Genomic DNA, 52674 nt, shown 5'->3' on the forward strand with positions numbered 1-52674 from the left:
TCAAAGCCAGCCCGCAAAAGGCTGCAAAATCGACCCAGTCTTAACCCCCTCGGGGCGTCGTTTTACCCACCTGTTGCTGGCTCCATTACGCCGAACATCGGTGGCTCCATTACGGCGGTCGGTGACACGGCCAACGGCCGCGGAATACCCAATTCACCCTGCCATATGCGCATCGCGTGTTTTCGGATGGCGGTTGGTTTGGGGATGGAACGCAACGGCTCAAGGATGGTTTCGGTGTGCCCAGCAAGTGCAGGCAGGTGGTAACTGCCGTCGTGACGAACCTGGGCCAGCAGTTGTGTGACTCGGTGGCGCTCGGACAAACTCATGTCCCGCAAGTACTTTGGTGGGACTTCGACCGCAGCCCAGTGTCGGCGATTCAGTGCCAGTCCTTTGAATATCCGAAATCCTGCGTCCCATTGCTGCGTCAGGCCTTCAGCGCCATGTCCCAGAAAACGAAACGGTGCCACGGCAGCAAAGTCGCCCGCGACGTCGACCTCTGCGCTCTGTGCGGCGTTGGCGTTGGCGTGCCTGAAGTCGGCGCCGCAATGCTCGCAATGGCTGGGGTGGGACCGATTCCAAGTGATGGCGCCGCCGCACTCTTGACACTCGTCAAGCAGCAGACTGCCGTGCTCCGTGCATACCGTCACCAGGGCGAAATCCCATTCTTCCAAGAGGACGCCTCGCGCCGCCAGACAACGAGGGCAAACTTGGGCACGACCTGCCAGCCAGGCGTCGTCATCCACTCGTGTGTTGTGCAAGCCGATGGCCCCGTCGATGATGGCGAAACCAAGGTGGTGCACGAGGTGGCGGTCGTCGCCCACGGCCACCCGGGACATCGTTTTGAGGTCGTTTTCTGACAGCCGCAAGGCGTGAACCATTTGGGCTGCACTTGCTTTTCGTACCCCAGTGCATGCCCGTAAGAGGTCGGCAATGCCGTCGTACCCGTTCGCGTGAGACAGTCGCAACAAGTAGCCTGGCAGTGACTCACCCGTCTCCTGCGGGAAGTTTTTGTAGCACCCAGGCAAAAATCCTGCAGTCATGACCAGTCCTTGTGTTGATTGTTAGATTGACGCAAGGCCGATGCCACGCGGTTCTGAAGTTCCTCCGGCGCCAATTCAAATGGATTCGTCGCGCCACTGCTGTTGATGGCCGGAAAAGCCTGGGCCAACAAGGCCAGGGGTGGAAGGTCACGGTTTTTGCCGGCCTTGTTCCATAAAGTGGCTGTTCGCTGGAGTAACTTTTCAAGCAGACGCAAGTGGCCGTTGCAGGCCAACATGATTCGGGCCGCCAAGTCGTTGTCGTTGGCGACCAGCCAGCCAGTCAACTCCTCGTGCGCAACCATTTGCTTGAGCACGCCCCTGAACTCCTTGAAGGCCGCTGGAGGCGTGAATCCGAGTTGTGGGGCACGGACGATGGTGCTGAAGCGGGAGCTAAGCTCGGCATCTTTATCAAAAACTGGCAACAGCTCCTCGGTGCCCGACACGACGATGATGACCCGCCAGTCGTCGCGGCCTGGAGCTGGTTTCGACCATCCCAGGCTGGAATCCTCGGGCGCCATGTTCCAGATGTTCTTTAGCAGGCGTGCGGCTTGGCCGCGCAGCTGCGGGGTGCCTTTCAAAATGGCGTTGTGGAACTCTTCCAAAATTAACAGCCGAACACGGCGGGCATGCATGGCCTGCAAGAAATCCGCTTCCAGTTTGCCCAGCCCTGGCCGTTTTTCTTTCAGCACGACTTTGCCCAAGCGCGCGAGCAGATGCGTCAACATAGAATTCGCATCCGCTTTGGCATCGGCCGCATAGCGCAACACAGGGCTTATTGGCTGTATCCCGGCTGTGGCAGCCCACGGCTCGCGCTGCACCCAATCAAGGAAGTTGGAAGCCAACACATCCAGACCATGGGTTTTGCCAACGCCTGAACTGCCCATGAGAATCAGACCTTGGGAGTTCCGGCCGCGCAGCAGCTCTTCGTACGACATCAAAACGCTGTCGAGCAGGTCGCGCTGGAACGTGAGTAAATATTCAGGCTTCGTCGTCAAGCTCTGACCCCTTCAAGAGTTCGTCCAACGAAAGCGATGGGGCGGCAGGCGGGCGGGCCGCTGGCGGCATGGCAGCGGCCTGGGTCACGGCCTGGATTTCTTTACGTGCTGTGGTTCCAGCAATCCGCAGCTCGGTGGCTTCTTGCAGGTCCGCCAGAACCGACCCAAAATGCATCGGAGCAGCGACGGGCTTACCGGTTTGCGCCGCCGCACTCGCGTTGCTATTGGCCTTGATTGCCATCTGAAGCAGTTCAAGACCGGACCGTTCTGACAGTGAATACGTGGTCAGAAATGCCTCAATCGGCTCGGCATATTGCGGCACGATGACCAGCACCGACCGAACATCGTCTGGGTCTAACTTGACCACCACTGTTCCGCTGTAGCTTCGGTATGCGGCGTGAAGGTCTTCACTGTTGAATCGCAGGGTCTCCACCTCCACCCCTTCCCGCGTTAATTTCACCTCATAAGTGAGGGCAAAGGTCAGTCGTTGCTGAATCTGGCCAGTCAAAAGGAGCGGCGGAGCCATTTCCAGACCATTTCGATATACATGAATGCGAGGAATCTTCAGGTGCGGGTGTTTTTCGTGGTTGTATTCAATAATGTGCTGCGCCAACTGGTGTTCGTATTCCTGTACTGTCAAGCGTGCAGCGCTCTTGGCCCTTTCACGGACTTTGCTGTATTTAGGGTTGAGCCCCACGGCGACTTTGGGAATGTAGCCCGGCATGTGATGGATGTACCGAGACTCCACGGTGTTAATGCATCGTTCCACGGTGCCTTTTAAGTCCCCGCGCCGCGGTGGAATACGCAAAATCACGACGCCTGACATCAACAGCATGATGGTCGTAGCGTTCGAGATGAACTCTGCACCGTTGTCCATGGCCACCAAATGGGGAAGGCCAAACACATCCCACAGTTGCGCAACGTCTGAAAGACTCGATGGCAGCCATGTGCTTTTTGGCATGACGTAGCGCTTATACAACCGGACAATATCGCGCGACGTCGGACTGGTTGTCGTGACAAAACTGCCAATTACTCCGGACGTGTGGTCGACACCTAACCCATCAAAGTACAGCTCCGGCTGATTCCAATTGCTGTTGGGATACAGAAATACGCCGTACTTTGTGAAATCAAATTCCGTCCGTTGGCCGGGATACCATGTGTGCAGCTTCCCAATCGCACGAACGTCTTGAACCGCAAACAGGTGACCAAGCAGGCGGTTCTTCTGTTCAAACTTGTCGTGGGCCTTAAGGAGCTGACGAACGAACTCCATGGAGACAGAAGATTCGGTCATGGCCGCATCTCCAGGTTGTCCAACCCCTTGTTGACTTGCCGGTGCAGCCCCGCCGCTGAAACAGCAGGTTCTTTATTTAGTACCTCGGCGGCAATTTCTCGTGCAAGGTCATACAACTCACGACTCTTGGACCATGGGCTGTACTCAACGCCTTTTTTCTGCAAGGCCGCCATGTCGTGACCCGCATAGCGCCATCGCAAGATGTCGTGATACAGCGTCCAAGCCGACCAGTCAGGGGCGTATCCAGTCCCCATTTCGGCATGCCAAACCGACAATTCGGCGCTGGCCTGGGCGAGGGTCTCCCTGAAAACTTTTGATTTGGGTGAGCGCCCCTCCAACGGTAACAACGCCTTCAGTAAATAGACCTTGCTGTGCCAGTCGAACATTCGCGGGATGGAGAGGTGCGAAATGTCAGTCCACTGTCGACGACGCACCCCCAAAGGCTCCGGCTCTTCCAGGTCGTCCAACATCCGAGCTTGTTCGCTGGCCACCAAGGTCGCGAGCTCGTTTCTGCTCACAGTCGAAGCGGGCCCTGCATAACCTTCAAGTTGCAGTTCAACGGTAGAGGCCATCCGCTCGCACTTGGACACCAAGAATCGCGACCCCCCGATTTCCAGCCGCGTGCCGACCCGAAGGGAAAATGGCGTCAGTCTCGACACAGTTCTAACTCCGTCAACTGGAGTGGCCGGTACAGCAAAGGCAGCCGTTGCTGGTAAAGCAATTGGTAGAGCAGGGCGACCGGCACGCCCGCGGCAGCGGCACGCTGGCGCCAGGTTTTCAAGTCTGCTTCAGGAAATGCGGAGAGGCGCCCCATGGCCTTCTCTGCATTGGCAGGAGCGAACTCGAGCTGTGCGTATGGGCGCAGCAGGGTCACGGTCTGCAGAAATCCCGACTTTTCAAGGTCGAGGCGGTACACCACGGTGTACGAAACCCCTCGATGGGCAAAGTGGGCCTCTAGCAAACGCAGCTTGGCTTCTTCGGCGGGACGGAGCTGCTCGCGTGAATATTTGGCTTCGAAGATGGCCAGCTCGCCGGTGTCGAGGGTCACCTCGTAGTCCGGAATGCAAGACACCCCCGGTAAATCACCGTTTGCAGCAAAGTCAAACTTCTGCGGCTCGAAGTCAAACTGAACCACGTCATGCCGCCACTCAAGGTACGTGGCACAGGCCAAGGCACTGAGAGAGTCGAAGGCGAGCACGCCGCTACCCGGTGGCGCCGTGCCCACCTTGCGCCTTGCAGGGTGGGCCTTTGGCGAGGTCATCAACCCCATGAAGCGAGGATGTTCGCCTGCGTTAGAGATGGTTCGTGTAGGGCTCTTGAGCTTTCTTGGCATCGTTCATCTCTTGTTTTTGAGATGAGGAAGGATACCAGAAAAAAGAAAAAGTCGTTATAAATCAAATACTTACGTTCTGTTTGTGAAGTTCAACTCAACATCCAGTACAGGCCCGAGGACGGGTCAGGCACCAGCTTCCCAGGCAGCCGCAGATGGGGCCATCCCTTGGTATACCGACATAATGGGGTGCATTTTTGTTACATCCCTGGTCACTGCTGCTCCATGCTCGACGACATTAAAAAAACACTCTGGGCCACCGCCGACAAGCTGCGTGCCAACATGGACGCCGCTGAATACAAGCACTTGGTGCTCGGCCTCATCTTCCTGAAGTACGTCAGTGACACCTTCGTTGCGCGCCGTCTGGAGGTGGAAGCCCGCCTGAGAAACCCCGAAGACGAGTTCTATTACGGCGAGGCTGACGCAGAAGACATTGCCGCCGAGCTGGAAGACCGGGACTATTACAAAAGCGCCAACGTCTTCTGGGTGCCCGAAGGGGCACGCTGGGAAAGCATCCGCTCCATGGCCAAGAACGTAGAGATTGGCAAGTTCATCGACAACGCGCTGACCATCATCGAGGCCGAGAACCCCAAGCTCAAGGGCATCTTGGACAAGCGCTACGCTCGCGCCCAGTTGCCAGATGGCAAGCTGGGTGAGCTGGTGGACTTGGTTTCCACCATCGGCTTCGGAGACAACCCCGCTGTGGCCCGCGACGTGCTGGGTCAGGTGTACGAGTACTTCCTGGGCCAGTTCGCCAGCGCAGAGGGCAAGAAGGGCGGCCAGTTCTACACCCCGGCCAGCATCGTCAAAACACTGGTCGCCGTGCTGGCCCCGCACCAGGGCAAGGTGTACGACCCGTGCTGCGGCTCCGGTGGCATGTTCGTGCAGTCCGAAAAATTCATCGAAGCGCACGGCGGCAAGCTGGGCGACGTGAGCATCTACGGTCAAGAGAGCAACCCCACCACCTGGCGCTTGGCCGCCATGAACCTGGCCATTCGCGGCATCGACTTCAACCTGGGCCGCGAACCGGCCGATACCTTTACCCGCAACCAGCACGCCGACCTGCGGGCCGACTTCATTTTGGCCAACCCGCCGTTCAATATTTCCGACTGGTGGCACGGCAGCCTGGAAGGCGACCCGCGCTGGGTGTACGGCGACCCACCGCAAGGCAACGCCAACTACGCCTGGTTGCAGCACATGCTGCACCACCTCAAGCCCACCGGGCGCGCGGGTATCGTGCTGGCTAACGGTTCGATGAGTTCCAGCCAGAACAACGAAGGCGTGATTCGCGCTGCAATGGTTGATGCCGACGTGGTGGAAGTCATGGTCGCCTTACCGGGGCAACTGTTCTTCAACACCCAGATACCCGCCTGCCTGTGGTTCCTGGCCAAGACCAAGAAGCGCAAGGGCGAGGTGCTGTTCATCGACGCCCGCAAGCAGGCCAAGATGATTTCACGCGTGCAGGCCGAGCTGGACGATGCCGCCATCACCCGCATTGCCGAAACCGTGGCCGCCTGGCGTGGTGAAGTGGAAGAGGGTGCCACCGTCACCGACTACCAAGACCAACCCGGCTTTTGCCGCAGCGTGCCGCTTGCCGAGATTGCGCAGCATGGCCATGTGCTGACCCCGGGCCGCTACGTGGGCGCGGAAGAGGTGGAGGACGATGACGAAGCCTTTGACGACAAGATGCGCAAGCTGACTGAGAAGCTGGGCGAGCAAATGGCCAAGGGCGCGGAGCTGGATACGCTGATTCGGCAGAAGCTGGGGGGGCTGGGGTATGAGTTCTGAGTGGCCGCTAGTAAAACTTGGCGACCTCACGGTCAATCTCGATACTAGGCGAAAGCCTGTAAAGGAAGCAGATAGAAAGCCAGGCCCTTATCCGTACTATGGCGCGTCTGGAATAGTTGATTACGTTGATAGCTACCTCTTTGATGGCGAGCATTTGCTAATCGCAGAGGATGGAGAAAATCTACGGACTCGGCAGACGCCAATTGCTTTTAGAGCATGTGGCAAATTTTGGGTAAACAATCACGCCCACATCGTTGTAGGCAATGAACGGGCAAGCACCCGCTACCTGGAATACGCTGTTCTTGGTTCAGATATAACCTCCTATCTGACAGGGGCCGTGATGCCCAAGTTAACTCAGGGCAATTTGAACCGCATAGAAGTGCCTTGCCCACCTCGGGAAGTGCAAGATGCAATCGTAAGCGTATTGGGCAGCCTAGACGACCGCATCACCCTCCTGCGCGAAACCAACACCACCCTCGAAGCCATCGCCCAGGCGCTGTTCAAGTCCTGGTTTGTCGATTTCGACCCCGTGCGCGCCAAGATGGAAGGCCGCGCCCCCGAAGGCATGGACGAGGCCACGGCGGCGCTGTTTCCGGATTCGTTTGAAGAGACGGAGTTGGGGGTCGTGCCGAAGGGGTGGCGACTAGACACACTTGGGAACATGTGTACTGTCACGATTGGTGGACTTTGGGGAAATGATGAATGTGACGATTCGGACTTAACTCCAGCAATCAGCTTGCGTGGTGTCGACCTTGAAAACCTCCGCGTTGATGGCTTTGCCAAAAATGCCCCAGTGCGCTGGGTGAAGCCATCCGCGATGGAGAAAAGACGACTTGGCGAGAATGAAGTGCTTATTGCATCCTCGGGCGCGGGGCCTTGCGGTCGGCCACTTTGGGCAGGTGCCGGATTTGAGCTGCTCTATGGGATGCCTGTTATTTTTTCAAACTTTGTAAAGCGGCTCGAATGTGGTTCCCCAGCCCGAGCCATTTACATTGACCGACTGCTTGCAGAGATGCGAGAGACCAGGGAAATCTGGAACTACATCAACGGGACATCAATTCCGAACCTTGACGACAAGCTGTTGCTAGCCACAAAAAAGGTTGTAGTTCCAGATATTGCCGTCCTCTCAGCATTTGAGAGTGTTGCACGAACTATCTACGAACGGCTTTACTCCCAGCATGCCCAAACACTCTCCACCTTACGCGACACCTTGCTTCCTCGGCTGATTTCAGGTCAGCTTCAGTTGGACAAAGTCTCGCTGTAAGTTGAACAAGTAGAGTTTGAGCAATAAAAAAAACTGATAAAAAATCTAGAGAAACTATGGCCGACACATCAAGTGACCAAAGCGGGAGCGGTAACTCGCGCTGGTGGGAATCATATCTGGTAAGGTATTTTTCTGGTTTTCTTGTTGGTGCAATATGCGTTTCTGCTTTCGTGGCACATCTAGCCTTTTTGACTGCTGGCGCTGGTCAAATCGAGACTGTAGCGGCAATGCTTCTCGGCAAGGATGCACCCACCATAGCCATTCTTGTCACCATTGGGCTGTTAGGGCTTGTGTATTCCTATCTAGTTAGCGCTCCAATTACAGTAATTCATTTTGGTAGGGGTGTGAGAATTTTTTGGGATGCGCAATCTCGATACTTTTGGTTTGCTTGGGTTGTTATATTATGCTTCAGCGCCATTGGTGTCATCGAAACCCTCGTCAAGGCACCCGCCTTTGTTTCGGCAATTTTAGTTCCCGCGCTTCTTTATTTCCTGCACTTTTATTTTGGAAAGAAGTCGCCAGGAAATCAAGCTGTAGGCCGCGGTATCACCACGCATTCCCTTCTTGAGATGGCGGTATTCATTTTTGTCTGGGTATTTATCGCAGTGCTTGTGCTGAGCTTTATAGTTGACCTGACGCCAGAAATGAGTAAATGGCAACTGAATTTGTTGACATTTTCACTTCCGGCAATTTGGGTAGGGATATCCCAGTACATTACGCTGTTCAAGGTCCTGTTGGCGGAAGGAGAAGTCCATCAGTTCTATCAAAGGTTGACCAAGGCGCGAAGCAACGGAAGTTCAAAAGAGATTCGTGAGAGCTACACACATCTGCGGGAGCACTCAAACTCTACTTTCATAGTAATTCTGGAGTTGTGTTTTTTCTGCTTGATTTCTCTCGTTGTCAGCATGAACGTCAAGTCCAAGCAAACATTGGCCTCATTTCTTGATGCCAATGGAGATGGGGTTCGACTGGGTACTTGGCTGTTTTGCATCTTTATGATTTGGTCAATCCCCAATCTTTTTCTTTGGTCACGAGCCAACAGCCTTGAACGAGATTTTGCGAACGCATCGCACAAATACTTGGGAAGACGCAAATGACCGAAGACCAACTCGAACAAGAAACCCTGGCCTGGCTGGCCGAGTTGGGCTATGCGGTGCACAGCGGATACGACATCGTCCACGACGGCCTCAACCCGCAGCGGGCCCACTACCGCCAGGTGGTGCTGCCGTTTCGCCTGCGCGAAGCCATCCAGCGGCTGAACCCGAACATTCCTACGGCTGCCCGAGAAGACGCCCTGCAGCGGGTGCTGGATTTGGGCATTCCTGCCCTGTTGTCTGCGAACCGCGCCTTTCACAAACTGTTGGTGGGCGGCGTGCCGGTGCAGTACCAGAAGGACGGCGAAACGGTGGGCGACTTCGTGCGCCTGGTGGATTGGGCCGATGTGTCCCGTAACGATTTCTGGGCCGTCAACCAGGTCACCATCAAAGGCCCGCACCACACCCGCCGGCCCGACATCCTCCTGTTCGTCAACGGCCTGCCGCTAGTCCTCATTGAGTTGAAGAACCCGGCTGATGAGAACGCCGACATCTGGAAGGCCTACGACCAGATTCAAACCTACAAGGAACAAATCCCGGACGTGTTCCAGTACAACGAGGTACTGGTCATCTCGGACGGTACTGACGCCCGGCTGGGCAGTCTGTCGGCCAATGCCGAGCGCTTCCTGCAATGGCGCACCATCGACGGCGTGAACCTAGACCCGCTGGGTGAGTTCAACGAACTGCAAACCCTGGTACGCGGCGTGCTGGCCCCGGCCACCCTGCTGGACTACCTGCGCTACTTCGTGCTGTTCGAGGACGACGGCCGGCTGGTCAAGAAAGTGGCTGGCTACCACCAGTACCACGCAGTACGTGCGGCCATTGGCCATGTGGTGGCCGCCTCCCGCTCAGACAGCGCGGCGAACCTGCGCGGCAAGGGCGGGGTGGTGTGGCACACCCAAGGCAGCGGCAAGAGTATCACCATGACTTGCTTTGCCGCCCGCGTGATGCAGGAACCGGCAATGGCCAACCCCACCATCGTGGTCATCACCGACCGCAATGACCTGGATGGCCAACTCTTTGGCGTCTTCAGCCTGGCGCAAGACCTGCTACGCGAGCAACCAGTGCAGGCCACCACCCGGCAGGAGTTGCGGCAACTGCTGGGCAACCGGCCATCGGGCGGCATCGTGTTCGCCACCATCCAGAAGTTCATGCCGGGCGAAGACGAAGACATGTTCCCAGTGCTGAGCGACCGGCACAACATCGTGGTGGTGGCCGACGAAGCCCACCGCACCCAGTACGGCTTTGAGGCCAAGCTCAAGACCCGTAAGGTGGGTGGCAAGGGCGTTGTCGGTTCGGGCGCGAGCCACGGCGCGGTCACCACTGCTGATGGCGACTCCACCACACAGGCCGCCACCGTCGAGTTCGCGCCCCCTGAATACAAAACCACCTACCAAGTGGGCTACGCCCAGCACCTGCGCGATGCTTTGCCCAACGCCACTTTTGTGGCCTTCACCGGCACCCCAGTCAGCAGCACCGACCGCGACACCCGGGCCGTGTTCGGCGACTACATCCATGTGTATGACATGCAGCAGGCCAAGGAGGATGGCGCCACCGTGGCCATCTACTATGAAAGCCGGCTGGCCAAGCTCAAGCTCAAAGACGCCGAACTGCCCCTGATAGACGACGAGGTTGACGAACTGGCCGAGGACGAGGAAGAAAGCGTCCAGAGCAAACTCAAAAGCCGGTGGGCCGCCCTGGAACAGGTGGTGGGGGCCGAGCCACGCATTCAGAGCATCGCCGCCGACATGGTGGCGCACTTCGAGGAGCGAAACAAAGCCCAGGACGGCAAAGCCATGGCCGTGACTATGAGCCGCGAGATTTGCGTCCACCTGTACAACGAAATCATCAAGCTGCGGCCGGACTGGCACAGCGATGACCCGGAGCAGGGCGCCATCAAAATCATCATGACCGGCAGTGCCAGCGACAAGGCCCTGCTGCGCCCCCATATTTACAGCAGCCAAGTCAAGAAGCGCCTGGAAAAGCGATTCAAAGACCCGGCCGACCCGCTCAAGCTCGTCATCGTGCGCGATATGTGGCTCACCGGCTTCGACGCCCCATGTGTACACACCATGTACATCGACAAGCCCATGAGGGGCCACAACCTGATGCAGGCCATTGCCCGCGTCAACCGGGTGTTCAAGGACAAGCAGGGCGGGCTGGTGGTGGACTACATCGGCATCGGCAACGAGCTGAAGGCCGCGATGAAGGAGTACACCGCCAGCAAGGGCAGGGGTAAGCCCACGGTGGACGCCCATGAGGCCCTGTCACTCCTGCTGGAAAAGCTCGACGTGCTGCGCACCATGCTGCACGGCTTTGATTACAGCGACTTCAAGACCGGAGGCCACAAAACCCTGGCCGGTGCCGCCAACCATGTGCTGGGCCTGCCATCCGAGTCCAAAGACAAGAATGGCAAACCCGTGCGCGACGGCAAAAAGCGCTTTGCCGACGCCGCCCTGGCGATGAGCAAGGCGTTCAGCCTGTGCTGCACGCTGGATGAAGCCAAAGCCCTGCGGGAAGAAGTGGCCTTCATGCAGGCGGTCAAGGTCATCCTGACCAAGCGCGACATCACCGCCCAGAAAAAAACCGACGAGCAGCGCGAAGCCGCCATCCGCCAAATCATCGGCCAGGCGGTGGTCAGCGAATCGGTGGTGGACATCTTCGACGCCGTGGGCCTGGACAAGCCCAACATCGGCCTGCTGGACGACGAGTTCCTGGCCCAGGTGAAGAACCTGTGGTTACCAAAATTTTGATGTTGGTTACCAAGATTCAGTTGGGCCGACAGCTATCAATTTTGCAGCGTTACCGGTCGCCTTTGTGATTAAACATAATATACATCGTATCTAGCAAAAGATGCGACGGAAAGAAACTGGTTTCTTCGACGCACCTTCCATGGCTTAAGTTGCGCAGCTCATATTTGCAGCTTGGCCAACGCCTCTCGCTTGCTCATCTTCAGCACCTGCTGGATGCGTTCGAGCTGCGCCGCACGCGGCATCACCTTTCCGCTTTCCCAGCGGGAGATAGAAAGGGCCGAAGCCTCCAGCAGCGCCGCCATGGCCTGCTGCGAGATGCCTAGCTCTTCGCGCCGGGCCGCCAGCGCCTCTGCCTTGAATTGAAACTGGCGCTTGCGTCGCGCCGGGACTTCCGGGTCCTGCTGTGCCTGCATTTCAGCGGCCTCGGCCTTGCGGGCTGCGGCTTTATGCAGCGCCTTCATCTGCGTCACCAAGGCCTTCACGTCCCGCTTGAGCGCCGCGATCTCGGAGCGCTGCGTCGTGACGGTCTTGCGTAAATTCCCCAGTTCGCCCTTGATCTCCTTGCGCGCCATGCGCAGGACCTCGGCCCTGAATGCATCGGAGAAAGCTGTCATCGTTTCAACCTGAGCTATGGATGGTACGGAGCGTAGCAGGCTCTCACAAAAAAGCCGTCCAAGGCCAGCGCCATCGGGACGGCTGTGCGAGAAGGATTGGCGGCTTACTTGCCAGCCTTCTCGGCCTTGCGCTTGGCGGCCTTGGGATCCACCACGGCCTTGAACTTCGCGCCGGGCACGAACTTGGGCACCGTGGAGGCAGGGATCTTCAGCGCCGCGCCTGTGGCGGGGTTCTTGCCGGTGCGCGCAGCACGCTTGGCAGATTTGAAGGTGCCGAAGCCGACCAGTTGCACCGCGTTGCCCTTCTTCACGGCGGTCTGGATGGTTTCGATCAGCGTGTCGAGCACGGCGTTGGCGGCCGTCTTGGACAGGGCGTTCTTGGTGGCCAGGATTTCAACGAGTTCGGCGCGGTTCATGTGGGTGGTGTCCATGAGAGAGGTGATGGTGTCCCGTTTATATCCGATGCGCCCCCGGAGACGCCGCAAAGTCACTGGGCGCACGCTTCGATGGCGCGGCGGCCGGTTTGCCTGCGCCATACTTCTCGCCCGTGGCGCCATCCCGGCGCCGTTTTCTCAGGAGCATGCGTGCAATCGGCGAGCGAGCTGTGGTTTGACGAGGCGTATTACCAGCGCTACTACTTCGACAAGAAAACCAGCGTGGTGGACCCTGCCCATGCCGAGCGGCTGGGGGCCTTCGTCTGCAGCTACCTGCACTACCTGCGGGTGCCCGTGGCGCGGGTCCTGGACATGGGCTGCGGCATCGGCCTGTGGCGGGACATGGTGGCGCGGCATCTGCCGGGTGCCCGCTATCACGGCGTGGAGTACAGCGCCTACCTGTGCGAGCGCTTTGACTGGGAGCGCGGCTCGGTGGTGGACTACCAGGCCGGCGAGCCCTTCGACTTCGTGATCTGCCAGGGCGTGCTGCCCTACCTGGGCACGCAGGACCTGCGGCGCGCGCTCGACAACCTGGGCCGGCTGTGCCGCGGCGCGCTGTACCTGGAGGCGGTGGCGCGCGAGGACTACGAGCGCGACATCATCGACGAGGACCTGACCGACCCGCGCCTGTACCGCCACCGCGCGGCGCTGTACCGCCGGGGCCTGGAGCCGCATTTCATCGACATGGGCGGCGGCCTGTGGCTGAGCCGGCAGGCGCAGGTGCCGCTGTTCGCGCTGGAGTCGCCGGGCCAGTAGCGGCAGGCCCATGACGGCGCCCTCTTCCCGCCGCAGCACCTGCGCACGCTGCCTGCGCCCCGGCGCGGCCTGCCTGTGCGCCGCCGTGCGGCCCGTGGCGCACCGGGTACAGGTGCTGATCCTCATGCATCCGCTGGAACTGCACCAGGCCAAGGGCACGGCGCGCCTGCTGCACCTGTGCCTGCAGCACAGCCGCGTGATCGTGGGGGAGACGTTCGGCCCCGATGCGCTGGCGGCGCCGTGGAGCGATGCGGACCGCCTGGCGCCCCGCCGCGCCGTGCTGCTGTACCCGCCCTCGCCTCCCGACCCTCAGCACCCCATGCAGGCGCCGCCGCCGCTGCCGGCGCATTGGCTGGGCGAGCCTGATCGGCTGCGGCTGGTGCTGCTGGACGGCACCTGGCGCAAAAGCCGCAGGATGCTGTGGAGCAATCCCCTGCTGCAGGCCCTGCCGCGCATGGCGCTGCATGCGCCGCCCCTCTCGCGCTACGCCATCCGCAAGGCGCATGCGCCGCACCAGCGGTCCACGCTGGAGGCCGCACAGCAGGCGCTGCTGCAATTGGAGGACATCGCCGCGCTGGGCGCCGCCATGGAGGCCTTCATCGCCCAACAGCGGGTGCACTGGCCCGCCACGCGCTCGGCTATGCTCGACCCGCCCGATCCATGAATCCGAGGAGACCCCTGTGGCCCAGCGCTATCCCTTCCCCGACCTGAACGCCCTGCCCGAAGACATCCGCGCGCGCATCCTGGAGGTGCAGGACAAGGCAGGCTTCATCCCCAACGTGTTCCTGGCCTTCGCGCGCCGGCCGGCCGAGTGGCGCGCCTTCTTCGCCTACCACGACGCGCTCATGCTCAAGGAGGACGGCAGCCTGACCAAGGGCGAGCGCGAAATGATCGTCACCGCCACGAGCGCCGCCAACCAGTGCCTGTACTGCGTGGTGGCTCATGGCGCCATCCTGCGCATCTACGAAAAGAACCCTCTGGTGGCCGACCAGGTGGCCGTGAACCACCGCAAGGCCGCCATCAGCCCGCGCCAGCGCGCCATGCTGGACTTTGCCATGAAGGTCAGCCAGCGCGCGCACGAGATCGAGGATGCCGACTTCGAGGCACTCTACCCCCATGGCTTCGACGACGAGGACATCTGGGACATCGCCGCCATCACGGCCTTCTTCGGCCTGTCCAACCGCATGGCCAACTTTGCCGGCATGCAGCCCAATCCCGAGTTCTACCTGATGGGCCGGATGCCGCGCGAGAAGAAGGCCTGAGCCGATCGGATACTATCGAATAAATAGCTGCTAGCGCTTTCCAGCAAAGCGTTACAGCGGTTTTTACTTGGAAGCCAGCGCCGCGCCGCGGCAGCCGTCGAAGGCGTCGAGCGGGCGCCGGTACGACGGCGAGCGCACGTCCAGCAGGCCCAGCATGGTGTGGTACAGGTTGTCGTGCGTGAGCCGGGCGTCCGCACCGGCGCGCAGGCAGGCGGCGGACAGCTGCTCGCGGCGCAGCAAGGCGTCGTCCAGCCACGCCACCATGGGCACGTGCTTCTGCACGTCGGGCGCCACGCCGTAGGGCATGCCGTGCAGGAACAGGCCGTACTCGCCCAGCGACTCGCCATGGTCGCTCAGGTACAGCATGCCCGTGTCGTACCTGGCGCCCTTCCCGCGCAGCCAGTCGATGGTCTTGCCCAGGAAGATGTCCGTTGCGGCAATGGAATTGTCGTAGGCGTTCACCAGCTCGCCATGGGCGCAGTCGGCCAGCACCTCGGTGCGGCATTCGGGCATGAAGCGCTTGGCCGCGCCGGCCGAGCGCTTGTAGTACGCAGGCCCGTGGCTGCCCATCTGGTGCAGCACCAGCAGCACGCCGCGCTCGCGCTGCGCCGCGGGCATGGCGGCCAGCCGGGCATCCAGGCCGTGCAGCATGGCCTCGTCGCGGCATTCGCCGCCGTCGCACAGGCCCGCGCGCGCCCGTTCGTCCAGCCCCTCCGAGGCCGTGGCGTGCGGGACCCGGTCGCACACACCCTTGCAGCCGGACTGGTTGTCGAGCCACAGCACGGCCAGGCCCGCGGCCTGCGCCACGTCGAGCAGGTTTTCATACTCGGTGTCGCGGGATTCAAACCCGCTCTTGCCCAGCGACGAGAACATGCACGGCAGCGAGGCCAGCGTGCTCGTGCCGCACGAACGCACCTCGCGCCAGCTCATCACGCCCCGCCGGGCCAGCTCGGGCGTGGTGTCGCGGCCATAGCCGTTGATGCCGAAATGGTCGGCCCGCGCCGTCTCGCCCACCACCAGAACGAAAAGCAAGGGCCTGGCTGCCGCGGCATAGGAATCGCCCAGCGCGGCCCCCTGCGTCATGGGCACCAGCGTACGGCCGCGCGCAAACACCGGCCGCATGGCGGACACGGTGGTCGAGTACAGGCTCGCCAGCGGGTTCATCAGATAGCGCAGCTGCGGATGGTTGCGCATGAGCGGCGCCAGGTCGCGCGAAGTGGCGGCCACCGTGCCCGCGGCCACGCCCAGCGCCAGCGCCAGCATGGCCAGATTGCGCCACGCCTGGCGCAGCGGCCGCATGGCGGGGATGCGCACGCGCAGCAGCCACCACGTGGGGAGCGCCAGCACGGCCAGCACGGCCAGCAGCATGCGCGGGCCCAACAGATCGGCCACCTCGCGCGCATCGGTCTGCAGCACGTTGGCGGCCATGCCGGGGTCCATGACCACGCTGTAGGTGAGCATGTAGTACTGCGACAGCGCGGCCACCAGCACCACCAGCCACCACAGCAGCTTCATGCCGCGCGTCCAGGCAAGGAACGCGAAGACGGCCACCATGCCGCAGGCGATCAGCACCGCCAGCGCCACCGCCGAGCGCATGTACAGGCTGGGCGCCCCGCCGATGCGCGCGAGCTGCAGCCACAGCGGCCAGTTGGCCGCAAGCACCAGGTAGACCGACAGGCGCAGCACCACCTGCTGGGCGGACAAGGGCGTGGAAAGCCGCTCGTCCGCCTGCCGCAGGATGCGGCGCAAGGGCCCCAGGGGGCCCCGGGGGGCGGCAGGAGGCAGTGAACCGAGTGTCTCGCTCATCATGCTTCGCTCAGCTTCGTGTCCACGGCCAGGATGCGGTGCCGCGCGTGCGCCAGCATGTCCACGGCCAGGCCCACGGCCCAGCAGACCCAGGCCGTCCACAGCGTATGGCTCATGTAGTGCGCCCCGCGCATCTGCTGCGCCACGCCCAGCACCGTGCCGAGCAGCAGCGCCGCCGCCAGCCACGCCCCCGCCACGCCGGGCGCTGCGCGGCGCAGCACGAACCAGCCCGCCACATAGGCAAACGCCGACGATGCGTGGCCCGCGGGAAAGCAGTGCCCCGGCCCCTGGTCGCGCATGCCCCACGCCCAGTGCGAAGCGTACTGCGCCACGCCGCCGAACTCGGCCAGGTCCCAGGGGCAGCTGGTGGCGCTCAGGCGCTTGAGCGCGGAAACCGCCAGCAACCCCGCCACGACGGACAGCACCAGCTGCCAGCGCTGCGCCACCGTCATGCGGCGCAGGAAGCCCCAGGGCCTGAACACGCCAAGCGCCAGCATCGCGAGCAGCACGCCGCTGGCGTAGCGCGGCAGCTCATGCATCAGCAGCATGAAGGTGTGCTGGTTGCGCCAGGCAAAGCCCTGGGCCGAGCCGGACAGGCGCGCCAGCGGCAAATCGAGCCCCGCGGCATCCCACAGGACAAGCAAGGAAAACAGAAGCAGCGTCAGTATCCACAGACGGCGCCGGGTCCGGAAAAGCATGGAAGGAAGGCGTGCGAGCCACGGAGATTGCGAAAACGGGTGCGCAGGTTAGCCCCCCGGCCTGAACGCTTCATGAACGACTGCGCGGACCCGCAGGACCTACACTTTCGCGTCCGACAAGCAATCGAGGATATGCATGCGCGTGCTACTGGTGGAAGATGACGCGGCCCTGTCCGAGGCCGTGTGCGGCTACCTGCGCGCCAAGGCCTTCGTGGTGGACGCCGTGCCCAGCCTGGCCCAGGCCGGCGCCGCGCTGCACGCCGCCCGGTACGCCGCCGTGCTGCTGGACCTGCACCTGCCCGACGGCGACGGGCTCGCCCTGCTGCCGCAGGTGCGCTCGCTCAAGCAGCGGCCCATCGTCATCGTGCTCACCGCGCGCGACCAGGTCAGCGACCGCATCCACGGCCTGGATGCCGGCGCGGACGACTACCTCGTCAAGCCGTACGACCCCGGCGAGCTGCTCGCCCGCCTGCGCGCCGTGGAGCGGCGGCGCAACGCCGCCCACGTGCCGGTGCTGACCCTGGGCGACCTGCAGATCGACCTGTCGCGCGAGCAGGTGCGCCGCGCCGGCGTTCCCATAGCGCTGACCCAGAAGGAATGGGCGCTGCTGCGCGTCATGGCAACGCACCCCGAGCGCCTCCACACGCGCGAGAGCCTGCAGGACGCGCTGTACGGCTTCGACGACGAGACCGACAGCAACACGCTGGAGGTCTTCGTCAGCCGCCTGCGCCGCAAGCTGGGGCGCGAGCACATCGAAACGCTGCGCGGCCTGGGCTACCGCCTGGTGCGCAACCCCGCCCCAGGCACATAGGACATGGACGCACCGGCCACACCGCAGTCCCCCGCGCGCGCGCAAAGCCTGGCCGGGCGGCTCACCCGCGCCCTCATCCTCTGGGTCGGAGGCGTGTGGCTGCTGTGCGCGCTGGGCGTGACCTGGTACACCGACAGGGAGATCAATTTCAACTTCGACGACGAACTGGTCGAGGTCTCGCACCGCATGTTCGACATCGCGCTGGACCACCTGGACGCGGCGGGGCCGCGCAGCGGCGCCGATGGCCCGCTGATCCTGCCAGCGCCGGGCTCCTTCGCCGACGCCGCCCTGCTCTACCAGATCGTCGAGCCCGGCACCCATCGCGTGCTGGCCCGCTCCGCCGAGGCCAGTGCCGAGCAGTTCGACGTGCCGCTGGCCCCGGGCTTCGAAAGCACCCACGCCTGGCGTGTATACACCCTGCGCCACCCCACCCGCCCGATCTACATGCAGGTCGCCGACCCCCTGCAGGAGCGCCGCGAGGCGGTGAACCGCACCCTGTTTGGGCTCATCATCGCCATGGTGGCCATGCTGCCGCTGCTGGCGCTGCTGCTGCAGCGCATCGCCCGCCGCGAGCTGCGCGTGCTGGACACGCTCAAGCACGAAATCAGCCTGCGCAACGGGCTGCTGCTGACCCCCATCGACCTGCCCGGCCTGCCGCGCGAGCTGCGCAGCGTGGAAGACCACGTGAACCGCCTGCTGGAGCGCCTGGCGCTGGCGCTCGACGTGGAGCGCGCCCTGGCAGCCAATGCCGCGCACGAATTGCGCACGCCGCTCGCCGCGGCCCGCCTGCGGCTGCAAACCGCGCTGGAGCACGGCCTGAGCCCTGCCGACGTGCAGGCGGCCGTCACCGCGCTGCAGACGCTGAGCCAGCGCACCGAGAAACTGCTGCAGCTCTCGCGCGCCGAATCCAGCGCCCCCTTCACCCGCCATCCCGTGGACCTGGAGCAGCTGGCCACCACCGTGGCGCAGGAGTTCTGGCAGGAGGAGCACGCGGTGGACCGTCTCGATCTGGTGCAGGCCTACGAAGGGCTCGCCCCCGTGGCGCTGGGCGACTTCGACGCCCTGGCCATCGCGCTGCGCAACCTGGTGGAGAACGCGCTCGCCTACGCCGGCGACAGCCCCGTGGAACTCATCGTCGGACCGGGTTGCGCACTGGCCGTGCGCGACCATGGCCCCGGCGTGAGCGGCGACCGCCTGCAGGCCCTGAAGCGGCGCCACGTGCGCCACAGCGCCGAACGCACGGGCTACGGGCTGGGCCTGTCCATCGTGGCCACCATTGCCGAGAAGCACGATGCGCGGTTCACGCTGTGCTCGCCGCTGGCGGGCGAACGCGGCGGCTTCGAGGCCCGGCTGGAATTCACGCCGGCCGCCGCGGCCACGCCCGCCTGACTCGCCTCATCATGGGCTCAGTTCTCCGGCTGCAGGCCAGCGCTCTTCATCACGCCGAGCCAGACCTGGCGCTCCTGCTCGGCGAAGGCGGCAAACTGCTCGGCGCTCAGGTGGCTGGGCGTCACGCTGTTGTCCGCCATGCGCTTGCGCACGGCTGGCTTGTCGGACGCGGCGCGCAGCGCGTCGTTCAGGATCTTCACCACGGACGGGCCGGTGCCCTTGGGCGCCCAGACGCCATACCAGGCGGTGACATCGAAGCCGGGCATGCCCGACCCGGCGATGGTGGGGACATCGGGAAGCTCCGGCATGCGGTCCTTGGTCGATACCGCCAGCGCGCGCAGCCGCCCCCCCTTGATCTGCGCCATGACGCTTGCCGCGGTGGAGTACAGCAGATCCACGTGCCCGCCCAGCACGTTGGTGAGCGCGGGCGCCGTGCCGCTGAAGGCGATGTGGGCCATCTTGACCCTGGCCTGCATGGCCACGCGCTCGCCCGTCAGGTGGGGAAGCGACCCTGGCGCCCCGGAAGCGAACGTGATGTTCTTCGTCTTCGCGGCCTCCAGGACCTCCTTGAAGCTCCGGTAGGGAGAGTTCTCGGCGACGACGACCAGGATCGGTGCGGATCCGAGGATGCCGACCGGCGTGAAGTCCTTCATCGAGTCGAAGGGCAGTTTCTGGTACATGCCGTCGTACATCACGTGCTGGGACGTGTTGGCGAGCAGGGTGTAGCCATCGGGCTTGGCGCCGGCGACGAATCTCGCGCCGATCGTTCCGGAGGCGCCGGGCTTCTGCTCGATGACCAGCGGCTGGCCCAGGATGGACGAGAACTCCTCCGACAGGAGACGTGCGAAAGTCTCCGTGGTACCGCCCGCCTGGTACGGCGAAATCAGCGTGATCGGCCGCGACGGATATTTGTCCTGGGCAAAGGACGGGACCGCCAGTGCCGCGAGAGAGGCGGCGAGTGCGATTCGGCGAGTGAACATGGGTGTCTCCTTGGGGGGTGAAAAAATGAAGGCAGTGGCCGTTAGCCGGCCTGCGGCCGCAAGATCACCCGGCCGACGACCGCGCGCGAGGCGATCATTCCGAGGGCCGTGCGGAAGTCGGAAAGAGGCAGGACAGCGTGGACGAATGGATTGATCCTTCCCTGGATCAGCCATTCGAAAAGCTCCACATAGGCGGCGCGCATCCGCGCGTCGTTGGAGGGGAGCACCGGCTGGCGGCCCCAGCCGAAGTAGTAGCCCCAGTAGACGCCCAGGACGGAGATGTTCTTGACCAGGACGATGTTGGCCGGCACGGTCGGAATGATCCCGCCGGCGAATCCCATGGGGATGATCCGGCCCTCGGGTGCGATGCACCGCAGCGACGTGTCGAAGGTCGAGCCGCCCACCGGGTCGTAGACCACGTCGGCGCCGCGCTGCCGCGTGATTTCCAGAACGGCTTCGCGCCAGTCCTGCTCCCGGTAGTTGATAGCGTGCTCCGCCCCGCGGCTGCGAGCGGCTTCGAGCTTCCCTTCCGAGCCCGCGGTCGCGATCACCCGCCCTCCCAGCGCCTTGGCCACCTCGACGGCCGCCAGCCCGCTTCCGCCGCCGGCACCATGCACCAGCACGAATTCCGACGGGGCAAGCCGCGCGCGCCATTTCAGCGCGCCGTATGCCGTTGCGTAGATGGTGGGAAACTGGGCGCCATCCTCGAAGCTGACGGGCCAGGGAAGATCGAACACCGTCTGCTGCGGCGCGACGACCTCCTGGGCATAGCCGCCGGATTGAACGCCGGCGATGACGCGGTCGCCGGGTTGGAACCGCGAGACGTCGCCCGCGACCTCGGTGACGACGCCAGCCACCTCCGTCCCCGGAATCAAGGGCAGGGGCGCCTTGTTCTGGTGCTTCCCTGCCATCACCAGAAGGCTGGCGAAGCTCGCGCTTGCCGCTTCGACGCGCACCCGCACGCATCCCGGCCGCATCGGCGGCGGCGCCACGTCCTCCAGGCGGGCGACGTCCGGGCCGCCGTATTCCCTGCATACGACCGCCTTCATCAGTCCTCTCCCTTCGATGCGCCGCTGGCGAGCATCTGCGCGATCTCCGGCGCGGAATAACCGGCCTCGGCCAATACCTCCGCGCTGTGCTCGCCAAGCCGGGGCGTCGGGCGGGTGGGCCGCGGCTGGGTTTTTGACCAACTGCTCGTCTTCGCTATGGTCCGGATCCGCCCCTCCGACGGGTGGTCGGTCTGCTGGTAGAAGCCCGAGCCCGCAAGGTGCTCGTTCGTGATCAGCGACTCCATGGTCTCGATGCTCGCGACCGGGATGTCGGCGGCCTCCAGGCGCTCCACCCACTTGGCCGTGGTCCTGGTCTTCAGAATGCTCTCGACCCTGGCGTACAAGGCCTCCAGGTTCCGGGTGCGTTGCGCCATCGCCTGGAACCGCGGGTCGTCCATGACCTCGGGGTGGCCGACCGCCTCGAAGAAGGTCCGCCACTGCCTGTCGGTCAGCACCATCATGCTCAGATGCCCGTCCAGCGTCGGGAGCGGGCGGCGGATGGATACGTAGCGCTGGTACACGGGCGGGCCGATGGGCGGCTCGAACGTGAGGCCCGCCATGTGGTCGGCCAGCACCAGGGCCGCGATGGTTTCCATCATGGGCACTTCCACGTGCTGCCCCTCGCCGGTCCTGGCCCTGTGGAACAGCGCGCCCAACGCTGCGTTCGCCGCGCAGATGCCGGTGACCCGGTCGGCGACCGCGATGGGGGCGTACCGCGCGGGCCCGCCGCTCGGGCACAGCGACGGAATGCCGGCCGCCGCCTGGATCAGGTCGTCATAGGCGGGCTTGTCCGGAGCCGCCCCGCCGCTGCCGTAGCCGACGATGTTGACGTAGACGAGCCCGGGATTCGCCGGGGCGAGCCGCGCGTAGTCCAGGCCGAGGCGCGCCATTGCCTTGGGCCGCGTGTTGCAGATCAGCACGTCGGCCGTCCTTGCGAGCCGTCTGAAGGCTTCGCGGGCGCTTTCGAGCTTGAGGTCCAGCACCACGCTGCGCTTGCTGCGGTTCGAGTGCAGGAACATGGCCCCCATGCCGTGGTGGCGGGCCGGCCCCATGCCGCGGATGCTGTCGCCTTCCAGCGGCTCCACCTTGATGACGTCCGCCCCCATGTCTCCAAGGATTTGTGTTGCGACGGGTCCGGACAGGGCCGCGGTGATGTCGAGTACGCGCACCCCGGAGAGAGGGCCGCCATTCGATGGATTGCTCAAACAGACCTCCAGACATACTGTTCGGCATGAAATACTACTTGGTATTCTTTGCAAACCAAGCCTCGCTTGCCCCGATTGCCATCGGTCAAGTTTGGAACTAGGATACCGAGTAGTATTTTTTGAATGCGCTCGTTTTCAATGGAGATTCGTATGGATGCACTTTGGGAGATGCCGCTGGACGCCGAGGCAAGGCGATGGCAGGAGCTGGCAGCCCAGTTGACGGAAAGCCACTTCGCGCCATTGGCCGACATCATCGACCGGGAGCAGCGCTATCCCGTCGAGCATCTCCGGCCGCTGCGCGAATCCGGCATTTCCGGGATGTTCCTGCCGAAGGCCTATGGCGGCGGCGGCGCTTCGCTGGTCGCGCTTGCCGCCGTGGTGGAGACGATTGCCGCCGGATGCGGCTCCACGTCGGCCATCATGGCCGCGCTGTCCCTTGGCGCATTCCCCGTTCTTCTGGGCGGCAACGAAGAGCAGAAGCAGGCCTTGCTGGGAGGGCTCGCGCGCCGGGGCGAAGCCGTGAACTTCGCGCTGAGCGAACGCAGTGCGGGCTCGGATGCCTCCGCCATCACCTCCACGGCGGTGCGCGAGGGCGATGGATGGCGGATCCGTGGCGAGAAATGCTGGCTGGGCAACGGCGGCCACTCGGAGCACTTCATCGTCTTTGCCTTGACCGGCGAGCCCGGCGCCAGGAACAACATCAGCGCCTTCTGGGTCCCGCGGTCCACGCCCGGCGCAGTCGTCGACTTCTACGAAGACAAGATGGGCATCCGCGGCACCACGACCACCAACTTCAAGGTGGATGTGTGGGTGCCCCGGTCGAGCATGGTCGGAAGCGAGGGGCATGGCCTGAAGCTGGCCCTGTCCACGCTCAGCATCGGGCGCATCGTCGTCGCCGCCCAGGCCCTGGGCATTGCGCTGTGCAGCTATCGCGCGGCCGCGGAATTCGCCACGCAGCGCCAGACATTCGGACAGGCCATCATCGACCACCAGGGCGTCGGCTTCATGCTTGCCGATGCGGCCACCAGCCTTTCCGCCGCGCGGATGATGGTCCATGAGGCGGCAAAGGCCTACGACGAGGGGCGCGACGTCAGCACGCTCGGGGCCATGGCCAAGCTGTTCGCCAGCGAAGCGGCCCACAAGGTCTGCGACGACGCCATGCAGATTCTCGGCGGCCGGGGCTACGTCAGGCCGAACGTCGTGGAGCGCTGCTACCGGGACCAGCGCATCACCGAAATCTACGAGGGAACCTCGGAGATCCAGCGCCTCGTCATCGCGCGCGCGGTGAAGCGCTCGGCGGCGCGCCCCCTGGACCACTGACTTGAAAGACGACAACCGTGAACACAGACACCAAGAACGAGCCCGTCGGCGCATGGAAGGCCGTTGCCGGGTGGTACCACGCGTACTTCACCGGCATCGTGCTGTACACCGTTTCCAGAATGGGGCCGGCAAAGGCCGAGGAACTGGTCTACGAGATCTTCTGCCGCCAGCGCCGCGAGCGCTTCCTGCCCGGCCTCAAGAAGCTGGGCATCGACACCCTGTCCCCCGCCGTGGCCGCGGCGCAGTACCACTACCTGTCGAACCACATCGGCGGGGTTTCCGTCGAGTACATGTACGAGTCCGAGCGCAAGGCGTGGATCCGGTATGCCGCGCCCCGCTGGATCTGGGCCGGGACCGCGCTGTGCGGCATCCCCCCCGAGGTCTCCCGCGCGATGCTGCTCGGCTGGCACGCGCAGAACGGCACGATGCTCGGGAACCCGCGCCTGGGCTTCGTCTGCACCAAGCAGACGGTCGACGGGCAATCCGGTCTCGAAGGCTACTACTGCGAGTACGACCGCGACCTGCAGCCGCACGAGCGGCTTCGCTTCGCCCGCGAGGAGGACGCGCCCGACTTCGACCCCGCCAAGGCGCCGAAGCTGCCCATCGACACTTGGCCCGCGGCGCGGCTCGCCAAGGCGCACCGCAACTACGCGATGGAATACGTACGCTCGGCTTTCCCCACCGCGCTCCAGCTGTGGGGGCCCGACGAAGCGGCGCACAGGCTGCGGATGGCGGGCCGCATGGTGGGGATGCAGTTCTATCACGAGACCGCGAGGGGCCTGGGAGGCGACTACGCCCCCGACGCGCGCGGGTTCGCGGGGTTCCTGGCGGACCTCGGCGCCGCGCATGGCGACAGGACCTCCGTCGTGGAGGCCGGCGGCGCATTCGAGGTGCGCCAGGAAGGCTGGGCATTCAGGGAGGGCCTGGACGAGTGGTCTCCCCTGCTGTCACAGGCCTGGAACGGCCTGCTCGAAGGCGCGCATCAGGCGCACAACCGGCGGCTTGGCATGCAATTCGTGGACGGCGGCGGCTCCGGCAGGCGCGAACTGTCCTGGACCATTCGCGGCAACTGAAACCGAGGACCATGTCGATGAGCACAGAACTTCGGCCCGGAGCGCTTGAGGGCATCAAGGTGGTGGACGCGTCCCGCGTGCTCGCCGGCCCGTTCGCAGGCCAGATCCTCGGCGACCACGGGGCGGACGTCATCAAGGTCGAAAGCCCCGAGGGCGACGAATGCCGCGGGTTCGGCCCCCCGTTCGTGAACGGCAGCTCCGCCTATTTCAACGCGGTGAACCGCAACAAGCGAAGCGTCGTGCTCGACCTGGGGAAGGAGCAGGAGCGCTGGCGCCTGATGGACCTGCTGGCGACGGCAGACGTGCTGATCGAGAACTTCAAGCTCAGCACGCTGCAGTCCTGGGGCATTCCGGATGCGAGGTGGTTCACGCAGACCTTCCCTCGCCTGGTCCACTGCCGGATCACGGGGTACGGCGACGAAGGCCCCTATGGCGGCCTGCCGGGGTACGACGCCGCGGTGCAGGCCATGGCGGGCCTCCTGTCCATCAACGGCGACGCCGATGGCGAGCCTGTCCGGCTGGGCGTTCCGGTGGTAGACCTCACCACGGGGATGAACGCCGCGATGGCGGCATTGCTGGCGCTGCAGGCGCGCACCAGGACCGGCCGCGGGCAGTTGGCGGACGTGAGCCTGTACGACAGCGCGGTGTCGGTGGCGCACCCCTTCCTCACGAACTTCCTGCACTCCGGCAAGGTGCCGAGGCCTACCGGGAACCGCCATGCGAACATCGTCCCGTACAACGTCTACAAGACGGCCACGGTGCCGCTGTTCATCGCCGTGGCCAACGACCGGCTGTTCGGCAAGCTGTGCGGCCACCTCGGCGCCCCGGACCTCCCCAGGGACCCGCGGTTCGCGACGAACCGGGCGCGGGTGGAGAACCGGGATGCCCTGGAGGCCCGCCTCTGCGAGGTTTTTGCGCGGTTCGAGGGCGAGGCGCTCGGCGAGCGGCTCCTGGCGGATGGCGTGCCCGCGGCGCCCATCCTGGACATCGAGGCCGTCGCCGGCTCGGAACATGCGAAGTTCCGGCAAATGGTCGTGCGCCAGGATGGCTACGTCGGGCCGGGCATTCCCATCAAGCTCTCGGACACGCCTGCGAGCATCCGCCTGCCGCCGCCGGTGCTTGGAAGCCTTTCTCCTGGCGGCGCCCGGCCGTGAGAGCCTGTTATCCGATCAAACCGCAGGACAACCGCGGAGGTGCCGGGTAGTATGTAAAGTATCGGCTTTCGGCCACCCGCTCATCTGCCATCGTGATCAGGAACCAGGAAATCCAAGCGTGGATCAATACCGACTATGAAGCGATGCCGCCAATGCAGCTGGCGCTTCTCGACGCCGCGGCCAAAGCGTTCACGATCTTCGGTTTTGCCGCAGCGTCCATCGATGTGATCGCAAGCCAGATAGGCGCCACCAAAGGGAGCGTCTACTACCATTACCGCAGCAAGTCCGAATTGTTCTTCGCCGTGCACAAGCGTGCCATGGTGATCAACCTCAGGGCCCAGCTGCCGGTGTTCCAGGACCCATCCTTGAGCACCATCGAGAGGCTTTTCAACATGTGCCACCGGCATGCGATGGCCATCATGGAGTCCCTCTACTACCAGCGCGTCACGGTGCAGGGCGTGGAGCTCCACCAGTCCATCAGCACGACGCCGATGGAGCGGGAAGCCCTGCAGGAAGTGGTCGCCATGCGCGATGCCTACGAAGAGCTGTTCGAGCATGTGCTCGAGCAGGGGATGTCCGAAGGCGTGTTTGCCGCGCTCGACCCGTCGATCGCATCGAAGAGCATCCTGGGCTCGCTCAACTGGACGACCGTCTGGTACCGGCCGCGCGAGGGCGAGTCGGCAGCGGCCAAACTCCGGATTGCGGATCAATTGGCCCTGCAAGCGGTCTGCAGCATCGTCGCGGCGAAGTCCAGATCCAAAGTCCCCACCACCGCGGCCCGTCTGCCCGCGTGAAAAAAACGAGTGCGCGATTGCCCTGCTCCGGCGTGAATACAATCGCCGCCAGCAGAACACCAGCGCCATGGCCGCGCTGCACGGCCATTTTCCAACGATCCAATCCAAAGAGACGCCCATGACGAACGAAGAAATCCTCGCCCAATACGGCCCCCGCGAAGCCATGGAATATGACGTGGTCATCGTCGGCGGCGGCCCGGGCGGGCTTGCCACCGCCATCCGCCTGAAGCAACTGGCGGCCGAGAAAGGCCAGGACGTATCCGTCGTCGTGCTCGAAAAGGGCTCCGAGCCCGGAGCCCACATCCTCTCGGGCGCCATCATGGACCCCAAGGCGCTCACCGAGCTGATTCCCGACTGGAAGGAAAAGGGCGCGCCCCTGAACCAGCCCGTGACCGATGACGCCTACATCTTCCTCTCCGAGAAATCGGGCTTGCGCGTGCCCAACGTCTTCCTGCCGCCCTTCGCGCACAACCACGGCAACTACATCGTGCGCCTGGGCGACGTGACCAAGTGGATGGCGGAGCAGGCCGAGGCGCTGGGCGTGGAGATCTTCCCCGGCTTCGCGGCCGCCGAGGTGCTCTACAACGAGGATGGTTCCGTCAAGGGCGTGGCCACCGGCAACATGGGCATCGGCAAGGATGGCGAGCCCACCGAGAACTTCCAGCTCGGCATGGAACTGCTGGCCAAGTACACGATCTTCGCCGAGGGCGCGCGCGGCCACCTGGGCAAGCAGGTGATCGCCCGCTACAAGCTCGACGAGGATCGCGACCCGCAGAGCTTCGGCATCGGCGTCAAGGAGCTGTGGGAAATCGACCCCAAGCGCCACCAGCCCGGCTTCGTCATGCACACCGCCGGCTGGCCCATGGACAGCAAGACCTACGGCGGCGCCTTCCTGTACCACCTGGATGACAACAAGGTGGCGGTGGGCTTCGTCACGGGCCTGGGCTATACCAACCCGTATTTGAGCCCCTTCGAGGAATTCCAGCGCTGGAAGACCCACCCCAACGTCCGCTGGTATTTCGAGAACGACAAGGGCGAAGTCACGGCCAAGCGCCTCTCGTACGGCGCGCGCGCCATCAACGCCAGCGGCATCAACTCCCTGCCCAAGACCATCTTCCCCGGTGGCGCGCTCGTGGGCTGCGACGCGGGCTACCTTAATGTGAGCCGCATCAAGGGCAGCCACTCGGCCATCAAGACCGGCATGCTCGCGGCCGAGGCCGCGTACGACGCCATCCAAGGCGGCCGCCAGCACGACGAACTCACGGCCTACCCCAAGGCCTTCGAGGCAAGCTGGCTCTACACCGAGCTGAACAAGGACCGCAACTTCAAGAACTGGTTCAAGTACGGCCTGACCACCGCCACGCTGATGAACGGCTTCGAGCAGTTCGTGCTGCGCGGCCACGTTCCCTGGACGCTGCACCGCGACAAGCCCGACCATGCCTACCTGAAGCCCGCAGCCGAGTGCAAGCCCATCGTCTACCCCAAGCCTGATGGCAAGCTGACCTTCGACCGGCTCTCCAGCGTGTTCATCAGCAACACCAACCACGAGGAGAACCAGCCCGCGCATCTCACGCTCAAGGACGCATCGGTGCCGGTGGCCATCAACCTGGCCAAGTACGCGGGGCCCGAGGCGCGCTATTGCCCCGCCGGCGTGTACGAATTCGTGCCCGACGAGGCCCAGGGCGGCAACGCCCAGCGCCTGCAGATCAACGCGCAGAACTGCGTGCACTGCAAGACCTGCGACATCAAGGACCCGACACAGAACATCGTCTGGGTCACGCCCGAGGGCGGCGGCGGGCCGAACTATTCGGGTATGTAAGTAGATCGCGGTCTACTGTGTTTTTGATAGCATGCTGCGCTTGTCAGTCAAGCGTTTCATGCTAGTTTGATGGTATTTTCAGGCATGGTGCCGGCGTATGTTCGGGCGCTCGCGCCCGCGCAGCGGCCCGGCGCAAACGTTAGACTTGCTGCCCCGGGCTGCACGTCGTTCCTGCGGCGGCCCGGCCACAAAAAGAGCGCAGGAAACACCGCACGTTCAATTGGAGAGTGAACCGATATGAAGAGCTTGTCTTGGGCGCCCCTGGGCGCATTCGCCCTGGCCATGGCCACCCTCGTCCCCGTGGCCCACGCCCAGCAGAAGTCCGTGGCCGTCACGGCCATCGTGGAGCACCCTGCCCTCGACTCGGTGCGCGACGGCGTGCAGGCAGCGCTCAAGGAAGCGGGCTACGAATCGGGCAAGAACCTCAAGTGGCAGTACCAGAGCGCCCAGGGCAACACCGGCACGGCCGCCCAGATCGCGCGCAAGTTCGTGGGTGACAAGCCCGACGCCATCGTCGCCATCGCCACGCCCTCGGCCCAGGCCGTGGTGGCCGCCACCAAGACCGTGCCCGTGGTGTTCTCCGCCGTGACCGATCCCGTGGCCGCCAAGCTCGTGTCCAGCTGGGAGCCCAGCAAGACCAACGTGACCGGCGTGTCCGACATGCTGGCGCTGGACAAGCAGATGGACCTGGTCAAGCAGGTGGTGCCCAATGCCAAGCGCGTGGGCATGGTCTACAACCCCGGCGAGGCCAACTCGGTGGTCGTGGTCAAGGAACTCGAGAAGCTCCTGCCCAAGCTCGGCATGACCCTGGTCGAGGCCGCGGCCCCCCGCTCGGTGGACGTGAGCAGCGCCGCGCGCAGTCTCATCGGCAAGGTGGACGTGATCTACACCAACACCGACAACAACGTGGTCTCGGCCTACGAGTCGCTGGTCAAGGTGGGCCAGGACGCCAAGATCCCGCTGGTGGCATCGGACACCGACAGCGTCAAGCGCGGCGCCATCGCCGCGCTGGGCATCAACTACCGCGACCTGGGCGAGCAGACCGGCCGCATGGTGGTGCGCATCCTGAAGGGCGAGAAGCCCGGCGACATCAAGCCCGAGCTCAGCACCAAGATGGAGCTGTTCGTGAACCCCGGCGCGGCCGAGAAGCAGGGCGTGAAGCTCTCCGACACGCTGGTCAAGTCGGCCGCGCAGGTCGTTCAGTAAATAGGCCGTTCGGCCCTCGCGCGCAGGAGCCCCTCAGGGCTCCTGCTTTGTTTCTGCCCCCAGCCCCAAGCCCCGCCCCATGTCCCTCTTTTCCCTGCTCGGCGCCGTTGAGATCGGCCTGATTTTCAGCCTGGTGGCGCTGGGGGTCTACATTTCCTTCCGGCTGCTGCGCTTTCCCGACCTCACGGTGGACGGCAGCTTTCCGCTGGGCGGCGCGGTCTGCGCCATCCTGATCTCCACGGGCACCAATCCCTGGCTGGCGACGCTCGCGGCCACGGCGGCCGGCGCGGTGGCGGGGCTGCTCACGGGCTGGCTCAACGTCAGGCTCAAGATCATGGACCTGCTGGCCAGCATCCTGATGATGATCGCCCTGTACTCGGTGAACCTGCGCATCATGGGCGGGCCCAACGTGCCGCTGATCAACGACACCACCCTCTTCACCCTGCTGCAGCCCGAAAGCATCCCCGACTACGTGGCGCGCCCCATGGTCCTGTTCGTGGTCGTCGTGCTCGCCAAGCTGGTGCTCGACTGGTTCTTCGCCACGGAGCGGGGCCTGGCGATCCGCGCCACCGGCTCCAACGCCCGCATGGCGCGCGCCCAGGGCATCAACACCGGGGCCATGGTGCTGCTGGGCATGGCCATCTCCAACGCGCTGGTGGGCCTGGCGGGCGCCCTGTTCGCGCAGACGCAGGGCGGCTCCGACATTTCCATGGGCATAGGCACCATCGTCATCGGCCTGGCCGCGGTGATCGTGGGCGAGTCCATCCTGCCGTCGCGGCGCATCGTCTACGCGACGCTGGCCGTCGTCGTGGGCGCCATCGTCTACCGCTTCTTCATTGCGGCGGCGCTCAACAGCGACTTCATCGGCCTCAAGGCGCAGGACCTGAACCTGGTCACCGCCGTGCTGGTCACCGTGGCGCTGGTGATCCCGCAGCTCAAGCGCAAGCTCGGCAGCCGCAAGTAAGGAAAAAACGCCATGCTGAGCGCACAAGACCTGTACATCACCTTCAACCCGGGCACGCCCATAGAGACGCGCGCGCTGCGCGGCATGTCGCTGGAGATCCCGGCCGGGCAGTTCGTCACCGTCATCGGCTCCAACGGCGCGGGCAAGTCCACCTTCCTCAACGCGATCTCGGGCGACATCGGCGTGGACACCGGCCGCATCGCCATCGACGGCCTGGACGTGACGCGCAGCCCCGTGTGGGAGCGCGCCGAGCGCGTCTCGCGCGTGTTCCAGGACCCCATGGCGGGCACCTGCGAGGACCTGACCATCGAGGAGAACATGGCCCTGGCCCAGCAGCGCGGCACGCGCCGCGGCCTGCGCGGCGCCGTCAAGCAGGCCGAGCGCGCCATGTACCGCGAGCGCCTGTCCACGCTGGGCCTGGGGCTGGAGAACCGCCTCACGGACCGCATCGGCCTGCTCTCGGGCGGGCAGCGCCAGGCGGTGAGCCTGCTCATGGCGGCGCTGCAGCCCTCGCGCATCCTGCTGCTGGACGAGCACACTGCGGCGCTCGATCCGCGCACGGCCGACTTCGTGCTGCAGCTCACGGCGCGCATCGTGCAGGAAAACCAGCTCACCACCATGATGGTCACGCACAGCATGCGCCAGGCGCTGGACGTGGGCGAGCGCACGGTGATGCTGCACCAGGGCCAGGTGGTGCTGGACGTGTCCGGCGAGGAACGCGCGCGCCTGGACGTGCCCGACCTGCTGCGCATGTTCGAGAAGGTGCGCGGCGAAAAGCTTGCCGACGACGCCCTGCTGCTGAGCTGACCCTCTCATTGCCCGGCCGATGCCATCGGCCCTTCCATGCGCTGCTGTCCGCCGCGGCGCCCGGGCATCACCGCCCCTTCCGAGGACTCCCATGAGTGCGAGCGACTCCACTTCCGGCCATCACCTGCACCGCGCCCTGAAGGCGCGCCACCTGTCCATGATCGCCATTGGCGGTTCCATCGGCACGGGCCTGTTCGTCGCTTCGGGCGCCACCATCTCCCAGGCCGGTCCCGGCGGCGCCGTGCTGGCCTACATGGTCGTGGGCCTGATGGTCTACTTCCTGATGACCAGCCTGGGCGAGATGGCTGCCTATCTGCCCATCTCGGGCTCGTTCGCCACCTACGGCAGCCGCTATGTGGACGAGGGCTTCGGCTTCGCCCTGGGCTGGAACTACTGGTACAACTGGGCAGTGACGATCGCCGTCGACCTGGTGGCCGCGCAGCTGGTGATGGCCTACTGGTTCCCCGGCGTGGACGGGGTGCTGTGGAGCGCTGTCTTCCTGGCGATCATGTTTGGCCTCAACGCCATCTCGGTGAAGGGCTTCGGCGAGGCCGAATACTGGTTCGCCACCATCAAGGTGGTCACCGTCGTCATCTTCATCGGCCTGGGCCTGCTCATGGTGCTGGGTATTCTGCGCGGCGGCCCGCCCGGGGGCGTCTGGGGCAGCATCGCCCTGTGGTCCGAGGGCGACGCGCCCTTTGCCGGGGGCTTTTCGGCGCTGATCGGCGTGGCCATGATCGTGGGCTTTTCCTTCCAGGGCACGGAGCTGATCGGCATTGCCGCCGGCGAATCGGAAGATCCCGCCAGGAACATCCCGCGCGCCGTGCGCCAGGTGTTCTGGCGCATCCTGCTGTTCTACGTGCTTGCCATCCTGGTCATCAGCCTGCTCATTCCCTATACCGACCCGCAGCTGCTCAAGAACGACGTGGGCGACATCGCGGTGAGCCCGTTCACCCTGGTGTTCCAGCGCGCGGGCCTGCTCTCGGCCGCCGCCGTGATGAACGCCGTGGTGCTGACATCGGTGCTCTCGGCGGGCAATTCGGGCATGTATGCCTCCACGCGCATGCTCTACACCCTGGCGTGCCAGCGCATGGCCCCGGCGGTTTTTGCCCGCGTGAACGCGCGCGGCGTGCCGATGATGGCGCTCATCGCCTCCACGGTGGTGGCCGCGCTGTGTTTTCTCACCAACATCTTCAGCCCGCAGGTGGTCTACATCTGGCTGCTCAACCTCTCGGGCATGACGGGCTTCATCGCCTGGCTGGGCATCGCCATCAGCCATTACCGCTTCCGCAAGGGCTACGTGGCGCAGGGGCTGGATCTGGATGCCCTGCCCTACCGCACCGCCTCGTTCCCCTTCGGCCCCATCTTTGCCTTCGTCCTGTGCATGACGATCACGCTGGGACAGAACTACCGCGCCTTCCTGGAAGAGCGCATCGACTGGGCGGGCGTGACGGCGACCTACATCGGCCTGCCGCTGTTTCTCTTGATCTGGTTCGGCTACCGCTGTGTCAAGGGTTCGCGCATCGTGCCCTACGGCGAAATGCGGGTGAAGCCCGAGGCGTATTGACCACGCATCGCCAATGGCGCGCGGGCCTGCCGCTACACCCCCAGCGGCAGGTCGGCCTTCTTCAGCGTGCGCAGCACGAAGCTCGAACGGCTGTGCCGTATGCCCTTGATCTTGTAGAGCTTCTCGCGCAGCAGGCGCTCGTAGTCGCGCGTGTCCTTGACCACCACGCGCAGCAGGTAGTCGTAGTCGCCCGAGACGAGGTGCGCCTCCACCACCTCCGGGATGCTGGCCAGCACCTCGCCGAATTTCTCCAGCGTGTTGTCGGAGTGGCTGTCCAGCGTCACCTGCACGAGCACCGTGTCGGCCAGGTCGAGCGCCTGGGGATTGAGGCGCACGGTGTAGCCCTCGATCACGCCGGCCTCCTCCATCTTCCTGATGCGGCCCCAGCACGGCGAGGGGCTCAGGCCCACGGCGGTCCCGATTTCCTGCAGGCTGGCGCGCGCATTGGCCTGCAGCACGGAGAGAATTTTCCTGTCAAGGCGGTCCATTCGAGTGATTATTCAATAAATCATGAATTTACAGAATGATTTTCTGTAAATTTCCAGAATAAAGGGAAATTCAGCAAATCCATCCGGCGCGCGGCGCGCATACTCCATCCCATCGAGGCGCTCTTACCGGAGCGCACGAAACTGACGGGGCCCCGCCCGGTTACCGCCGGGCGGGGGCTTGGCAAGAACGAACCCCCTGCTCTCCCCGAAAACCCCGATGCCCCGGGTTATGCTGCGTTGCCATAATTTTCCATTGGCAACAACTGCAGACATTACAGGAGACGACATGCATCTGACCAAACTTGCGCTGGGCCTGGGCTTGGCACTGGGCATCACCGCAACGGCGTTCGCACAGACGACGATGCGCATCAGCATCTCGGTGGCGCAGAACTCGCACCAAGGCGTGGCGATCGACACCTTCGCCAAGGAAGTCGAGAAGCGCACGGGCGGGCGCTACAAGATCCAGACTTTCTACAACGGCGCCCTGGGCGGCGAGCGCGAGTCCATCGAGGCCGTGCAGCTCGGCACGCAGGAGCTGGCGTTCAGTTCCACCGGCCCCGTGCCCAACTTCGTGCCCGAGGCCAAGATCCTCGACGTGCCCTTCCTGTTCCGCGACAAGGCGCACGCGCGCGCCGTGCTCGACGGCCCCATCGGCCAGGAACTGCTCGGCAAGTTCGACGCCAAGGGCTTCAAGGCCCTGGCCTGGGCCGAGAACGGCTTTCGCCACATGACCAACAGCAAGCGCGACGTGAAGGAGCCCGCCGATTTGAAGGGCCTGAAGATGCGCACCATGGAAAACCCCGTGCACATCGCCGCCTACAAGGCCTTCGGCATCATCACCACGCCCATGGCCTTCCCCGAGGTGTTCACCGCCCTGCAGCAGGGCACGGTGGACGGGCAGGAAAACCCGCTGCCCGTCATCATCTCGGCCAAGTTCGACCAGGTGCAGAAGCACCTCTCGCTCACCGGCCACGTGTACTCGCCCTGCATCTTCGTGATGAACAAGGCCGCGTTCGACAAGCTCTCGGCGGCCGACAAGCAGGCCTTCATCGACGCCGCCAAGGAGGGCGCCAAGGTCAACCGCGCCCGCGTGGACGAGGACGACGCCAAGGGCGTGGCCGACCTGCGTGCCAAGGGCATGACGGTGATCGACAACGTGGACAAGTCCAAGTTCGTCGCCTCGCTCACTTCGGTGAATGCGCAGTTCGAGAAGGAATTCGGCAAAGCCAACCTGGACAAGATCCGCAACTACAAGTAGCACTCCTGTCTTGATAGCTGCTACCGCCCGCAGATCATGCGCTGCGGGCTTTTTTGATCCTTTTTTTGCCTGACGCATGAAATCCCTTTTCCTTTCCTGCGAACGCTGGAGCAGCGCCATCGCCATGGCCGGCGCCTGCGCCATGCTGGCCCTGGCCGCGACGCTCGGCATGTTCCAGATCCTGATGCGCTTCGTCTTCGAAGAGCCGGCCGAGTGGACCGAGGTGCTGATCCGCTTCAGCCTGATCTGGATGGTGTTCCTGGCCATCCCCATGGCGTTCCGCCAGGGCGCCATGGTCAGCGTGGACGTGCTCTACCGCTGGAGCCCGCCGCGGCTGCGCCGCGTGCTCGACTGGGTGGTGTGCCTGGCGGCCCTGGCGCTCATCGCGATCATCGTCTGGTGGGGCTGGGACTATGCCCGGCGCGGCGGCGTGCAGAGCATGGCGGGCCTGGAGTCGGTGTCCATGTTCTGGGCCTACCTGGCCTTGCCCGTGGGCGGGCTGTTCAGCGTGCTGGGCATCGTGGGCAACCTGATCGACCCGCAGCGCCATGAACTGGAGACCGCGCAATGACCGCCGTGATGATCTCCACCATGGTGCTGTGCTTCGCGCTCACCATTTCCGTGGCCGTGTCCATCGGGCTGGCCTCGGTGCTGGGCATACAGGCGTCCAACGCCAACATGCTGATCTCCGTGAAGGAGATGTTCGGCGCCATCAACAAGTTTCCGCTGGCCGCCATCCCCTTCTTCATCCTGGCGGGCAACCTGATGGAGACGGGCGGCATATCGCGCCGCCTGGTCGACTTCGCCAAGAGCATCGTGGGCGGCGTGCAGGGCGGCCTGCCTATGACCTGCGTGCTCACCTGCATGATCTTCGCCGCCGTGTCGGGCTCGTCGGTGGCCACCACGTTCGCCATCGGCGCCATCCTGATCCCGGCGCTGATCAAGCACGGCTACCCCACGAGCTACGCCGCCGCGCTGCAGGCCACGAGCGCCGAGCTGGGCGTGATCATCCCGCCCTCGATCCCCATGATCCTCTACGGCGTCTCCGCCGAGGTGTCGATCGGCGAGCTGTTCATCGCCGGCTTCGGCCCGGGCATCCTGATCAGCGGCGCGCTGATGCTCTTCGTGTGGGCCTATTGCAAGTACAAGGGCTGGGGCAAGCACGACGGCGACGGCCGCATGCCCTTCGGCCGCGCGCTGCTGAAGGCGGGCTGGGCGCTGCTCATGCCGGTGATCATCCTGGGCGGCATCTACGGCGGCATCTTCACGCCCACCGAGGCCTCGGCCGTGGCCGTGTTCTACGCGCTCGTCGTGGGCATGCTGATCTACCGCGAGATCGGCATCAAGGACCTGTACGCCGTGCTGCGCAAGTCGGCGCTGTCGTCGGCGGTGATCATGTTCATCATCGCCAACGCAGGGCTGTTCGCCTTCCTCATCACGCGCGCGGGCGTGCCCGACGCGATCGGCCACTGGCTGCAGGAGGTGCTCAAGTCCCCGGCGTACTTCCTGCTGGGCGTGAACGTGGCGCTGTTCGTGATCGGCATGTTCATCGAGACCAGCGCCGCCATCATCGTGCTCGGCCCCATCCTGGCGCCCGTGGCGGCGCACTTCGGCATCGACCCGGTGCACTTCGGCCTGATCATGGTGGTGAACCTGGCGCTGGGCATGATCACGCCGCCCTTCGGCGTGAACCTGTTCGCGGCCTGCACGGTGGCGCGCATCTCGCTGGACCGCATCATCGGCCACCTGCTGCCTTTCGTCTGCGTGATCCTGGCGTGCCTGATGGTCATCACCTACGTGCCGTCGCTGTCGCTGTTCCTGCGCGACCTGGTGTACGCCAGGTAGCGGCCGGGCGGGTGCCGCTCAGCCCGGCACTCGCCGGTACCAGGCGCAGCCGTCCTCCCCCAGCGTCACCGTGGCCTCGGCGCGCGCCACCAGATAGTTCAGGTGGGCCAGGCTCTCGCCCGTGGCCAGGCTCATCTGCATGTTGTCGGCGGTGACGGGGCGGGCGAACAGCGCGCCATAGACATCGACGGCGCGCCGGGGCTCGCGCAGCGCCTCGCGCAGGCGGTCGAGCGCGCGGTGCTGGCTGTCCCTGAGCGCGGCGATGCGGCGGTGCAGCCCGCGAAACGGCTGGTTGTGCGCCGGCAGCACCAGCACGTCGTCGGGCACCTCGCGCTCGAGCTTGTCCAGCGAATCCAGCCAGTCGGCCAGCGGGTTGGCGTCCGGCTCCGCGGGGAACACGGAGACGTTGGACGAAATGCCCGGCAGCACCTGGTCGCCGGAAATGAGCAGCTTGCGCTCGGGGCAGTACAGGCAGGCATGCTCGGGCGAATGGCCTGTGCCCACCACCACGCGCCAGGCCTGCCCGCCGATCGTGACGTCTTCGCCGTCGTGCAGGCGCCGGTAGCTGTCGGGCAGCGCGTAGATCATCTTGCCGAAGCCGCCGAAGCGGGTGCGGTAGGTTTCTATCGCCTCCTCGTCCCAGCCGGCGCGCTGGTAGAAGCGGATCGCGTCCTCGGGCGCCTCGCGCCCGGTGTCGGCGCCCAGGGCGCGGCAGCTCAGGTACTCCAGCCGGCTGATCCACAGGCGGCAGTCGAACTTGCGCGTGAGCCAGCCGGCCATGCCGATGTGGTCCGGATGCATGTGGGTGACGAAGACGCGCGTCACCCCCTGCGGCAGCACCGTGGCGAAAAGCTGGCGCCACGCGGCCGCCGTTTCGGTGGACCAGATGCCGGTATCGACCAGCGCCCAGCCCTCGCCGTCGCGGACGGCCCACAGGTTGATGTGGTCGAGCGAGAAAGGCAGGGACATGCGTATCCACCACACGCCCGGGGCTATCTCCTTGGCGCTCCCCCCCTCCGGCACCGGGCCGCAGGGAAGGACCAGGCCGTGTTTGTCGACCACTGCATCCTCGGTATTCTTTTCCATCGTCGTCCTTCTTCTTTGCCAAAACCGCAGCTTAACGGAGCGCGCCTTTCGCTGCTGTCTGCGGTTAGAATCCGCGGCTGTCAGGAGAGAGCCCGCGCGCCATGCGCGGGCCGCCGAAGGCGCAGGCGCAAAGCCTTAACGCTCAGGCAAAAGGACTGACGGCACGCCCGCAGCGATGCGGACGTTTCCTTGCTGGAGAGAGGCGCCGCCGGCGCCCACCGAAGGAGCAACCCCCGCCGCCGCGGCGGGGCGAATCTCTCAGGTAAAGAGGACAGCAGGGCAGATTCCGTGGCTTCGGCCATGGCCCGCATTTGCCCTGGAGAAACCACCGTGACCGCCTCTGCCGACGCCCTGCTCACCACCCCGCTCAACGCCCTGCACCTGGAGCTCGGCGCCCGCATGGTGCCCTTCGCGGGCTATTCCATGCCCGTGCAGTACCCCGCGGGCCTGATGGCCGAGCACCTGCACACGCGCGAGAAGGCGGGCCTGTTCGACGTGTCGCACATGGGCCAGCTCAAGCTCGTCGGCCCCGATGCGGCGGCGGCGCTGGAGTCGCTCATGCCCGTGGACGTGATCGGCCTGCCCGTGGGCAAGCAGCGCTATGGCCTGCTGCTGAACGACGAGGGCGGCGTGATCGACGACCTGATGTTCTTCAACCAGGGCAACGACACGCTGTTCCTGATCGTCAACGGCGCGTGCAAGACGGGCGACATCGCCCACATCCAGGCGCGCATCGGCCAGCGCTGCCAGGTGGTGCCCCTGCCCGATCAGGGCCTGCTGGCGCTGCAGGGGCCGCAGGCGGCCGCGGCGCTGGAGCGGCTGGTGCCCGGCGCCGGCCAGCTGGTGTTCATGAGCGGCGGCGGCTTCGACTGGAACGGCGTACCGCTGTTCATCACCCGCAGCGGCTACACCGGCGAGGACGGCTTCGAGATCTCCGTGCCCGGCGCGCAGGCCGAGCCGTTCGCCCGCGCGCTGCTCGCGCAGCCCGAGGTCAAGCCCATCGGCCTGGGCGCGCGCAATTCGCTGCGCCTGGAAGCGGGCCTGTGCCTGTACGGCAACGACATCGACGCCACCACCACCCCGCCCGAGGCCGCGCTGAACTGGGCCATCCAGAAGGTGCGCCGCACGGGCGGCGCGCGCGCGGGCGGCTTTCCAGGCGCGGACAAGGTGCTGGCGCAGATCGACGACCCGGCCAGCCTCGCGCGCAAGCGCGTGGGCCTCATCGCCAAGGAGCGCATCCCCGTGCGCGAGCCGGCCACGCTGGAGAACCTGGACGGCCAGCACATCGGCCAGGTCACCAGCGGACTGCTGAGCCCCTCGCTCAACCAGCCCATCGCGCTGGCCTACGTGCAGCCCGACTACGCTGAAGCAGGCACCACGCTTTTCGCCATCGTGCGCGGCAAGCCCGTGCCGATGGTGGTGGCGCCCACGCCCTTCCTGCCGCCGCGCTACCACCGCGGCTGACGGGGCAGACTTCCCCTGATTCCTGCCGGCCCCGGGGCGGATACATTGCGCCCTGGGCCTTCTCGCAAACCCCTTTTCTTTTTCCGGAGCCTTCCATGAGCCTCAAATTCTCCAAAGACCATGAATGGGTCGACGCCGCAGACGCCAACGCCGCCGTGGTCGGCATCACCGTGCACGCGCAGGACGCGCTGGGCGACGTGGTGTTCGTCGACCTGCCCGAGGTCGGCGCCACCTTCTCCCAGGGCGACGTGGCCGGCGTGGTCGAATCGGTGAAGGCCGCGGCCGACGTGTACATGCCCGTCTCGGGCGAGATCGTGGAGGTCAACGAGGCCCTGCGCGCCGACCCGTCGCTGGCCAACAGCGACCCGCTGGCCGCGGGCTGGTTCTTCAAGGTCAAGATCGGCAACCCCGGCGAACTCGACGGCCTGATGGACGAAACCGCCTACGGCGCCTTTACCGCCAGCGCCTGATCAGGCTACCGCAAAAACCATAGCTGCTAGCGCTTGCTGACATGGGCTTCAGGAACGAGAAACCCTGAAACCCATTACCAACAGGCGCCAGCAGCTTAATTTTTAATAGCACTCCCGAGATTGGCCCCATGACTGCCGCCCTGCCCCTGTCCGCACTCGAAAACGCCACCGAATTCCTGCCCCGCCACATCGGCATCGACGCGCAGGACGAGGCGCACATGCTGTCCGTCATCGGCGAGGCCTCGCGCCGCGCGCTGGTCGATTCCATCGTGCCGCGTTCCATCGCCCGCGCGGCCGCCATTCAGCTCCCCGCGCCCTGCACCGAAGCCGACGCGCTGGCCGAGCTCAAGGCCATCGCCGGCAGGAACCGGCTGCTCAAGAACTTCATCGGCCAGGGCTACTACGGCACGCACACGCCGGGCGTGATCCTGCGCAACATCCTGGAGAACCCCGCCTGGTACACGGCCTACACGCCCTACCAGGCCGAAATCAGCCAGGGCCGCATGGAGGCGCTGGTCAACTTCCAGACCATGGTGTGCGACCTCACGGGCATGCCGATCGCCAACGCCTCGATGCTCGACGAGGCCACGGCCGCCGCCGAGGCCATGACGCTGGCGCGCCGCTCGGTCAAGGCCAAGAGCAACTGCATCGTCGTCTCCGGCGACTGCCACCCGCAGACCATCGAGGTGATCCAGACCCGCGCCGCGCCGCTGGGCCTGCAGGTGCGGCTGGCCAGCTCGCACGAGGAATGGGACGCGCTGGTCGCGCAAGACCACTTCGCCGCGCTGATCCAGTACCCGGCCAGCAGCGGCTGGCTGATCGACTGGAGCGCCGAGGTGCAGAAGATCCACGCCAAGGGGGCCGCGGCCATCTTCGCCGCCGACCTCCTGGCGCTCACGCTGCTGAAGACCCCGGGCGAGATGGGCGCCGACATCGTCGTGGGCACCACCCAGCGCTTCGGCATGCCCATGGGCGCGGGCGGCCCGCACGCGGGCTACATGGCCTGCCGCGACGACTTCAAGCGCTCCATGCCCGGGCGCCTCGTCGGCGTGAGCGTGGACGCGCACGGCCGGCCGGCCTACCGCCTCGCGCTGCAGACGCGCGAGCAGCACATCCGCCGCGAGAAGGCCACCTCCAACATCTGCACCGCGCAGGTGCTGCCCGCCGTCATCGCCAGCATGTACGCCGTGTACCACGGCCCCGAGGGCCTGGCGCGCATCGCGCGGCGCGTGGCGCGCTACACCGCCATCCTGAGCCGCGGCCTGGCCCGGCTGGGCTACCGCAGCCAGCACCATGAATCGGCCTTCGACACCCTGTGCCTGAAGACCGGCGATGCTACCGACAAGATAGCAGCCTGCGCCGTATCCATGGGCGCCAACCTGCGAAAGGCCTGGAACGAATACCTGTGCATCTCGCTGGACGAGACCACCACGCGCGCCGACATCGAGCTGCTGTGGAAGATCTTCGCCAATGACGGCCAGCAGCTCCCGGCCATCGAGTCCATGGACGACGGCGCGCCGTCGCTCATCCCCGAGGGCCTGCAGCGCACCAGCGCCTTCCTCACGCACCCGGTGTTCAACACGCACCACAGCGAGACCGGCATGCTGCGCTACATCCGCCAGCTGTCCGACAAGGACCTCGCGCTGGACCGCACCATGATCCCGCTGGGCAGTTGCACCATGAAGCTCAACGCCACCAGCGAGATGATCCCCATCACCTGGCCCGAGTTCGCCAACGTGCACCCCTTCGCCCCGGCCGACCAGCTCGCGGGCTACGCCGAGCTCGACGCCCTGCTGCGGCGCTGGCTGTGCCAGGCCACCGGCTACGCCGGCGTGAGCCTGCAGCCCAACGCGGGCAGCCAGGGCGAATACGCGGGCCTGCTGGCCATCAAGGCCTACCACGAGGCCCAGGGCCACGCGCACCGCAACGTCTGCCTGATCCCGTCGAGCGCCCACGGCACCAACCCCGCCAGCGCGCAGATGGTGGGCATGCAGGTGGTCGTGACCAAGTGCGACGAGAACGGCAACGTGGACATGGCGGACCTGCGCGCCAGGTGCGAGCAGCACAGCCAGGACCTGGCCTGCGTGATGATCACCTACCCCAGCACGCACGGCGTGTTCGAGACGCAGGTCAAGGAGCTGTGCCAGATCGTGCACCAGCACGGCGGCCGCGTGTACGTGGACGGCGCCAACATGAACGCCCTGGTCGGCGTGGCCGCGCCCGGCGAGTTCGGCGGCGACGTGAGCCACCTGAACCTGCACAAGACCTTCTGCATCCCGCACGGCGGCGGCGGCCCCGGCGTGGGCCCGGTGTGCGTGGTGGAAGACCTCGTGCCCTACCTGCCCGGCCACGCCACCGCGGGCCTCGCGGGCGGCACCGGCGCCGTCAGCGCCGCGCCGCTGGGCAACGCGGCCGTGCTGCCCATCAGCTGGATGTACATCCGCATGATGGGCGCCGAGGGCCTGACGGCCGCGACCGAGGCCGCGATCCTCTCCGCCAACTACATCAGCGCGCGCCTGAAGGACCACTACCCCACGCTGTACGCGTCGGCCAACGGCCACGTGGCGCACGAGTGCATCCTGGACCTGCGCCAGCTCAAGGAAACCAGCGGCGTGATGGCCGAGGACGTGGCCAAGCGCCTGATCGACTACGGCTTCCACGCGCCCACGCTGTCCTTCCCCGTGGCCAACACGCTCATGGTCGAGCCCACCGAGAGCGAGACCCTGGCCGAGATCGACCGCTTCATCGACGCGATGATCGCCATCCGCGAGGAGATCCGCCACGTCGAGAACGGCACCTGGCCGCAGGACGACAACCCGCTCAAGAACGCCCCGCACACGGCCGAGAGCCTGCTCAAGGCCGACTGGCCCCACCCCTACGCGCGCGAGGCCGCCGCCTACCCCGTGGCCAGCCTGCGCCAGGGCAAGTACTGGGCCCCCGTGGGCCGCGTGGACAACGTGTACGGCGACCGCAACCTGTTCTGCAGCTGCGTGCCCGTGGGCGAGCCGGCCTGAGCGCCGCGCGCACCCCACAGCGAAGGCCCGGAAACGGGCCTTTTTTTCGGGCGCGCCACATACTACCCCCTAGTAGTCGATTTTTTACATGCTTCTGCGCAGGCACATCAAGCGCTATGCTTTTATACTAGCCCCCAGTACAAAGAACCGCCTCCCGCATGCCCCACACCGCCGAAGACAAGCAGCGCGCCATCACCCGCCTGCGCCGCATCCGCGGCCAGGCCGAGGCGCTGGAGCGCGCCGTGGAGGCGGGCAGCGACTGCGCGCCCATCCTGCAGCAGCTGGCCGCCATGCGCGGCGCCGTGCACGGGCTGATGGCCGACCTGCTCGACAGCCACGTGCGCGAGACACTGGCGCAGCAGCCCTCGCCCCAGGCCGTCGAGGAGATGCGGGCCCTGCTGCGCTCGTACCTGAAGTAACCCGTTCCCAAAGGAATCCTGCCATGAAATCCCGCGCCGCCGTTGCCTTCAAAGCCGGAGAACCCCTCACGATCGTCGAGATCGACGTCGCCCCGCCGAAGAAGGGCGAGGTGCTCATCCGGATCACCCACACGGGCGTGTGCCACACCGACGCCTTCACGCTGAGCGGCGACGACCCCGAGGGCATCTTCCCCGCCGTGCTGGGCCACGAGGGCGCCGGCATCGTCGTCGAGTGCGGCGAAGGCGTGACCAGCGTGAAGCCCGGCGACCACGTGATCCCGCTGTACACCGCCGAATGCGGCGAATGCCTGTTCTGCAAGAGCGGCAAGACCAACCTGTGCGTGGCCGTGCGCGCCACCCAGGGCAAGGGCGTGATGCCCGACGGCACCACGCGCTTCTCGTACAACGGCCAGCCCGTCTACCACTACATGGGCTGCTCCACGTTCAGCGAATACACGGTGGTGGCCGAGGTGTCGCTGGCCAAGGTGAGCCCCGACGCCAACCCCGAGCAGGTGTGCCTGCTGGGCTGCGGCGTGACCACGGGCCTGGGCGCGGTGAAGAACACCGCCAAGGTGCAGGAGGGCGACACCGTGGCCGTGTTCGGCCTGGGCGGCATAGGCCTCGCGGTGATCCAGGGCGCGAAGCTGGCCAAGGCCGGGCGCATCATCGCCGTCGACACCAACCCGGGCAAGTTCGACCTGGCGCGCACTTTCGGCGCGACCGACTGCGTGAACCCCAAGGACTTCGACAAGCCCATCCAGCAGGTGATTGTGGAGATGACGGGCTGGGGCGTGGACCATTCCTTCGAGTGCATCGGCAACGTCAACGTGATGCGCGCCGCGCTCGAATGCGCGCACCGCGGCTGGGGCCAGAGCGTCATCATCGGCGTGGCCGGCGCGGGCCAGGAGATCAGCACCCGCCCGTTCCAGCTCGTCACCGGCCGCAGGTGGCTGGGCACGGCCTTCGGCGGCGTCAAGGGCCGCAGCGAGCTGCCCGGCATGGTCGAGGACGCCATGGCCGGCAAGATCCAGCTCAAGCCCTTCGTGACGCACACCATGGGCCTCACGGACATCAACCAGGCCTTCGACCTGATGCACGAGGGCAAGTCCATCCGCTCGGTGGTCCACTACGCGGACTGACGAAAACAGGAGTGCCCGGCGCTTGCCAGTCAATGGTTTCAGGCACTTTCCTGCCTGGAACCTTTTGCCATCAAGCGCCGGCAACTATCGAAACAGGAGCTTGAACCCCATGTCCACCGCCATCGAACTGCTGTCGAGCCACGCCTGCTTCGGCGGCGAGCAGCGCTTCTACCGCCACGCGTCGCGCGAGATCGGCCTGCCCATGCAGTTCTCCGTCTACCTGCCGCCCCGGGCCCTGGCGGGCGACGCCGTGCCCGCCCTGCTCTACCTGGCGGGCCTGACCTGCACCGAGGAAACCTTCATGGCCAAGGCCGGCGCCCAGCGCCTGGCGGCCGGGCTGGGCCTGGCGCTGATCGCGCCCGACACCAGCCCGCGCGGCGCGGGCGTGGCGGGCGAGGCCGACGCCTGGGACTTCGGCGTGGGCGCGGGCTTCTACCTGGACGCCACGCAGGCCCCCTGGGCCGCGCACTGGCGCATGGAGAGCTGGCTGATGCAGGAGCTGCTGCCGCTCGCTGCCGCCACGCTACCCGTGGACGCCGCGCGGCTGGGCATCTTCGGCCACAGCATGGGCGGCCACGGCGCGCTCACACTGGCGCTGCGCCACCCGGGCCGGTTCGGGAGCCTGTCGGCCTTCGCCCCCATCTGCGCGCCCACGCGCTGCCCCTGGGGCGAGAAGGCCTTCGGCGGCTACCTGGGCGCCGACCGCGCGGCCTGGGCCGCGCACGACGCCACCGCGCTCATGCACAGCCAGGCCGCCGCGCCCTACCCCGCGGGCATCCTCATCGACCAGGGCCTGGCCGACAAATTTCTCGCCGAGCAGCTGCACCCGCATCTGTTCGAGGCCGCCTGCGCGTCCGTGGGCCAGCCGCTCACGCTGCGCCGCCACGCGGGCTACGACCACGGCTACTACTTCATCCAGAGCTTCGTGGACGACCACCTGCGCCACCACGCCCGGCAGCTGGCGGCGTAGCGCTTCATCTTCATCCACCGTGGGGCGGCACCCTGAAGCCGTCCATGATGCGCTTCTCGGCCCGCTCCAGGGCCAGGCCCACTCTCTCCAGCCACTGCCGGATCCGGCCGCCCTCCCGCGGGTGCGTTGCTGCGGGCGCGCCCTGCGGCGGGCCGTCCTGTGTCGTCGTGGGCTTGGTTTCATCAGGCATGGCAGGGCGATGCTCACGCCTGCCGTACCATCTGTAAAGTTGAATTGAATGAACCAAAGATTCATGAATCCTGATGCGTAACCTCAACCTCGACCAGTTGCAGACGCTGATCGCCATCGCGGACCTGGGCACCTTCGCCGCCGCCGCGCAGGCGCTGCACCTCGCGCCGCCCACCGTCAGCCTGCACATCAAGGAGCTGGAGTCGCGCCTGCAGGCCGGCCTCGTCGTGCGCGGCAGGCGGCAGGCCGAACTGACGCAGGCCGGCAAGGCGCTGGTGGAGGAAGGGCGCAAGCTGCTGGCGGCCAGCGACGACCTGGTCGAGCTGGTCCGGCGCCGCGCCACGGGGCTCGATGGCCTCGTGAAGGTGGGCGTCTCGGCCGGCGTCAGCACCCGGCTGCTGCCCATGATGCTCGAAGCGCTGAGCCGGCAAAGCCCGGGGGTGGAGGTCAGGCTGGAGGCCGTGGGATCGGCCGACGCCATGCTGCGCCTGAAGGCCGGCACGCTCGACATCGGCATCGTCGCCAGCCCCCAGCCGGCGGTCGCGGGAATCCGCCTGACGCCCTGGCGCAACGACTTGATGGTGGCGCTCCTCCCCGCGTCCTGGGGCGCGCCGGAACGGGTGACGCCCGAATGGCTTGCGGGCCGCCGCTGGGCGTCCTTCGCCCCCGCGACACAGATGCACGGCCTCATCGCCGCGTGGTTCGGCCAGGCCGGGTTCAATCCGCGCCCCTATCTGGCCCTGAGCTACCCCGGCGCGCTCAAGAGCCTGGCCGCGGCCAGCCAGAGCGCCGCCATCCTGCCGCTGGAGGAGGTCAGGGACGAGCAGCACTCGCCAGACGTGCAGATACGCCATCTGCACCCCCCGCTGATGCGGCCCATGGCCGTGGCGCACCGGTATTCGCCGGAACCCGGCCGGGCCGTATCCAGCGTGCTGCAGGTGCTGGCCGACTTCGCCGGCTAGAACAGCACGCCCTGGCCCCGCGCCAGCGCCGGGCGGTACTGCGACAGGTCCAGCACGGTGCGCTGGCGGTTCAGGCCCAGGCGCGCACAGGCCTTCTCGAAGCGCTGGCGCAGCAGGTCGGCCCACAGGCCCGTGCCCTTCATGCGGGTGCCGCGGCGGCTGTCGTAGGCCTTGCCGGCGCGCCGGTCGGCCTCGGCGATGCCGTGCAGGTCCTGGATGCGCGCCAGCACGCGCCCGGCGCGCTGCGGGTAGTGCAGTTGCAGCCATTCGCGCATCAGCGGGTTGAGCTCCCACGGCAGGCGGATCACGGTGTAGAAGGCCGAGGTGGCACCCGCGTCGCGCGCGGCGGCCAGCACCTGCTCCATGTCCTCGGTGATGAACGGGATCTGCGGCGCCACGCTCACGCCCACGGGCACGCCAGCTTCGGCCAGGGCCCGTATGGTGCGCAGCCGCCGGTGCGGCGCGGCGGCGCGCGGCTCCAGCACGCGCGCCAGGGCCGGGTCCAGCGTGGTGATGGTCACGCAGGCCATGGCGAGCCGCTCGCGCGCCAGCGGGGCCAGCAGGTCCAGGTCGCGCTCCACGCCGCTGCTCTTGGTGACCAGCGCGAACGGGTGGCGCGCATCGCGCATCACCTCGATCACCGCGCGCGTCAGAAGCAGTTCGCGCTCCACGGGCTGGTAGCAGTCGGTGGCCGAGCCGATGTTGACGACGGACGGCCGGTGGCCCGCGCGCGCCAGCTCGGCGCGCAGCAGCGCGGCGATGTTGCGCTTGGCGATGATGCGGGTCTCGAAGTCCAGGCCCGGCGAGAGGCCGAGATAGCCGTGCGTGGGCCGCGCGTAGCAGTACACGCAGCCATGCTCGCAGCCGCGGTAGGGGTTCACGGACTGCTCGAAGAAGATGTCGGGCGAGTCGTTGGAGCACAGGGCGCTGCGCGCGTCCTCCCAGATCACCTGGGTGCGCGGCGCGGCCGCGGGCCCGGCGCCGTCGGCCTGTTCGCCCCAGCCATCGTCGAAGGCATCGCGCGCGTCGCGGGCGAACCGGTGCGCCATGCGGCTTGCCGCGCCGCGCCCCTTGATGGCCTGCAGGGGAAGCGTAGGGATGCCGTCTTCATGCATGCCGATAACTGTACAAACATACAGTTATCTTTGCAAGAACAGGCTCTAAGCGATTTCCGCCCATCTGGCAAATGCCGCGTAATTCACACCGGGCGCGTGCGAGATCACTTGGCAAAGCCCGGCCCGCGCCGCACAATGCTGCATCGCACCAAGATGGTGCTCCAGAAACATGCCTTGGCCCGGACAACCCCGTTGCCCGGGCTTTTGTCCGTTTGAGCAGCGCCGAACCGCCGGCGGCCACTTACCTGGGAGTCATACCATGCAGCGCAAACCCCACATCATCCTGTCGTCCCTGGACATGGAGCGCATAGAAGCCCTGCTGGAGAAGCAGACGGCGCCGTTTCCCGGCCGCGACGCGCTGGAGGCGGAGCTTGACCGCGCCGACGTGTTAGACCCCAAGGACATGCCGCCCAACGTGGTGACCATGAACTCCACCGTGCGCTTCACCATGCTGGAGTCCGGCAAGACCAATACGCTGACGCTGGTCTACCCCAAGGAGATGGACGGCTCCGGCGACAAGGTGTCGATCTTCGCCCCGGTGGGCATCGCGCTGCTGGGCCTCGCCGTAGGCGACGAATTCCAGATGCCCAGCCCCACGGGGCAGGTCACGGTGCGCGTGGACGGTATCGAATTCCAGCCCGAGAACGCGGGCGAGCTGCACCGCTGAGCCCTTTTCATCCCTCGGCCGCCCAGGCAGCCCGCGCGGGCTGCTTTTTTTTTACTTGAGGCCGGCCAGCAGGGCCGTCAGCAGGCCCGTGCCCACGAGCCCTGCCTGCCAGCGCAGCGCCGCCTGCCAGGTGGGCACATGGCGCTCCACGCGCTCGTACAGCAGATGGCCCGCGGCAATGGACAGGGCGAACGCCAGCACCATGCCCGCCTCGGCCGCGGCAACGGACTGCGGCCAGAAATGGCTTTCCACGGCATTGACGAGCAGGCACACCGGGAAGTGCACGAGGAAGACCGAGTACGAGATCCGCCCCAGCCGGTTGAGCGGCCCCCAGCCCGTCCAGCGCGCCAGGGCGGGCGTGCGCAGGGCGACCACCAGCGCCAGTGCCGTGGCGCCGGCCAGGGCGATGCGCGGCCGCCACTCCAGCGTGAGCGCCGCCAGCACCAGGGCCGCCATCAGCAGGGCCCAGCTCCAGGCGCCCACGGCCCGGGGCGATTGCACGGCCCAGAAGGCCAGCATGCCGAGCCCGTAGGCGCCGAAGAAGTACACGGCCCACACGTCCCACTGCGCGTCCAGGTTGAAGTGCAGCAGCGACGCCGCCACGCCGGCCACCACCAGGGCCTGCCCCCCGCTCATCGCCCAGGGCCAGCAGCGCGCCAGCGCGCGGCCGCCCCAGCGCATGCGCAGCGCCGCGGCCAGCCGGGTCACGCCGGCCAGCAGCAAGGTGGTCAGCGCGAACAGCTGGAAGTCGATGGCGACGTACCACACGCCGGCCGAGAGCGATTCCTCGCCGAGCACGCCGTGCAGCAGCAGGGCATGGGCCAGCAGCTGCCACAGGGTGGGGTCGTCCGAGACCGATGGATGGTCGAACCAGGGCCGCACGGCCGCCTGCACCACGATGGCCACCACCAGCGCCACGGCATAGGGCACGACCAGGCGCACGAAGCGCCGCGCGTTGCGGGGCCAGGGGTCATCGAAACGCGCATGCCCCCGGGGCGCCAGGCTGGCCGCGGCCAGGAAGCCGCCGAGCACCAGGAACACCTGCACGGCCATGCGCGCGTATTCGTCGAGCCAGTCGATCACCTCGGGCATGGCCTGGCGCGCCACGTCGGACATGGGGCCGTAGAACGCCAGGTGGTGCCAGACGATGGCGGCGCAGGCCAGCCCCTTGGTGCAATCGATCAGGGCGCTGCGGTGAACCTGGGTCATGGGGCGGTGGGAGTCCGAGGCGCTCGGGATGCGGGACCGGCGATGCCCGGCACTCCATAGTCAACGTCAGCCCAGCGCCAGGCGTTGACGCGCCTCCTGGTATTCGCGGCGCAGGCGCGCGATGAGTTCGGCCGCCGACGCGATCTCCGAGATGCTGCCGATGCCCTGCCCGCAGCCCCAGATGTCCTTCCAGGCCTTCTTGGCGTCGCCGCCGAAGTTCATCTTGCTCGGGTCGGACTCGGGCAGGTTGTCCGGGTCCAGCCCCGCCGCGCGGATGGAGGGCGCAAGGTAGTTGCCGTGCACGCCCGTGAACAGGTTGCTGTAGACGATGTCGTCGGAGGTGCATTCCACGATGGCCTGCTTGTAGGCCTCGGCGGCGCGCGCCTCGTCGGTGGCGATGAAGGCCGAGCCGATGTAGGCGAAGTCCGCTCCCATGGCCTGCGCCGCGAGGATGGCGCCGCCCGAGGCGATGGAGCCCGACAGCGCCAGCGGGCCGTCGAACCAGGTGCGGATCTCCTGCACCAGCGCGAACGGGCTCTTCACGCCCGCATGGCCGCCCGCGCCGGCCGCCACGGCGATCAGGCCGTCGGCGCCCTTCTCGATGGCCTTGCGCGCGAACTTGTTGTTGATGATGTCGTGCAGCACGATGCCGCCCCAGCCGTGCACGGCCTGGTTCACGTCCTCGCGCGCGCCCAGGCTGGTGATGACGATGGGTACCTTGTACCTGGCGCAGACCTGCATGTCGTGCTCCAGCCGGTCGTTGCTCTTGTGCACGATCTGGTTGATGGCGAACGGCGCCGAGGGCTGCTCGGGGTGCGCCTTGTCCCAGGCCGCGAGCGTCTCGGTGATCTCGGCCAGCCAGTCGCCCAGCTGCGAGGCCGGGCGCGCATTGAGCGCGGGCATGGAGCCCACGATGCCGGCCTTGCACTGCTCGATCACGAGCCGGGGGTTGCTGATGATGAACAGCGGCGAGCCGATCACGGGCAGCGAGAGTTTTTGCAGGGCCGGCGGCAGCTTGGACATGCGGGCATTCTCCATCGTAAAAAAGGGCTCCAGCGCTTGTGCAGCAAGCGCTGGCAGCTATCAAGAGTCAAGTAAAGGTCAGAACGCCTCGAGCGCCAGCGCCGCGACGCTGGCCGCGCCCTCGACGATGGCGTCGCGCTGTCCTGGCGCCTTCACCAGGATGTGCTCGGCATAGAAGCGCGCGGTGGCGATCTTGGCCTGCATGAAAGCCGCGTCCTGTCCCTTGGACGACAGATCCTGCGCCACCAGCAGCGCGCGCGCCAGCTGCCAGCCGGCCACCAGGTTGCCCGCCAGCATCAGGTAGGGCACGCTGCCCGCGTACACGTCGTTGGGGTGCGCCTTGGCGCCGCCGGCGATGAAGTCCACCGCATCGAGGAACGCCTGGCGCGCCGCGCCCAGGCGCCGCGCCACGGCCTGGGCGTCGGCCGTGCCGCTGGCGATCAGCTCGCCTTCCGTCTTCTCGATCTGCGCGGCGACGGCCTTGGCCATCTGGCCGCCGTCGCGCGCGGTCTTGCGGCCCACGAGGTCGTTGGCCTGGATGGCGGTCGTGCCCTCGTAGATGGTCAGGATGCGCGCGTCGCGGTAGTACTGGGCGGCGCCGGTTTCCTCGATGAAGCCCATGCCGCCATGCACCTGCACGCCCAGGGACGTGACCTCCAGGCTCATCTCGGTGCTGTAGCCCTTCACGAGCGGCACCATGAATTCGTAGAACGCGGCGTTGTCCTTGCGGACCTGCGCGTCGGGGTGGTGGTGCGCGGCGTCGTAGGCCGCGGCGGCCGCGCTCGCCATGCCGCGGCAGCCCTCGGTATAGGCGCGCATGGTCATGAGCATGCGGCGCACGTCGGGGTGGTGGATGATGGCCGCGCTGCCCGCGACGCTGCCATCCACCGGGCGGCTCTGCACGCGGTCCTTGGCGTACTGCACGGCCTTCTGGTAGGCGCGCTCGGCCACCGCGATGCCCTGCACGCCCACGGCGTAGCGCGCCGCGTTCATCATGATGAACATGTATTCGAGGCCGCGGTTCTCCTCGCCCACCAGGTAGCCGACGGCGCCGCCATGGTCGCCGAACTGCAGCACGGCCGTGGGCGATGCCTTGATGCCGAGCTTGTGCTCGATGCTCACGCAGTGCACGTCGTTGCGCGCGCCCAGGCTGCCATTGGCATCGACCATGAACTTGGGCACCACGAACAGGCTGATGCCCTTGACGCCCTCGGGCGCGCCCGCCACGCGCGCGAGCACCAGGTGCACGATGTTCTCGGCCATGTCGTGCTCGCCGTAGGTGATGAAGATCTTGGTGCCGAAGACCTTGTACGTGCCGTCCGCCTGTGGCTCGGCGCGGGTGCGCACCAGGGCCAGGTCCGAGCCCGCCTGGGGCTCGGTGAGGTTCATGGTGCCGGTCCACTGGCCGGAGATCAGCTTCTCCAGATAGGTGGCCTTGAGCGCGTCGCTGCCCGCGGTGAGCAGCGCCTCGATGGCGCCGTCGGTCAGCAGCGGGCACAGCGCGAAGCTCAGGTTGGCGCTGTTGAGCATTTCGCCGCAGGCCGCGCCAATGGTCTTGGGCAGGCCCTGGCCGCCGAAGTCCGCCGGGTGCTGCAGGCCCTGCCAGCCGCCCTCTGCGAACTGGGCGAATGCCTGCTTGAAGCCCGGCGTGGTGGTGACCTGGCCGTCCTTCCAGGACGAGGGGTTCTTGTCGCCTTCCACGTTGAGCGGCGCGACCACGCCCTCGTTGAACTTCGCGCACTCCTCCAGCACGGCGGCGGCCGTCTCCAGGCCGGCGTCCTCGAAGCCGGGGATTTGCGCGATCTGGTCGATGCGCGCCAGATGCTCGATGGCGAACAGCATGTCCTTGACGGGGGCGGTGTAGCTCATGGGATCGACTCCAACTCGAATACGGTACTAACGGGGTGAAAAAAAGGGCATCGCAAGCGATGCCCTCATGCCGGCATGGCGGCCTACAGCGCCTTGACCAGCTCCGGCACGGCCTGGAACAGATCGGCCTCCAGCCCGTAGTCGGCCACGCCGAAGATCGGCGCCTCCGGGTCCTTGTTGATGGCCACGATCACCTTGCTGTCCTTCATGCCCGCCAGGTGCTG

General features: G+C 65.8%; 47 protein-coding genes, 2 pseudogenes and 2 riboswitches. Of the genes and pseudogenes, 29 read left to right on the top strand and 20 right to left on the bottom strand.

The annotated features are described in order from the left end of the window. Positions 1-62: 62 nt before the first annotated feature. The 5 genes from ACX12L_RS19490 to ACX12L_RS19510 form a co-directional block, all read right to left on the bottom strand. Positions 63-1040 (bottom strand): TniQ family protein, encoded by a 978-nt coding sequence (locus ACX12L_RS19490; RefSeq protein ID WP_459264097.1) that lies wholly within the window; start codon positions 1038-1040, stop codon positions 63-65. After that, positions 1037-2035, bottom strand: coding sequence for a TniB family NTP-binding protein (locus ACX12L_RS19495; protein ID WP_459264098.1), 999 nt, complete (start codon positions 2033-2035; stop codon positions 1037-1039). The genes ACX12L_RS19490 and ACX12L_RS19495 overlap by 4 nt, the downstream gene beginning before the upstream one ends. Continuing rightward, positions 2019-3326 (bottom strand): Mu transposase C-terminal domain-containing protein, encoded by a 1308-nt coding sequence (locus ACX12L_RS19500; RefSeq protein WP_168727873.1) that lies wholly within the window; start codon positions 3324-3326, stop codon positions 2019-2021. Before ACX12L_RS19500 ends, ACX12L_RS19495 begins: the two co-directional genes overlap by 17 nt. Further along, entirely contained in the window at positions 3323-3898 is a 576-nt protein-coding gene (locus ACX12L_RS19505; RefSeq protein ID WP_041838841.1) for a hypothetical protein, read from the bottom strand. The genes ACX12L_RS19500 and ACX12L_RS19505 overlap by 4 nt, the downstream gene beginning before the upstream one ends. Before the next feature lie 74 nt (positions 3899-3972). Continuing rightward, entirely contained in the window at positions 3973-4659 is a 687-nt protein-coding gene (locus tag ACX12L_RS19510) for a hypothetical protein (RefSeq protein WP_459264099.1), read from the bottom strand. Between the two features lie 222 nt (positions 4660-4881). Here ACX12L_RS19510 and ACX12L_RS19515 point away from each other — a divergent pair, with 222 nt between their 5' ends. The 4 genes and pseudogenes from ACX12L_RS19515 to ACX12L_RS19530 all read left to right on the top strand — a co-directional run. Further along, positions 4882-6444 (top strand): class I SAM-dependent DNA methyltransferase, encoded by a 1563-nt coding sequence (locus ACX12L_RS19515; protein WP_459264100.1) that lies wholly within the window; start codon positions 4882-4884, stop codon positions 6442-6444. Continuing rightward, complete coding sequence (locus ACX12L_RS19520; RefSeq protein WP_459264101.1) at positions 6434-7708, top strand: restriction endonuclease subunit S; 1275 nt, start codon at positions 6434-6436, stop codon at positions 7706-7708. The genes ACX12L_RS19515 and ACX12L_RS19520 overlap by 11 nt, the downstream gene beginning before the upstream one ends. 56 nt (positions 7709-7764) lie before the next feature. Next, entirely contained in the window at positions 7765-8805 is a 1041-nt protein-coding gene (locus tag ACX12L_RS19525) for a hypothetical protein (RefSeq protein ID WP_459264102.1), read from the top strand. Beyond that, positions 8802-11537: pseudogene (locus tag ACX12L_RS19530) on the top strand (type I restriction endonuclease subunit R); the annotation flags it as partial. The gene ACX12L_RS19525 and the pseudogene ACX12L_RS19530, both read left to right, overlap by 4 nt. A 176-nt stretch (positions 11538-11713) precedes the next feature. Here the strand turns inward: ACX12L_RS19530 and ACX12L_RS19535 are convergent. Both ACX12L_RS19535 and ACX12L_RS19540 read right to left on the bottom strand, forming a co-directional pair. After that, positions 11714-12169 carry a helix-turn-helix domain-containing protein gene (locus ACX12L_RS19535; RefSeq protein WP_459264103.1) on the bottom strand — a complete coding sequence of 152 codons (456 nt, stop codon included), beginning with the start codon at positions 12167-12169 and terminating at the stop codon, positions 11714-11716. 104 nt (positions 12170-12273) lie between these two features. Next, positions 12274-12585, bottom strand: coding sequence for an HU family DNA-binding protein (locus tag ACX12L_RS19540; protein WP_459264138.1), 312 nt, complete (start codon positions 12583-12585; stop codon positions 12274-12276). 168 nt (positions 12586-12753) lie between these two features. On the opposite strand from ACX12L_RS19540, the gene ACX12L_RS19545 reads away from it, so the two are divergent. Genes ACX12L_RS19545 through ACX12L_RS19555 form a run of 3 tightly spaced genes read left to right on the top strand, consistent with a single transcriptional unit; the run spans position 12754 to position 14621 of the window. Further along, positions 12754-13359 carry a class I SAM-dependent methyltransferase gene (locus tag ACX12L_RS19545; RefSeq protein ID WP_459264104.1) on the top strand — a complete coding sequence of 202 codons (606 nt, stop codon included), beginning with the start codon at positions 12754-12756 and terminating at the stop codon, positions 13357-13359. Between the two features lie 10 nt (positions 13360-13369). Continuing rightward, complete coding sequence (locus tag ACX12L_RS19550) at positions 13370-14023, top strand: tRNA-uridine aminocarboxypropyltransferase (protein ID WP_459264105.1); 654 nt, start codon at positions 13370-13372, stop codon at positions 14021-14023. A 16-nt stretch (positions 14024-14039) separates the two neighbouring features. Beyond that, positions 14040-14621, top strand: coding sequence for a peroxidase-related enzyme (locus ACX12L_RS19555; RefSeq protein WP_459264106.1), 582 nt, complete (start codon positions 14040-14042; stop codon positions 14619-14621). A 63-nt stretch (positions 14622-14684) separates the two neighbouring features. Here the strand turns inward: ACX12L_RS19555 and ACX12L_RS19560 are convergent, their stop codons facing one another. Both ACX12L_RS19560 and ACX12L_RS19565 read right to left on the bottom strand, forming a co-directional pair. Further along, entirely contained in the window at positions 14685-16427 is a 1743-nt protein-coding gene (locus tag ACX12L_RS19560; RefSeq protein WP_459264107.1) for a phosphoethanolamine transferase, read from the bottom strand. After that, the gene (locus tag ACX12L_RS19565) at positions 16427-17125 is read right to left on the bottom strand and encodes a phosphatase PAP2 family protein (RefSeq protein WP_459264108.1); all 699 of its coding nucleotides are present in this window, start codon (positions 17123-17125) and stop codon (positions 16427-16429) included. Before ACX12L_RS19565 ends, ACX12L_RS19560 begins: the two co-directional genes overlap by 1 nt. 136 nt (positions 17126-17261) lie before the next feature. Here ACX12L_RS19565 and ACX12L_RS19570 point away from each other — a divergent pair, with 136 nt between their 5' ends. Then, the gene (locus ACX12L_RS19570; RefSeq protein WP_459264109.1) at positions 17262-17936 is read left to right on the top strand and encodes a response regulator; all 675 of its coding nucleotides are present in this window, start codon (positions 17262-17264) and stop codon (positions 17934-17936) included. Between the two features lie 3 nt (positions 17937-17939). Next, positions 17940-19325: a sensor histidine kinase gene (locus ACX12L_RS19575; protein ID WP_459264110.1), complete on the top strand. Its 1386-nt coding sequence runs from the start codon at positions 17940-17942 to the stop codon at positions 19323-19325. Positions 19326-19342: 17 nt separating this feature from the next. Here the strand turns inward: ACX12L_RS19575 and ACX12L_RS19580 are convergent, their stop codons facing one another. The 3 genes from ACX12L_RS19580 to ACX12L_RS19590 are packed head-to-tail and all read right to left on the bottom strand — an operon-like array spanning position 19343 to position 22571. Beyond that, on the bottom strand, positions 19343-20305 hold the full coding sequence (locus ACX12L_RS19580) for a Bug family tripartite tricarboxylate transporter substrate binding protein (protein WP_459264111.1): 963 nt from the start codon (positions 20303-20305) through the stop codon (positions 19343-19345). A gap of 41 nt (positions 20306-20346) precedes the next feature. Beyond that, positions 20347-21354 carry an NADPH:quinone oxidoreductase family protein gene (locus ACX12L_RS19585; protein WP_459264112.1) on the bottom strand — a complete coding sequence of 336 codons (1008 nt, stop codon included), beginning with the start codon at positions 21352-21354 and terminating at the stop codon, positions 20347-20349. Further along, the gene (locus tag ACX12L_RS19590) at positions 21354-22571 is read right to left on the bottom strand and encodes a CaiB/BaiF CoA transferase family protein (RefSeq protein ID WP_459264139.1); all 1218 of its coding nucleotides are present in this window, start codon (positions 22569-22571) and stop codon (positions 21354-21356) included. Before ACX12L_RS19590 ends, ACX12L_RS19585 begins: the two co-directional genes overlap by 1 nt. 138 nt (positions 22572-22709) lie before the next feature. On the opposite strand from ACX12L_RS19590, the gene ACX12L_RS19595 reads away from it, so the two are divergent. The 9 genes from ACX12L_RS19595 (at position 22710) to ACX12L_RS19635 (ending at position 33263) form a co-directional block, all read left to right on the top strand. Then, positions 22710-23879, top strand: coding sequence for an acyl-CoA dehydrogenase family protein (locus ACX12L_RS19595; RefSeq protein ID WP_459264113.1), 1170 nt, complete (start codon positions 22710-22712; stop codon positions 23877-23879). A 17-nt stretch (positions 23880-23896) separates the two neighbouring features. After that, a complete protein-coding gene (locus tag ACX12L_RS19600) occupies positions 23897-24952 on the top strand; it encodes a hypothetical protein (RefSeq protein WP_459264114.1) in 1056 nt (351 codons plus the stop codon). 17 nt (positions 24953-24969) lie between these two features. Beyond that, positions 24970-26106 carry a CaiB/BaiF CoA transferase family protein gene (locus tag ACX12L_RS19605; protein ID WP_459264115.1) on the top strand — a complete coding sequence of 379 codons (1137 nt, stop codon included), beginning with the start codon at positions 24970-24972 and terminating at the stop codon, positions 26104-26106. Between the two features lie 152 nt (positions 26107-26258). Next, positions 26259-26900 carry a TetR family transcriptional regulator gene (locus ACX12L_RS19610; protein ID WP_459264140.1) on the top strand — a complete coding sequence of 214 codons (642 nt, stop codon included), beginning with the start codon at positions 26259-26261 and terminating at the stop codon, positions 26898-26900. A 118-nt stretch (positions 26901-27018) separates the two neighbouring features. Next, positions 27019-28719, top strand: a complete 1701-nt coding sequence (locus ACX12L_RS19615) for an electron transfer flavoprotein-ubiquinone oxidoreductase (RefSeq protein WP_459264116.1) — start codon at positions 27019-27021, stop codon at positions 28717-28719. A gap of 237 nt (positions 28720-28956) precedes the next feature. Further along, on the top strand, positions 28957-29925 hold the full coding sequence (locus ACX12L_RS19620) for an ABC transporter substrate-binding protein (RefSeq protein WP_459264117.1): 969 nt from the start codon (positions 28957-28959) through the stop codon (positions 29923-29925). Between the two features lie 79 nt (positions 29926-30004). Then, positions 30005-30889 carry an ABC transporter permease gene (locus ACX12L_RS19625; RefSeq protein ID WP_459264118.1) on the top strand — a complete coding sequence of 295 codons (885 nt, stop codon included), beginning with the start codon at positions 30005-30007 and terminating at the stop codon, positions 30887-30889. Between the two features lie 12 nt (positions 30890-30901). Beyond that, positions 30902-31696 (top strand): ABC transporter ATP-binding protein, encoded by a 795-nt coding sequence (locus tag ACX12L_RS19630; RefSeq protein WP_459264119.1) that lies wholly within the window; start codon positions 30902-30904, stop codon positions 31694-31696. A gap of 91 nt (positions 31697-31787) precedes the next feature. Next, positions 31788-33263 carry an amino acid permease gene (locus ACX12L_RS19635; RefSeq protein WP_459264120.1) on the top strand — a complete coding sequence of 492 codons (1476 nt, stop codon included), beginning with the start codon at positions 31788-31790 and terminating at the stop codon, positions 33261-33263. A gap of 32 nt (positions 33264-33295) precedes the next feature. Here the strand turns inward: ACX12L_RS19635 and ACX12L_RS19640 are convergent, their stop codons facing one another. After that, a complete protein-coding gene (locus tag ACX12L_RS19640) occupies positions 33296-33751 on the bottom strand; it encodes an Lrp/AsnC family transcriptional regulator (protein ID WP_459264121.1) in 456 nt (151 codons plus the stop codon). A 286-nt stretch (positions 33752-34037) separates the two neighbouring features. On the opposite strand from ACX12L_RS19640, the gene ACX12L_RS19645 reads away from it, so the two are divergent. The 3 genes from ACX12L_RS19645 to ACX12L_RS19655 all read left to right on the top strand — a co-directional run bounded on the left by ACX12L_RS19645 (position 34038) and on the right by ACX12L_RS19655 (position 36854). Beyond that, positions 34038-35009, top strand: coding sequence for a TRAP transporter substrate-binding protein (locus ACX12L_RS19645; protein ID WP_459264122.1), 972 nt, complete (start codon positions 34038-34040; stop codon positions 35007-35009). Between the two features lie 76 nt (positions 35010-35085). Further along, positions 35086-35580: a TRAP transporter small permease gene (locus tag ACX12L_RS19650; RefSeq protein WP_459264123.1), complete on the top strand. Its 495-nt coding sequence runs from the start codon at positions 35086-35088 to the stop codon at positions 35578-35580. Next, positions 35577-36854, top strand: a complete 1278-nt coding sequence (locus tag ACX12L_RS19655; RefSeq protein WP_459264124.1) for a TRAP transporter large permease — start codon at positions 35577-35579, stop codon at positions 36852-36854. Before ACX12L_RS19650 ends, ACX12L_RS19655 begins: the two co-directional genes overlap by 4 nt. Before the next feature lie 18 nt (positions 36855-36872). On the opposite strand, the gene ACX12L_RS19660 is transcribed toward ACX12L_RS19655, so the two are convergent. Further along, positions 36873-37940 (bottom strand): MBL fold metallo-hydrolase, encoded by a 1068-nt coding sequence (locus ACX12L_RS19660; protein ID WP_459264125.1) that lies wholly within the window; start codon positions 37938-37940, stop codon positions 36873-36875. 71 nt (positions 37941-38011) lie between these two features. Further along, positions 38012-38108, top strand: a riboswitch (glycine riboswitch). A 14-nt stretch (positions 38109-38122) separates the two neighbouring features. Beyond that, positions 38123-38225: riboswitch (glycine riboswitch) on the top strand. 15 nt (positions 38226-38240) lie between these two features. Here ACX12L_RS19660 and gcvT point away from each other — a divergent pair. The 6 genes from gcvT to fghA all read left to right on the top strand — a co-directional run bounded on the left by gcvT (position 38241) and on the right by fghA (position 45416). Continuing rightward, complete coding sequence (gene gcvT, locus ACX12L_RS19665; protein ID WP_459264126.1) at positions 38241-39404, top strand: glycine cleavage system aminomethyltransferase GcvT; 1164 nt, start codon at positions 38241-38243, stop codon at positions 39402-39404. Between the two features lie 95 nt (positions 39405-39499). Continuing rightward, entirely contained in the window at positions 39500-39874 is a 375-nt protein-coding gene (gene gcvH, locus ACX12L_RS19670) for a glycine cleavage system protein GcvH (RefSeq protein WP_459264127.1), read from the top strand. 128 nt (positions 39875-40002) lie between these two features. Beyond that, complete coding sequence (gcvP, locus tag ACX12L_RS19675) at positions 40003-42888, top strand: aminomethyl-transferring glycine dehydrogenase (protein ID WP_459264128.1); 2886 nt, start codon at positions 40003-40005, stop codon at positions 42886-42888. A gap of 158 nt (positions 42889-43046) precedes the next feature. Continuing rightward, complete coding sequence (locus ACX12L_RS19680) at positions 43047-43307, top strand: metal/formaldehyde-sensitive transcriptional repressor (protein WP_013519177.1); 261 nt, start codon at positions 43047-43049, stop codon at positions 43305-43307. A gap of 23 nt (positions 43308-43330) precedes the next feature. Further along, complete coding sequence (locus ACX12L_RS19685) at positions 43331-44446, top strand: S-(hydroxymethyl)glutathione dehydrogenase/class III alcohol dehydrogenase (RefSeq protein WP_459264129.1); 1116 nt, start codon at positions 43331-43333, stop codon at positions 44444-44446. Positions 44447-44555: 109 nt separating this feature from the next. Next, positions 44556-45416, top strand: a complete 861-nt coding sequence (gene fghA / locus ACX12L_RS19690; protein WP_459264130.1) for an S-formylglutathione hydrolase — start codon at positions 44556-44558, stop codon at positions 45414-45416. 10 nt (positions 45417-45426) lie between these two features. Here the strand turns inward: fghA and ACX12L_RS19695 are convergent, their stop codons facing one another. Then, on the bottom strand, positions 45427-45606 hold the full coding sequence (locus tag ACX12L_RS19695) for a hypothetical protein (protein ID WP_459264131.1): 180 nt from the start codon (positions 45604-45606) through the stop codon (positions 45427-45429). Between the two features lie 73 nt (positions 45607-45679). Here ACX12L_RS19695 and ACX12L_RS19700 point away from each other — a divergent pair, with 73 nt between their 5' ends. Further along, positions 45680-46567, top strand: a complete 888-nt coding sequence (locus tag ACX12L_RS19700; RefSeq protein ID WP_459264132.1) for a LysR family transcriptional regulator — start codon at positions 45680-45682, stop codon at positions 46565-46567. Here the strand turns inward: ACX12L_RS19700 and ACX12L_RS19705 are convergent. Further along, positions 46564-47682 (bottom strand): PA0069 family radical SAM protein, encoded by a 1119-nt coding sequence (locus ACX12L_RS19705; RefSeq protein WP_459264133.1) that lies wholly within the window; start codon positions 47680-47682, stop codon positions 46564-46566. The genes ACX12L_RS19700 and ACX12L_RS19705 overlap by 4 nt on opposite strands. 259 nt (positions 47683-47941) lie before the next feature. Here ACX12L_RS19705 and rnk point away from each other — a divergent pair, with 259 nt between their 5' ends. Next, the gene (gene rnk, locus ACX12L_RS19710; protein ID WP_459264134.1) at positions 47942-48349 is read left to right on the top strand and encodes a nucleoside diphosphate kinase regulator; all 408 of its coding nucleotides are present in this window, start codon (positions 47942-47944) and stop codon (positions 48347-48349) included. A 51-nt stretch (positions 48350-48400) separates the two neighbouring features. On the opposite strand, the gene ACX12L_RS19715 is transcribed toward rnk, so the two are convergent. From ACX12L_RS19715 to ACX12L_RS19730, 4 genes and pseudogenes are all read right to left on the bottom strand, one after another. Further along, positions 48401-49558: an acyltransferase family protein gene (locus tag ACX12L_RS19715; protein ID WP_459264135.1), complete on the bottom strand. Its 1158-nt coding sequence runs from the start codon at positions 49556-49558 to the stop codon at positions 48401-48403. 66 nt (positions 49559-49624) lie between these two features. Continuing rightward, a complete protein-coding gene (locus ACX12L_RS19720; protein WP_459264136.1) occupies positions 49625-50581 on the bottom strand; it encodes an NAD(P)H-dependent flavin oxidoreductase in 957 nt (318 codons plus the stop codon). A gap of 78 nt (positions 50582-50659) precedes the next feature. Continuing rightward, positions 50660-52450 (bottom strand): acyl-CoA dehydrogenase, encoded by a 1791-nt coding sequence (locus ACX12L_RS19725; RefSeq protein WP_459264137.1) that lies wholly within the window; start codon positions 52448-52450, stop codon positions 50660-50662. Between the two features lie 83 nt (positions 52451-52533). Further along, positions 52534-52674: pseudogene (locus ACX12L_RS19730) on the bottom strand (electron transfer flavoprotein subunit alpha/FixB family protein); the annotation flags it as partial.

The organism is Alicycliphilus sp. T452 (genome assembly GCF_054512775.1).

Excerpts from the sequence above, each read along its gene's own strand:
- ACX12L_RS19490 (WP_459264097.1), bottom strand. The coding sequence starts at position 1,040 with ATGACTGCAGGATTTTTGCCTGGGTGCTACAAAAACTTCCCGCAGGAG.
- ACX12L_RS19500 (WP_168727873.1), bottom strand. The coding sequence starts at position 3,326 with ATGACCGAATCTTCTGTCTCCATGGAGTTCGTTCGTCAGCTCCTTAAG.
- ACX12L_RS19505 (WP_041838841.1), bottom strand. The coding sequence starts at position 3,898 with ATGGCCTCTACCGTTGAACTGCAACTTGAAGGTTATGCAGGGCCCGCT.
- ACX12L_RS19510 (WP_459264099.1), bottom strand. The coding sequence starts at position 4,659 with ATGCCAAGAAAGCTCAAGAGCCCTACACGAACCATCTCTAACGCAGGC.
- ACX12L_RS19515 (WP_459264100.1), top strand. The coding sequence starts at position 4,882 with ATGCTCGACGACATTAAAAAAACACTCTGGGCCACCGCCGACAAGCTG.
- ACX12L_RS19520 (WP_459264101.1), top strand. The coding sequence starts at position 6,434 with ATGAGTTCTGAGTGGCCGCTAGTAAAACTTGGCGACCTCACGGTCAAT.
- ACX12L_RS19525 (WP_459264102.1), top strand. The coding sequence starts at position 7,765 with ATGGCCGACACATCAAGTGACCAAAGCGGGAGCGGTAACTCGCGCTGG.
- ACX12L_RS19535 (WP_459264103.1), bottom strand. The coding sequence starts at position 12,169 with ATGACAGCTTTCTCCGATGCATTCAGGGCCGAGGTCCTGCGCATGGCG.
- ACX12L_RS19540 (WP_459264138.1), bottom strand. The coding sequence starts at position 12,585 with ATGAACCGCGCCGAACTCGTTGAAATCCTGGCCACCAAGAACGCCCTG.
- ACX12L_RS19550 (WP_459264105.1), top strand. The coding sequence starts at position 13,370 with ATGACGGCGCCCTCTTCCCGCCGCAGCACCTGCGCACGCTGCCTGCGC.
- ACX12L_RS19560 (WP_459264107.1), bottom strand. The coding sequence starts at position 16,427 with ATGAGCGAGACACTCGGTTCACTGCCTCCTGCCGCCCCCCGGGGCCCC.
- ACX12L_RS19565 (WP_459264108.1), bottom strand. The coding sequence starts at position 17,125 with ATGCTTTTCCGGACCCGGCGCCGTCTGTGGATACTGACGCTGCTTCTG.
- ACX12L_RS19570 (WP_459264109.1), top strand. The coding sequence starts at position 17,262 with ATGCGCGTGCTACTGGTGGAAGATGACGCGGCCCTGTCCGAGGCCGTG.
- ACX12L_RS19575 (WP_459264110.1), top strand. The coding sequence starts at position 17,940 with ATGGACGCACCGGCCACACCGCAGTCCCCCGCGCGCGCGCAAAGCCTG.
- ACX12L_RS19580 (WP_459264111.1), bottom strand. The coding sequence starts at position 20,305 with ATGTTCACTCGCCGAATCGCACTCGCCGCCTCTCTCGCGGCACTGGCG.
- ACX12L_RS19585 (WP_459264112.1), bottom strand. The coding sequence starts at position 21,354 with ATGAAGGCGGTCGTATGCAGGGAATACGGCGGCCCGGACGTCGCCCGC.
- ACX12L_RS19595 (WP_459264113.1), top strand. The coding sequence starts at position 22,710 with ATGGATGCACTTTGGGAGATGCCGCTGGACGCCGAGGCAAGGCGATGG.
- ACX12L_RS19605 (WP_459264115.1), top strand. The coding sequence starts at position 24,970 with ATGAGCACAGAACTTCGGCCCGGAGCGCTTGAGGGCATCAAGGTGGTG.
- ACX12L_RS19610 (WP_459264140.1), top strand. The coding sequence starts at position 26,259 with ATGCAGCTGGCGCTTCTCGACGCCGCGGCCAAAGCGTTCACGATCTTC.
- ACX12L_RS19615 (WP_459264116.1), top strand. The coding sequence starts at position 27,019 with ATGACGAACGAAGAAATCCTCGCCCAATACGGCCCCCGCGAAGCCATG.
- ACX12L_RS19620 (WP_459264117.1), top strand. The coding sequence starts at position 28,957 with ATGAAGAGCTTGTCTTGGGCGCCCCTGGGCGCATTCGCCCTGGCCATG.
- ACX12L_RS19625 (WP_459264118.1), top strand. The coding sequence starts at position 30,005 with ATGTCCCTCTTTTCCCTGCTCGGCGCCGTTGAGATCGGCCTGATTTTC.
- ACX12L_RS19630 (WP_459264119.1), top strand. The coding sequence starts at position 30,902 with ATGCTGAGCGCACAAGACCTGTACATCACCTTCAACCCGGGCACGCCC.
- ACX12L_RS19635 (WP_459264120.1), top strand. The coding sequence starts at position 31,788 with ATGAGTGCGAGCGACTCCACTTCCGGCCATCACCTGCACCGCGCCCTG.
- ACX12L_RS19640 (WP_459264121.1), bottom strand. The coding sequence starts at position 33,751 with ATGGACCGCCTTGACAGGAAAATTCTCTCCGTGCTGCAGGCCAATGCG.
- ACX12L_RS19645 (WP_459264122.1), top strand. The coding sequence starts at position 34,038 with ATGCATCTGACCAAACTTGCGCTGGGCCTGGGCTTGGCACTGGGCATC.
- ACX12L_RS19650 (WP_459264123.1), top strand. The coding sequence starts at position 35,086 with ATGAAATCCCTTTTCCTTTCCTGCGAACGCTGGAGCAGCGCCATCGCC.
- ACX12L_RS19655 (WP_459264124.1), top strand. The coding sequence starts at position 35,577 with ATGACCGCCGTGATGATCTCCACCATGGTGCTGTGCTTCGCGCTCACC.
- ACX12L_RS19660 (WP_459264125.1), bottom strand. The coding sequence starts at position 37,940 with ATGGAAAAGAATACCGAGGATGCAGTGGTCGACAAACACGGCCTGGTC.
- gcvT (WP_459264126.1), top strand. The coding sequence starts at position 38,241 with ATGGCCCGCATTTGCCCTGGAGAAACCACCGTGACCGCCTCTGCCGAC.
- gcvH (WP_459264127.1), top strand. The coding sequence starts at position 39,500 with ATGAGCCTCAAATTCTCCAAAGACCATGAATGGGTCGACGCCGCAGAC.
- gcvP (WP_459264128.1), top strand. The coding sequence starts at position 40,003 with ATGACTGCCGCCCTGCCCCTGTCCGCACTCGAAAACGCCACCGAATTC.
- ACX12L_RS19680 (WP_013519177.1), top strand. The coding sequence starts at position 43,047 with ATGCCCCACACCGCCGAAGACAAGCAGCGCGCCATCACCCGCCTGCGC.
- ACX12L_RS19685 (WP_459264129.1), top strand. The coding sequence starts at position 43,331 with ATGAAATCCCGCGCCGCCGTTGCCTTCAAAGCCGGAGAACCCCTCACG.
- fghA (WP_459264130.1), top strand. The coding sequence starts at position 44,556 with ATGTCCACCGCCATCGAACTGCTGTCGAGCCACGCCTGCTTCGGCGGC.
- ACX12L_RS19695 (WP_459264131.1), bottom strand. The coding sequence starts at position 45,606 with ATGCCTGATGAAACCAAGCCCACGACGACACAGGACGGCCCGCCGCAG.
- ACX12L_RS19700 (WP_459264132.1), top strand. The coding sequence starts at position 45,680 with ATGCGTAACCTCAACCTCGACCAGTTGCAGACGCTGATCGCCATCGCG.
- ACX12L_RS19705 (WP_459264133.1), bottom strand. The coding sequence starts at position 47,682 with ATGCATGAAGACGGCATCCCTACGCTTCCCCTGCAGGCCATCAAGGGG.
- rnk (WP_459264134.1), top strand. The coding sequence starts at position 47,942 with ATGCAGCGCAAACCCCACATCATCCTGTCGTCCCTGGACATGGAGCGC.
- ACX12L_RS19715 (WP_459264135.1), bottom strand. The coding sequence starts at position 49,558 with ATGACCCAGGTTCACCGCAGCGCCCTGATCGATTGCACCAAGGGGCTG.
- ACX12L_RS19720 (WP_459264136.1), bottom strand. The coding sequence starts at position 50,581 with ATGTCCAAGCTGCCGCCGGCCCTGCAAAAACTCTCGCTGCCCGTGATC.
- ACX12L_RS19725 (WP_459264137.1), bottom strand. The coding sequence starts at position 52,450 with ATGAGCTACACCGCCCCCGTCAAGGACATGCTGTTCGCCATCGAGCAT.